This is a genomic window from Sneathiella sp. (assembly GCF_036960985.1).
Lineage (GTDB): Bacteria > Pseudomonadota > Alphaproteobacteria > Sneathiellales > Sneathiellaceae > Sneathiella.
The window spans coordinates 57,198-114,868 of record NZ_JBALWD010000012.1 but is presented as its reverse complement, the minus strand read 5'-3'; the positions used below and the strand labels follow the sequence as shown (position 1 = coordinate 114,868).

At 46.5% G+C, this 57,671-nt stretch carries 55 protein-coding genes, 1 pseudogene and 1 riboswitch (2 of these 57 cut by a window edge); of the genes and pseudogenes, 21 read left to right on the top strand and 35 right to left on the bottom strand.

Features of this window, described 5'->3' with window-relative positions:
- From V7723_RS09540 to cobD, 5 genes are all read right to left on the bottom strand, one after another.
- A protein-coding gene (locus V7723_RS09540; RefSeq protein ID WP_335684232.1) for a cobyric acid synthase crosses the window boundary here: on the bottom strand, positions 1–413 show its start. 1,051 nt of this gene lie to the left of the window's left edge; 413 of the gene's 1,464 nt are visible here — the first part of the coding sequence; its start codon is at positions 411–413; its stop codon lies off the left edge, out of view.
- Positions 413–1,045 carry a cob(I)yrinic acid a,c-diamide adenosyltransferase gene (gene cobO / locus V7723_RS09535; RefSeq protein WP_335684231.1) on the bottom strand — a complete coding sequence of 211 codons (633 nt, stop codon included), beginning with the start codon at positions 1,043–1,045 and terminating at the stop codon, positions 413–415. Before cobO ends, V7723_RS09540 begins: the two co-directional genes overlap by 1 nt.
- The gene (cobN, locus tag V7723_RS09530; protein ID WP_335684230.1) at positions 1,042–4,782 is read right to left on the bottom strand and encodes a cobaltochelatase subunit CobN; all 3,741 of its coding nucleotides are present in this window, start codon (positions 4,780–4,782) and stop codon (positions 1,042–1,044) included. Before cobN ends, cobO begins: the two co-directional genes overlap by 4 nt.
- 1 nt (position 4,783) lies before the next feature.
- Entirely contained in the window at positions 4,784–5,812 is a 1,029-nt protein-coding gene (cobW, locus tag V7723_RS09525; protein ID WP_335684229.1) for a cobalamin biosynthesis protein CobW, read from the bottom strand.
- A 168-nt stretch (positions 5,813–5,980) separates the two neighbouring features.
- Positions 5,981–6,170: riboswitch (cobalamin riboswitch) on the bottom strand.
- Between the two features lie 34 nt (positions 6,171–6,204).
- Entirely contained in the window at positions 6,205–7,242 is a 1,038-nt protein-coding gene (gene cobD / locus V7723_RS09520) for a threonine-phosphate decarboxylase CobD (RefSeq protein ID WP_335684228.1), read from the bottom strand.
- Positions 7,243–7,321: 79 nt separating this feature from the next.
- Between cobD and V7723_RS09515 the strand changes: the two genes are divergently transcribed.
- Positions 7,322–8,110 carry an ABC transporter ATP-binding protein gene (locus tag V7723_RS09515; protein ID WP_335684227.1) on the top strand — a complete coding sequence of 263 codons (789 nt, stop codon included), beginning with the start codon at positions 7,322–7,324 and terminating at the stop codon, positions 8,108–8,110.
- 69 nt (positions 8,111–8,179) lie between these two features.
- Positions 8,180–8,935: a hypothetical protein gene (locus tag V7723_RS09510; protein ID WP_335684226.1), complete on the top strand. Its 756-nt coding sequence runs from the start codon at positions 8,180–8,182 to the stop codon at positions 8,933–8,935.
- Between the two features lie 41 nt (positions 8,936–8,976).
- Here the strand turns inward: V7723_RS09510 and V7723_RS09505 are convergent, their stop codons facing one another.
- Both V7723_RS09505 and V7723_RS09500 read right to left on the bottom strand, forming a co-directional pair.
- Entirely contained in the window at positions 8,977–9,744 is a 768-nt protein-coding gene (locus tag V7723_RS09505) for an SDR family NAD(P)-dependent oxidoreductase (protein ID WP_335684225.1), read from the bottom strand.
- Between the two features lie 55 nt (positions 9,745–9,799).
- Positions 9,800–10,363 (bottom strand): DUF924 family protein, encoded by a 564-nt coding sequence (locus V7723_RS09500; protein WP_335684224.1) that lies wholly within the window; start codon positions 10,361–10,363, stop codon positions 9,800–9,802.
- Between the two features lie 108 nt (positions 10,364–10,471).
- On the opposite strand from V7723_RS09500, the gene V7723_RS09495 reads away from it, so the two are divergent.
- Positions 10,472–10,738, top strand: coding sequence for a hypothetical protein (locus V7723_RS09495; RefSeq protein WP_335684223.1), 267 nt, complete (start codon positions 10,472–10,474; stop codon positions 10,736–10,738).
- Between the two features lie 13 nt (positions 10,739–10,751).
- Here the strand turns inward: V7723_RS09495 and V7723_RS09490 are convergent, their stop codons facing one another.
- Positions 10,752–12,191, bottom strand: a complete 1,440-nt coding sequence (locus V7723_RS09490) for a cation:proton antiporter (protein WP_335684222.1) — start codon at positions 12,189–12,191, stop codon at positions 10,752–10,754.
- A gap of 195 nt (positions 12,192–12,386) precedes the next feature.
- Here V7723_RS09490 and V7723_RS09485 point away from each other — a divergent pair, with 195 nt between their 5' ends.
- A complete protein-coding gene (locus V7723_RS09485; protein ID WP_335684221.1) occupies positions 12,387–13,208 on the top strand; it encodes a trypsin-like serine peptidase in 822 nt (273 codons plus the stop codon).
- Positions 13,209–13,452: 244 nt separating this feature from the next.
- Positions 13,453–13,725: a hypothetical protein gene (locus V7723_RS09480; protein WP_335684220.1), complete on the top strand. Its 273-nt coding sequence runs from the start codon at positions 13,453–13,455 to the stop codon at positions 13,723–13,725.
- A 17-nt stretch (positions 13,726–13,742) separates the two neighbouring features.
- On the opposite strand, the gene V7723_RS09475 is transcribed toward V7723_RS09480, so the two are convergent.
- The 4 genes from V7723_RS09475 to V7723_RS09460 all read right to left on the bottom strand — a co-directional run bounded on the left by V7723_RS09475 (position 13,743) and on the right by V7723_RS09460 (position 20,206).
- A complete protein-coding gene (locus V7723_RS09475) occupies positions 13,743–15,686 on the bottom strand; it encodes an HD domain-containing phosphohydrolase (protein ID WP_335684219.1) in 1,944 nt (647 codons plus the stop codon).
- A 100-nt stretch (positions 15,687–15,786) separates the two neighbouring features.
- Positions 15,787–16,497: a transglutaminase-like cysteine peptidase gene (locus V7723_RS09470; RefSeq protein ID WP_335684218.1), complete on the bottom strand. Its 711-nt coding sequence runs from the start codon at positions 16,495–16,497 to the stop codon at positions 15,787–15,789.
- Complete coding sequence (locus V7723_RS09465) at positions 16,497–17,825, bottom strand: HlyD family type I secretion periplasmic adaptor subunit (RefSeq protein ID WP_335684217.1); 1,329 nt, start codon at positions 17,823–17,825, stop codon at positions 16,497–16,499. Before V7723_RS09465 ends, V7723_RS09470 begins: the two co-directional genes overlap by 1 nt.
- Positions 17,825–20,206, bottom strand: coding sequence for a type I secretion system permease/ATPase (locus tag V7723_RS09460; protein WP_335684216.1), 2,382 nt, complete (start codon positions 20,204–20,206; stop codon positions 17,825–17,827). Before V7723_RS09460 ends, V7723_RS09465 begins: the two co-directional genes overlap by 1 nt.
- A gap of 702 nt (positions 20,207–20,908) precedes the next feature.
- On the opposite strand from V7723_RS09460, the gene V7723_RS09455 reads away from it, so the two are divergent.
- Positions 20,909–22,252 carry a TolC family outer membrane protein gene (locus tag V7723_RS09455; protein ID WP_335684215.1) on the top strand — a complete coding sequence of 448 codons (1,344 nt, stop codon included), beginning with the start codon at positions 20,909–20,911 and terminating at the stop codon, positions 22,250–22,252.
- Between the two features lie 50 nt (positions 22,253–22,302).
- Here V7723_RS09455 and V7723_RS09450 read toward each other — a convergent pair whose 3' ends face one another.
- Positions 22,303–22,950, bottom strand: coding sequence for a transglutaminase-like cysteine peptidase (locus tag V7723_RS09450; RefSeq protein WP_335684214.1), 648 nt, complete (start codon positions 22,948–22,950; stop codon positions 22,303–22,305).
- Positions 22,951–23,165: 215 nt separating this feature from the next.
- Here V7723_RS09450 and V7723_RS09445 point away from each other — a divergent pair, with 215 nt between their 5' ends.
- On the top strand, positions 23,166–25,283 hold the full coding sequence (locus V7723_RS09445; RefSeq protein WP_335684213.1) for an HD-GYP domain-containing protein: 2,118 nt from the start codon (positions 23,166–23,168) through the stop codon (positions 25,281–25,283).
- 11 nt (positions 25,284–25,294) lie between these two features.
- On the opposite strand, the gene V7723_RS09440 is transcribed toward V7723_RS09445, so the two are convergent.
- On the bottom strand, positions 25,295–26,317 hold the full coding sequence (locus V7723_RS09440; RefSeq protein ID WP_335684212.1) for a hypothetical protein: 1,023 nt from the start codon (positions 26,315–26,317) through the stop codon (positions 25,295–25,297).
- A 267-nt stretch (positions 26,318–26,584) separates the two neighbouring features.
- Between V7723_RS09440 and V7723_RS09435 the strand changes: the two genes are divergently transcribed.
- Complete coding sequence (locus tag V7723_RS09435; protein ID WP_335684211.1) at positions 26,585–27,142, top strand: pseudouridine synthase; 558 nt, start codon at positions 26,585–26,587, stop codon at positions 27,140–27,142.
- A 22-nt stretch (positions 27,143–27,164) separates the two neighbouring features.
- Here V7723_RS09435 and V7723_RS09430 read toward each other — a convergent pair whose 3' ends face one another.
- Complete coding sequence (locus V7723_RS09430) at positions 27,165–27,989, bottom strand: universal stress protein (RefSeq protein WP_335684210.1); 825 nt, start codon at positions 27,987–27,989, stop codon at positions 27,165–27,167.
- Positions 27,990–28,262: 273 nt separating this feature from the next.
- Here V7723_RS09430 and V7723_RS09425 point away from each other — a divergent pair, with 273 nt between their 5' ends.
- The 3 genes from V7723_RS09425 to V7723_RS09415 all read left to right on the top strand — a co-directional run bounded on the left by V7723_RS09425 (position 28,263) and on the right by V7723_RS09415 (position 30,550).
- Positions 28,263–28,832 (top strand): nitroreductase family protein, encoded by a 570-nt coding sequence (locus V7723_RS09425; protein WP_335684209.1) that lies wholly within the window; start codon positions 28,263–28,265, stop codon positions 28,830–28,832.
- A 39-nt stretch (positions 28,833–28,871) separates the two neighbouring features.
- A complete protein-coding gene (locus V7723_RS09420) occupies positions 28,872–29,780 on the top strand; it encodes a glutathione S-transferase family protein (RefSeq protein ID WP_335684208.1) in 909 nt (302 codons plus the stop codon).
- A 158-nt stretch (positions 29,781–29,938) separates the two neighbouring features.
- Entirely contained in the window at positions 29,939–30,550 is a 612-nt protein-coding gene (locus V7723_RS09415; protein WP_335684207.1) for an OmpH family outer membrane protein, read from the top strand.
- A 9-nt stretch (positions 30,551–30,559) separates the two neighbouring features.
- Here V7723_RS09415 and add read toward each other — a convergent pair whose 3' ends face one another.
- Genes add through V7723_RS09365 form a run of 10 tightly spaced genes read right to left on the bottom strand, consistent with a single transcriptional unit; the run spans position 30,560 to position 42,964 of the window.
- Positions 30,560–31,525, bottom strand: coding sequence for an adenosine deaminase (add, locus tag V7723_RS09410; protein ID WP_335684206.1), 966 nt, complete (start codon positions 31,523–31,525; stop codon positions 30,560–30,562).
- On the bottom strand, positions 31,525–32,733 hold the full coding sequence (locus V7723_RS09405) for a phosphopentomutase (protein ID WP_335684205.1): 1,209 nt from the start codon (positions 32,731–32,733) through the stop codon (positions 31,525–31,527). Before V7723_RS09405 ends, add begins: the two co-directional genes overlap by 1 nt.
- A complete protein-coding gene (gene deoA, locus V7723_RS09400) occupies positions 32,730–34,073 on the bottom strand; it encodes a thymidine phosphorylase (protein WP_335684204.1) in 1,344 nt (447 codons plus the stop codon). The genes V7723_RS09405 and deoA overlap by 4 nt, the downstream gene beginning before the upstream one ends.
- A 13-nt stretch (positions 34,074–34,086) precedes the next feature.
- Positions 34,087–36,471, bottom strand: a complete 2,385-nt coding sequence (locus V7723_RS09395) for an aldehyde dehydrogenase family protein (RefSeq protein ID WP_335684203.1) — start codon at positions 36,469–36,471, stop codon at positions 34,087–34,089.
- 12 nt (positions 36,472–36,483) lie between these two features.
- A complete protein-coding gene (gene deoC / locus V7723_RS09390) occupies positions 36,484–37,470 on the bottom strand; it encodes a deoxyribose-phosphate aldolase (RefSeq protein WP_335684202.1) in 987 nt (328 codons plus the stop codon).
- Positions 37,457–38,323 (bottom strand): purine-nucleoside phosphorylase, encoded by an 867-nt coding sequence (locus tag V7723_RS09385; RefSeq protein WP_335684201.1) that lies wholly within the window; start codon positions 38,321–38,323, stop codon positions 37,457–37,459. Before V7723_RS09385 ends, deoC begins: the two co-directional genes overlap by 14 nt.
- On the bottom strand, positions 38,323–39,294 hold the full coding sequence (locus V7723_RS09380) for an ABC transporter permease (RefSeq protein WP_335684200.1): 972 nt from the start codon (positions 39,292–39,294) through the stop codon (positions 38,323–38,325). Before V7723_RS09380 ends, V7723_RS09385 begins: the two co-directional genes overlap by 1 nt.
- Positions 39,295–40,416 carry an ABC transporter permease gene (locus tag V7723_RS09375; protein WP_335684199.1) on the bottom strand — a complete coding sequence of 374 codons (1,122 nt, stop codon included), beginning with the start codon at positions 40,414–40,416 and terminating at the stop codon, positions 39,295–39,297.
- Positions 40,416–41,969 (bottom strand): ABC transporter ATP-binding protein, encoded by a 1,554-nt coding sequence (locus V7723_RS09370; RefSeq protein WP_335684198.1) that lies wholly within the window; start codon positions 41,967–41,969, stop codon positions 40,416–40,418. Before V7723_RS09370 ends, V7723_RS09375 begins: the two co-directional genes overlap by 1 nt.
- Positions 41,970–41,980: 11 nt before the next feature.
- Positions 41,981–42,964, bottom strand: a complete 984-nt coding sequence (locus V7723_RS09365) for a BMP family lipoprotein (protein ID WP_443024209.1) — start codon at positions 42,962–42,964, stop codon at positions 41,981–41,983.
- Positions 42,965–43,178: 214 nt separating this feature from the next.
- Here V7723_RS09365 and V7723_RS09360 point away from each other — a divergent pair, with 214 nt between their 5' ends.
- Together V7723_RS09360 and upp are read left to right on the top strand one after the other, a co-directional pair.
- Positions 43,179–43,397: a hypothetical protein gene (locus tag V7723_RS09360; RefSeq protein WP_335684196.1), complete on the top strand. Its 219-nt coding sequence runs from the start codon at positions 43,179–43,181 to the stop codon at positions 43,395–43,397.
- A gap of 100 nt (positions 43,398–43,497) precedes the next feature.
- Complete coding sequence (gene upp, locus V7723_RS09355; RefSeq protein ID WP_335684195.1) at positions 43,498–44,148, top strand: uracil phosphoribosyltransferase; 651 nt, start codon at positions 43,498–43,500, stop codon at positions 44,146–44,148.
- 341 nt (positions 44,149–44,489) lie between these two features.
- Here upp and hemF read toward each other — a convergent pair whose 3' ends face one another.
- Positions 44,490–45,341: an oxygen-dependent coproporphyrinogen oxidase gene (gene hemF / locus V7723_RS09350; protein ID WP_335684194.1), complete on the bottom strand. Its 852-nt coding sequence runs from the start codon at positions 45,339–45,341 to the stop codon at positions 44,490–44,492.
- Between the two features lie 17 nt (positions 45,342–45,358).
- Positions 45,359–45,823, bottom strand: coding sequence for a tRNA (cytidine(34)-2'-O)-methyltransferase (locus V7723_RS09345; protein ID WP_335684193.1), 465 nt, complete (start codon positions 45,821–45,823; stop codon positions 45,359–45,361).
- A 151-nt stretch (positions 45,824–45,974) separates the two neighbouring features.
- Between V7723_RS09345 and petA the strand changes: the two genes are divergently transcribed.
- The 6 genes from petA to V7723_RS09315 all read left to right on the top strand — a co-directional run bounded on the left by petA (position 45,975) and on the right by V7723_RS09315 (position 50,743).
- On the top strand, positions 45,975–46,502 hold the full coding sequence (petA, locus tag V7723_RS09340; RefSeq protein ID WP_335684192.1) for a ubiquinol-cytochrome c reductase iron-sulfur subunit: 528 nt from the start codon (positions 45,975–45,977) through the stop codon (positions 46,500–46,502).
- A gap of 10 nt (positions 46,503–46,512) precedes the next feature.
- The gene (locus V7723_RS09335; protein WP_335684191.1) at positions 46,513–47,751 is read left to right on the top strand and encodes a cytochrome b; all 1,239 of its coding nucleotides are present in this window, start codon (positions 46,513–46,515) and stop codon (positions 47,749–47,751) included.
- Positions 47,744–48,511: a cytochrome c1 gene (locus V7723_RS09330; RefSeq protein WP_335684190.1), complete on the top strand. Its 768-nt coding sequence runs from the start codon at positions 47,744–47,746 to the stop codon at positions 48,509–48,511. The genes V7723_RS09335 and V7723_RS09330 overlap by 8 nt, the downstream gene beginning before the upstream one ends.
- Positions 48,512–48,608: 97 nt before the next feature.
- Positions 48,609–49,490 carry an S-methyl-5'-thioadenosine phosphorylase gene (locus V7723_RS09325; RefSeq protein ID WP_335684189.1) on the top strand — a complete coding sequence of 294 codons (882 nt, stop codon included), beginning with the start codon at positions 48,609–48,611 and terminating at the stop codon, positions 49,488–49,490.
- A 14-nt stretch (positions 49,491–49,504) separates the two neighbouring features.
- Positions 49,505–50,032 carry an adenine phosphoribosyltransferase gene (locus V7723_RS09320; RefSeq protein ID WP_443024208.1) on the top strand — a complete coding sequence of 176 codons (528 nt, stop codon included), beginning with the start codon at positions 49,505–49,507 and terminating at the stop codon, positions 50,030–50,032.
- A gap of 84 nt (positions 50,033–50,116) precedes the next feature.
- Positions 50,117–50,743 carry a LysE family translocator gene (locus V7723_RS09315; protein WP_335684187.1) on the top strand — a complete coding sequence of 209 codons (627 nt, stop codon included), beginning with the start codon at positions 50,117–50,119 and terminating at the stop codon, positions 50,741–50,743.
- A 32-nt stretch (positions 50,744–50,775) separates the two neighbouring features.
- Here the strand turns inward: V7723_RS09315 and V7723_RS09310 are convergent, their stop codons facing one another.
- On the bottom strand, positions 50,776–51,474 hold the full coding sequence (locus V7723_RS09310) for a winged helix-turn-helix transcriptional regulator (RefSeq protein WP_335684186.1): 699 nt from the start codon (positions 51,472–51,474) through the stop codon (positions 50,776–50,778).
- A 181-nt stretch (positions 51,475–51,655) separates the two neighbouring features.
- Between V7723_RS09310 and V7723_RS09305 the strand changes: the two genes are divergently transcribed.
- Together V7723_RS09305 and V7723_RS09300 are read left to right on the top strand one after the other, a co-directional pair.
- Entirely contained in the window at positions 51,656–51,982 is a 327-nt protein-coding gene (locus tag V7723_RS09305; RefSeq protein ID WP_335684185.1) for a DUF1330 domain-containing protein, read from the top strand.
- 175 nt (positions 51,983–52,157) lie between these two features.
- A complete protein-coding gene (locus V7723_RS09300) occupies positions 52,158–53,018 on the top strand; it encodes a VOC family protein (protein WP_335684184.1) in 861 nt (286 codons plus the stop codon).
- On the opposite strand, the gene V7723_RS09295 is transcribed toward V7723_RS09300, so the two are convergent.
- The 7 genes and pseudogenes from V7723_RS09295 to pth form a co-directional block, all read right to left on the bottom strand.
- Complete coding sequence (locus V7723_RS09295) at positions 53,019–53,675, bottom strand: dienelactone hydrolase family protein (protein ID WP_335684183.1); 657 nt, start codon at positions 53,673–53,675, stop codon at positions 53,019–53,021.
- A gap of 11 nt (positions 53,676–53,686) precedes the next feature.
- Entirely contained in the window at positions 53,687–54,148 is a 462-nt protein-coding gene (locus V7723_RS09290) for an NfeD family protein (RefSeq protein ID WP_335684182.1), read from the bottom strand.
- A gap of 5 nt (positions 54,149–54,153) precedes the next feature.
- Positions 54,154–55,140, bottom strand: a complete 987-nt coding sequence (locus V7723_RS09285) for an SPFH domain-containing protein (RefSeq protein ID WP_335684181.1) — start codon at positions 55,138–55,140, stop codon at positions 54,154–54,156.
- Positions 55,141–55,249: 109 nt separating this feature from the next.
- Positions 55,250–55,699 (bottom strand): MaoC family dehydratase, encoded by a 450-nt coding sequence (locus V7723_RS09280; protein ID WP_335684180.1) that lies wholly within the window; start codon positions 55,697–55,699, stop codon positions 55,250–55,252.
- On the bottom strand, positions 55,696–56,166 hold the full coding sequence (locus V7723_RS09275; RefSeq protein ID WP_335684179.1) for a MaoC family dehydratase: 471 nt from the start codon (positions 56,164–56,166) through the stop codon (positions 55,696–55,698). The genes V7723_RS09280 and V7723_RS09275 overlap by 4 nt, the downstream gene beginning before the upstream one ends.
- 79 nt (positions 56,167–56,245) lie before the next feature.
- Positions 56,246–57,343 (bottom strand): redox-regulated ATPase YchF, encoded by a 1,098-nt coding sequence (ychF, locus tag V7723_RS09270; protein ID WP_335684178.1) that lies wholly within the window; start codon positions 57,341–57,343, stop codon positions 56,246–56,248.
- Positions 57,344–57,345: 2 nt separating this feature from the next.
- Positions 57,346–57,671: pseudogene (gene pth / locus V7723_RS09265) on the bottom strand (aminoacyl-tRNA hydrolase) (it continues 270 nt past the right edge of the window).

The window sequence follows — 57,671 nt, the reverse complement described above, 5'->3', positions numbered from 1 at the left end:
GCTGGACTCCCAGCACCTTCCACCAAAACAAGATCTGCGCCGTCACTGATACGGCCATAACTTTCAAGAACCTTTTCCATTAATCTTGGTTTAAGTGCCTGATAGTCTCGTGCTTTGGCATTTCCGTAAATCCTGCCTTGGACAATAACCTGCGCGCCAGTTTCTGATTGTGGTTTGAGCAGTATCGGGTTCATGTCATTGAGAAGGGGTGTGCGAGCGGCGCGCGCTTGCAAGGCCTGCGCCCGGCCGATCTCCCCACCATCAATTGTAACCGCTGCATTATTTGACATATTCTGCGGTTTGAATGGCCTCACTTTTAGCCCCCGGTTGCTGAATGCACGCGCCAAGCCGGCGACAAGCAGAGATTTGCCAACGTCTGAGCCAGTACCTTGCAGCATAAGGGCGGGTGTCATTAGAACTCTATTCCGACTTGCGCTTTAACACCTGAGCGGAACGGATGTTTAATCTGCGTCATTTCGGTGACGAGATCGGCAATATCTATCAACTCTTCCTTTGCGTTTCTGCCCGTAACCACCACGTGGAGATTTTCCGGTTTGTTTTTGAGAAACTCGATTATGTCGCCTAGAGGGAGGCTGTCATAGCGCAGAACAATATTGAGCTCGTCCAAGATAACCATGTCATAAGTTGGATTGTCACCGCGACTGGCTTCAATCATTTCCTTCGACTTTTCCCAGGCTTTTTCGGCCGCACGAATATCACGTTCGCGATCCTGTGTTTCCCAAGTAAAGCCTTCACCCATCGTATGAATTTCAATCAGATCGGGAAAGGCTTCCAGTACTTTACGTTCGCCGGTTTCCCATTTGCCTTTTACGTACTGGACGACACCGACTTTCATCTCATTACCGATGGCGCGCGCAGCAAGGCCAAATGCCGCAGTGGATTTACCTTTTCCTTTACCCGTATGGACAATCAGCAAACCTTTTTCGATGGTTTTTGTTGCCAGCATTTTATCGCGGGCAGCTTTCTTTTTCGCTGCTTTTTCGTTGGCGCGGGCAATTTCCGCCGGGGACAGATCGGTGCTCATGAGGTTCCTTCCTGTTTAAGTGCTTTGAGTTCGTTATGTATCGTATTGCGTCTGGGTTGCCACATTTTCCGGTCCAAGGCTTCTTGAAATTTATCAGCGATTTCCTGTAGGGCATCTGGATTGTTTTTATGTAGGAACTGACGGACCTTTTCGTCCATCAGGTAAGCATCGAAAACTGCGTCGAAATGGTGATCCTTGACGGCTCTGGCGGTTGCGGCGAAAGCGAAAAGATAATCGACCGTCGCAGCTATTTCAAATGCACCTTTATACCCATGCCGCATAACACCGTTGATCCATTTGGGATTTATAACTCTGGCGCGAACCACCCGCCCAATTTCTTCTTCCAGAGTTCGGATTTTGGGGCTCTCAGGCCGTGAGTGGTCATTATGATAAACGACGGGCTGGGTGCCCTTGATATGGCGTATAGCTGCCGTTACACCGCCTTCGAATTGGTAATAATCATCACTGTCGAGAAGATCATGTTCACGATTATCCTGATTGTGAACGACAGCTTCAACCTGACCCAACCGCCTTTCAAATAAACCATGTTCTGCTACGCCCTCCGCACCAGACCCATAAGCATACCCGCCCCACGCCACATACGCTCGAGCCAAGTCACCATCGTCAGCCCATCCTTTTTCATCCATCAATGCCTGTAACCCAGCACCATAAGCACCAGGCTTGGATCCGAATAATCTATAGGCTGCGCGCTTTTGGGCGATATCGGCAGGCAAACCTGTTTTTTCCAATTCGGCCTGATCTAATCTGACTTTTGCTGCCAGGGGATTTAACGTTTCATCCTCATCAAGAGCGGCAACGTCGCGAACAGCGCTGTCGAATAGCGCCATTTGTTGGGGAAAGGCATCCCGGAAAAAACCGGATATACGAAGCGTCACGTCAATGCGCGGGCGATCTAGAAGGCTCACAGGTAAGATTTCAAACCCCGTAACGCGACTGGATGCTTTATCCCAAGTGGGGCGGACGCCCATAAGCGCCAATGCTTGGGCTATATCATCTCCGCCGGTTCGCATATTTGCTGTTCCCCAGGCACTGAGGACCATGGTTTTAGGCCACGCCCCGTTTTCCTGCCGATACCGATCGATCAGCATTCCGGCAGACTTCCAGCCGAGTAACCACGCGGTAGGTGTGGGGATGGCACGGCTATCGACAGAGTAAAAATTGCGACCTGTCGGCAGGACGTCATTCCGCCCTCTGGTGGGGGCGCCGGATGGGCCGGGTTCAACAAATCGACCATCTAGGCCGGACAGTAAGCCGGCCAATTCGGATTTGCCGCACCCTTCGACAATGGGTCTTAGAGAATTTTGAAGGTTGGACAAGACCATTTCTGAGGATGCCCAATCTGGGTGGAGGGATTGTTCGCCCGAGATCAGTTTTGCGGCCAGTTCTTCCAACCGTTCGACGGCATCTCCGTTCGTGCGCCATGCGTCATCTGATCGCAACAGGTCAGGTTTGCCACCTGACCAGATCGCGCCCATCTGGCAATCCAATGGGTCGAAGTCTTCGGGAAAACCAAGATCGTTTGAAAGGGCCCGGATTAACGAGGCGTTATGAAATAACCCATCACCGCGGGGGATCCTGACAAGGGCCACAAGCAGATCCGTGAGCTGGCGGGCCTCTGGCGATTTACCGAAAATGTGAAGGCCGTCTCTGATTTGAAGTTCTTTGAGCTCACAGAGATAATTATCTAGTTTCGAAAGTTGCTCACCTTCCGCATCGTCAGGTCCAATACCGCAATCAATATCAATTCCGGTATTTTGCGTCAACTCGAGAATCTGTTGCGTTAAAAGCGCGATGCGGCGCGGATCTACGCCAGCAGCCTCATAATATTCATCGACCAGCCGTTCAAGGTCGGCAAGGGGACCATAACTTTCAGCACGTGTCATGGGCGGCGTCAGATGATCTATGATAACCGCGGCGGCACGACGTTTCGCCTGAGTGCCTTCACCGGGATCATTTACAATGAAAGGATAGAGATGGACCATGGGACCGAATACAGCTTCGGGGTAGCATTCTTCGGATAAAGCGACCGCTTTTCCGGGCAACCATTCCATGTTGCCATGTTTGCCCATATGTATGATCGCATGAACTTGTTCTTCTTCCCTCAGCCACGCGTAAAATGCGAAATACCCATGCGGAGGGACGAGGTCTGGATCATGATAGCTCGCTGTTGGATCGATATTATATCCGCGGGCTGGCTGGATGCCGACGAGGATATTTCCGTATCGCTTCGCGGATAGCACGAAATTTCCGTCAACTACAAACGGATCAGCGTCCGGTGAGCCCCAACGACCTTGTACCTCGAGCCTGAGTTTTTCTGGTAACGTCGCAAAAAAACATCGGTATTTTTCAATGGAGAACTTGATGCCGTTTTTTCGCGGTTGATCAGATTTGTGGCTATTGGTTGGCCCCTCCAACAGGTTCTCGATGAGACCATTTCCCGATGAGGGGAAGTCACCCGCCCTGTAGCCGTGCGACTGCATAGCTTTAAGGACTTCAATGGTACCAGCCGGTGTGTCGAGGCCAACACCATTCCCGATACGCCCATTCTTGTTAGGGTAATTGGCAAGAACAATGGCGACTTTCCGCGAAGATATCGGCGTCGATTGGAGACGCGCCCATTGATACGCCATGTCGGCAACGAATTGAATACGATCGGCAACGGATTTATAAGCCACAACATTCGTTTGTGTTTCTATATCATACCCGGCGTCTGCTTTGAATGAAACGGCACGCGTCATGATCCGACCGTCAACTTCTGGTAAGCAGACGTTCATTGCAATATCACGGGCCGATAAACCGGTGACACCCGAGCGCCAGGCGTCTTCGTTTCCGCCGGAAAAGATGACCTGCAAAATAGGGCAATCAGCGGCATCAAACGGCGTTTCTTTTCGGGCAGCGCCTGGATTAGAAAGTGCAAAGCCGGTCGCGTTGAGGATAACGCTTGGTGGGGCATCATTCAAAACCTGTGCAACGATCTCCGCACAAACAGGGTCTTTCAAGCTGGCAACATATAAGGGTAGGGGATTTAGTCCTTTTTTCCGTAGTTCGCCAATGAGATCATCAACCGGCGCCAGATTATTTGCTTGATACAAAGCGCGGTAAAATACGATACCAACAACCGGCGCCTCACGACGCCAAATATCCTTCAGTTGCTCCAAACTTATCTCGCCTGCCTTAGGCCAATACAGTCCCGCTTTCATCAAGAGCTTTGGTTCCTGCCAGGTTGCATCCTCGTCTAATAAGAACCGCGCGTAATTCAGAAAATTGGAGTAATTATCACTCCCGCCCTGAACAAGGTATTGCCAGAGACGATGGGCTATTTCGCGCGAAACGGTGTTAAGGGCGGCAAGCTCTTCATCTGGTTGATCATCACCGGGCAGCACTGCCAGAAGGATATTGTTTTCCCGACAGCATTCTGTAATTTTTTCTACACCGTATGACCAATAGCTAATGCCGCCCAAAAGGCGCAAAATTATCAGTTTGGCCCGGGCAACAACATCTTCCACATATATATCTACGGATAGATTGTGAGATAGCTGCATATTGTTGGCAAGTCGTAAAGAGAGGTCACTTTCGCCGGTATTATTGAGTGCGGCAAGACTGGAGAGCTCTGTATCAGCTGCCGACAAAAAAATGATATCACCCGGCTGCTGCTCGAGGTCTACAGCTTCAGATCCATCATTGATCCCACCGGGTGTGGCGGCAAGTAAATGCATATCAATTCAAAATTGTACGAGTTATCGCCGCTTGATCCATGTCATGCTCGCCAATGATCACGAGCTTACTGACGCGGCTTTCCCCCGGTGCCCAGTCGCGGTCGTAATAATGTTGAAGACGATTTCCAACGCCTTGCAATACCAGACGCATATCTTTTCCAGCAAGCGAGAGAAATCCTTTCACACGTAATATTCCATTGCCTTCAATGGCAGTGTGAAGATTGCTGAGAAGTGTTTCGAGAGACATAACTTCGCCAATGTCGAGAACATAGCTGTCAAAATCGTCATGTTCATGTTCGTCAGCATCATCATGAACAGACGGCCTGGCGGCCAGATCATCCTCTGCGGCGGCATCCAATCCAAGTAGGACGCGGGCATCAATATTTCCATGGCTTGTTTGCACCATTTTAACGGAGGAGCGAACTCGGTTGCGAATTTCAGCAATGGCCGTCTCTATTTCCTGGTCCGCCAGTAAATCCGACTTGTTGAAAATGATCATATCCGCGCAATTTAACTGATCTTCAAAAAGCTCTTCTAGTGGGCTATCATGATCAAGATTTTCGTCATTTTCGCGCTGTTCCTGAACCGCAGCCGGGTCTGAAGCAAACAAGCCATCTGAATAGGCTGGTCCGTCAATGACGGTTACAACGCCATCAACCGTTACTTGGGTGCGCACTTCAGGCCAGCCGAAAGCTCGAACCAACGGTTTGGGTAACGCGAGGCCAGAGGTTTCCACAATGATATGATCTGGTTTTACGTCTCGATCGAGCAGCTTTTGTATCGTTGGCAGGAAATCATCCGCGACAGTGCAGCAGATACAACCGTTGGCCAATTCAACAATGTCTTCTTCAGTGCAATTTTCGTTCCCGCAGCCTTTCAAGACATCACCATCGACGCCTAAATCACCGAATTCGTTAATGATCAGAGCCAATTTTTTGCCATTGGAATTCTCAATCAAGTTCCGAATGAGGCTGGTTTTTCCCGCTCCTAAAAATCCGGTGATGACTGTGGCTGGAATTTTGTGATTCATGAGATCTGGTTTCCTGTTAGAACAGACTGCAAAAAGGAGAATAAATTACGGAAAGTAAAAGGCCGACAGACAGCACGATGCTGGCTCTTCCATGGAAGAGGCTCGGCACGGTTCTTAAACGACACTCGAATTGATATCAAGCTCATCATGATCCTCCGTCATGCAGCAAAAGTTTCAATGATGATGGCAGGTCTCCTGGCTTGCGAATGGCACTCACACAGTCCTTCCCGAATTCTTCAGTGGATTGTTGTGTCAGCTAATCGCTTACAGTTGCGGGGACAGCCGCGGCATTGATTTTATAATCTCACCGCATTCCCTCTTAACTCCCAAACTGGGAACCATCACAAGGGACGCTAAGGCTGAACGCGGTCGCTGTCAATTAGTTATCTCGCCTAACATTCATTTTGCCAGTTATTCAGGGCAGTGCTAATTCTTTGCCAGTCTTCCTCCGTTCCAGGAAGCCCAAATCTCAAAAATCCTGCCCTTTCTGGAAACATTCGACAAAGAATGCCTTGTTCGCAGAGATGACGGAAAAGGGTGTCTGAAGAATCTGTTTGAGCAAGACAAAACAATGACGTTTTGCCGACGACATCTAGGCCGTTTTCTGAGAGTAAGGATGAGAGTCGTTCTGAAGACTTTTTTAAGCGATAGCGTGTTTGTGAAATCCAATTTGAATCTTTTAGAGCTTTAGTAGCCACTTCCATTGCCACGCCGCTGACAATCCAAGGGCCGAGAGATTGCTGCAGGAGATTAATTGCCGGAACAGGTCCAAGACAGAAGCCGAGGCGCAAACCCGCAAGTCCAAAAAACTTCCCGAAGGATTTCAGAACGATTGGGCCGTTTGGCGAGATTGCTTGAACCAAAGATTGCTTATGATTAGTATCTGCAAAAGCTTCATCTACAATGAGTTGACCGTTTCGGGACTGTAACAATTTAGTGAGTTTTAGGAGCCGTGATTTATCATGTAACGTACCGTCCGGATTGTTTGGGCGCACCACCACAACAAATCTTGTTTCTTCCGAAATGTCGTCTATGTCTGCAATTTCACGCACCTGATGGCCAGCTTGTTTCCAACTGGCAGCATGCTCCGAATAAGTGGGGGCGAGAATATCAACTTGGCTTCTTGTGTATAATCGTGGCAAGATTTGGATAGAAAGTTGAGTGCCGGGCGCGGCACAAATTTCTAGGGTAGGCGGTGCATCGTAGAAATTTCTTGCAGCCTCTAACATTGTTTTCTCTGCGTTTGTTCCAGGCAATCGTTGCCAGGCGCCTAGTGAAATTTTCGGTACAGGATATGCACATGGATTTATTCCTGTACTAAGATCCAGCCAAGGTATTTCTACATGCGCGAAATGCGCTTGAGCCCATTGCAGATCGCCGCCATGAAACAGGCTTCTGTTATAGGTTGTTCGACCAAGTTCCACTGCCATGTTTTTCCCTAATAATTAAACTGCCTTCTCATAACAGAATGCGGTTTAATTTCGTAAATTTATCCTGTAGCCTGCAGACATGACACAAATAGGACAAAGTAAGATAGTCGTTAAGGATCTATATAAGAGCTTTAATGGCGTCCCCATACTGAACGGTATAAATTTAGAAGTAACTGCCGGTGAGATTTTGACGCTCATCGGCCCGTCTGGTGCTGGAAAAACACTTACTCTTAAATGCATATTGGGGTTGATCAAGCCCGATAGTGGCTCAATTCTGTTGGATGGCGAGGAAGTAACCAACCTTTCCAGTCAGGAGCAGGATGAATTTTTCAAAAAGTTTGGCATCTTGTTTCAGCGCTCAGGGTTATTTGATGGACTGCCTGTTTGGGAAAATATCGGCTTTCGGTTGCTGCAACGGCCCGGTGCTAAGCGAAGCGAAGTAAAAAAACTTGCTATTAAGAAGCTTTCGTCCGTTGGGCTGTCACCGGATATCGCCGATCTATTTCCAGCTGAATTATCTGGCGGTATGCAGAAGCGTGTCGGGTTTGCGCGAGCTATTGCTGGCGATCCGCCGATATTGTTTTTGGATGAACCAACAGCGGGTTTGGATCCAATTATGAGCAACGTCATCAATGATGAGATTTTTAATAACGTCCGGGAGTTGGGGAGTACGGTGGTAGCGATTACGAGCAACCTCTTAACAGCTCGGATTATCTCGGATCATATTGCCATGATCCATGAAGGTAAGGTTGTTTGGACAGGGGTTGTTCAGGAAGCAGCGAGTACCGATAATCCTTACGTACAACAGTTCTGGAATAAACGAAAGGACGGCCCCATTCAGATGCCGGTGACGACAATATCGGCCTGAATAGTCACGGAGTCCTCTCATTTAGCGTCTGAAATGTCACTATCTGACTTTCACTAAATGCGAAATGTAATGACTTCTTTTAAAACGGCATCCGTTAACGCGTCTACATTGCTTGTACCCCGTGAAGGTCTTGTCTGGCTTGAGAACGCCGCACCGCGGCCACATTGGTCAAAACCTTTTCTCATCAATCACAAAATTACGACTGCGATCGATCGTGCGCACCGGGAACGTGAATCGGAAGGCCGTGAAATTCTACGAGATCAGATTGAATCAGAAAATTCTGATCTTCGTGCGGATGTTCGCAAATTCTGGATGTCGGAATACCGGTTTCTTGAGAATATACTTTCGATGGAACAACTCGTAACCTATGCACCCGGGTTTTTGGCTTTGGCGCGAAATATGCCAAAAAAACAGGTCTATTGCCGAAGGCTTGTCGTAAATAAATTCTTAGACACTCACGAAATTGAGATGAACCAGTTCACAATCAAATTGAGGAATCAGTTTGTGCGATCGAGCGTAATTTTATATCCGACTTCGAAGTTATTTATCGCTGCAAGAAAATTTATCGACTTGGCGAACCGGTCTGCGGATCAGTCCGTACAAACCAATAGATGGCGGATAATCATGATGGTACGGTCAATGCACATGATGACGGATAATGAAATCTGCTCATTTTTTTGCCGTGAGGATGACTATTTTCGAGAATTATCCTTACTAACGGAACTCGTTCGCAAATTCAGAATTGAGTGTGTTGAAATATTCAAGGTATCGGGTGAGGAAATAAATAGGTTTTGGGTGCCGGCTAAGCAGTCAACCGAAAATTGAGGGAAATTGTTCGGGTGACTGCCTTTCGGCCGGGTTCCAAATTAGCTTAGCGGCAATCCTATTCTTTTACGTAAGCTTTCATCGCGAATTGTGAGCTCTTGCCCCGCGAGATCATCCGCGGCATCACTGCACAACCAGGCAATAGCTATTGCCGGCTCTAATGCCGACGATAGATTTTCTCGTGGGATCTGGCTGACAGCATTGATACCGGATGCACGTATTTTAACTTGCATTTCGGTATCGACTACGCCGGGAGCAAAGCCAAATACACGTACTCCATCTTCCCCTGTTTCGAGTGCCGTCGCCCGCGTCATCATATGAACCGCTGCTTTTCCGGAACAGTATGCACTCCAACCTTCCATTGGCCCATGCGCGGCGCCGGAGCTGATGTTGATTATCGTACCTGCTTTTTGCTCGAGAAAATGCGGGAGGACAGCGCGGGTGCCATGGTAAACACCGAGCAAGTTGATAGACGTGTTCTTCGCCCATTCCTTTGGGTCACTTGTGGAGATAGGGCCAATTGGATCAACGATACCGGCATTATTAATAAGTGTATCAACACGACCGTAATGTTCCATCGTATCCGAAATCAATTTTTCTACGGCGTCATAATCCGACATATCGCAACTTGCAGCGAAAGCATCTCCACCAGCGTTCCTAATAGTTTCCAGAGTGTCGCTACAGGCTGCAGCGGAGCGTGAAGACAGGCAGAGTTTAGCGCCTTGCTTGGCCAGCTCAATGGCCGCCGCTGCGCCGATGCCACGGCTTGCGCCAGTTACAAGAATGACCTGGTCGGATAAATTGCTCATATTGTTTTTCCTGTATTGAACGAACTAAAGTAGGTCGCGCTTAAAAATAGTCACTTCAGAAGGAAGATCCTGGTTGCTTAAGAAATTCTTCTTCGGCGGGCGTACTGGTTCTTTCCAACACTTTGTTTCGATGCGGAAACCGTCCGAACTTTTCAATAATATCAAAATGCGCTTGTGCATAACTTATCAGGTTGTCGTTTCCGGTATCGGTAAATAGTTGAAGAGCTTGTTTTTGATCATCCATATTTTCACTATGTTCGAACGGTAGGATAACAAATTGTTTCTGAACCAAATTTAAATCGCCGAAGTAGCCACTAGTTATCATATGACGGCTAATTTCCAACGCTTTTCCATCAGTTGCAAAGGCACGTTTGCTATTTCGAAATATGTTACGAGGAAACTGATCAAAAAGAACAATCGACGCTATGCAGCCTTTCATCGATTCAGTCCAGACCAAGCGATAGCCCGCTGCAGCCGCTTCCAAATCCGGCAGGAAAAGAGACTTGACCTGAATATCAAATTCGAGATTTTTCGTGAACCACTCAGTCCTGGTTTTTCCAAATTCTGGATGATTTTCAGGGAGGAACCAGAAATCAAGTATATCTTGAACACGATCCAATTTGATAAATCCCTATAAAAGTCTTAGGAGAAAGGTAATTATTGTACTCTATATTAGTACCTCCTCGAAATTTAACGCGATATACGTCAACTGACAAGGTAAGCAGAGATGAAATTTTTGGTGGCACATAGGTTTGGATTATTTTCGGTTTTTTGCGTGCTGTTTACAAGTGCTTGTGATCAACGAACCGAAGAAGATATAATTACAGGCGCGGCTGGCTTAACAACGCCGTCTGCGGTCCAAGCTGCAATCGGCTCGGCTGATAATGTTTCGAGTTTGGGAAATACTGAAATTTGGAAATATGGGACGAGCTCACGCGATATCTGTTTTATTGTCGCCGGAGACACTATTATGCAATTTTCCTGTGCTGAGTGAGGTTAGAAAAAAATTACTTCTTAGGTAGATCATCCTGGCTTCCATCTTCGGGATTATTTCTATTTTCTTCCATCACAGCTTGATAACTGACCGCATCTTCATTTTGGATAAGAGCTTCGGCATTTTCAGACATCGGGCCTTCTGACGACGTATTATCTGGTTCGTTCGGGTGCTTTTGCTGTTCCTTTTGTCTGCCCGTCTTAAATTTTAAATATTCGAAAGTTGTTTTCGACGCGCGCATTAAAAACACGGTTTCCTTGCCATAAATATCATCCCACACCGCCCGAAAATCATTAGCTTGTCCAGCCGCGAGCTTTTGGGCACGGCGAGCTGTGAGCAACCAAAGTGGACTGATCATCAAACTCAGTGCAATAACTGTGATCATTAGTTGGGCAATATCAGGAGATACGAAATCACTGTCACCGCCGGCCGCCATGAGCAAGAAGGAAAATTCCCCAATTTGCCCAAGAGCTGTTCCAGCAATAAATGCAGACCGCCAATCGACGCCAGTGACCCGCAAGATTATTATGTTCACAAGTGTTTTTACCAAAATAACGGCAAGGAGCATCACCAGGACCAGAACAATATTTTGAAGAATATAAGTCAGATCGATCAGAAGGCCGATAGACAGAAAGAAGATCATCAACAAAATAGCTTGTATCGGCTGGGTCGCCTCCACAATACGTTCGCGCTCTTGACTATTTCCAATAATAAGACCAGCCAGAAAGGCACCAAAAGCGGGTGAGGTGCCCACGATACCGCTTACCGCAGCCATCCCCAGACAAAAGACAATTCCGAAAAGGGGAAGCAAATCAGCGTTGCCAGATATAGCTTTTAGGAACGGGAGGTGAACCCGTTCGCGCTGGCTGAGAAAAAGAATAAGAGCAATAAGGAATCCTATTGCCAGCGCGATAGTCAAAATCAGGATGGGAATATTGAGTTCTGATCCAGATAAGCTCCCGACGATTAGCAACATTGGAACAACTGCAAGATCTTGTGCGATCAAAAGGCCTATCGCAATATTACCGGTTCTTTGATGAAGCTCCCCAATATCTTCCAAAATTTTTACCGCAACAGCTGTCGAACTAATTGAAAGACTAAAAGCAAGCAAGAGGGTCAATTGCCAGGGCCAATCCAGATACCAAGATAATAAGCCCATTATGCCGTAGGCAATGGCGACTTGAAGGAAGACGCCGCCAATAGCAGTTTTCCAAATCCGCATAAAGGATTTGAGATTAAGCTCCATCCCGATGAGGTAAAGCAAAAGCAAGACGCCTAGTTCCGCCAATATTTCCACATTTGCACGATCTTCGACGAAGCCAAACGCAGACCGCCCCAAAACCATCCCTGTCAACAAATAACCTACAATGGCCGGCTGTTTGATGCGGGTCATAATCATGCCAAGAACGAGGGCCACAGTAGCGATAATCGCAATATCAGTAAGTTGGTGCATTTAAACTACTAATTTTTTGTGTAAGGTTGGTTGTTGCTTAGGCAATTCGGTTCAGCCAACGTAACAGATATTGGTTAATTTGTTGACTATATTGATGGGATTTATAGGAGAAAATAATGGCCGTTTTATGGGTAGTGATTATGGACATCTCAAGTTGATTGTTTATCAAGTAATCCTGAGGATAATTTAGGGAATATGCGAAAGCTAGTTCATTGGATCATCATAAGTATATTCTGCGCGCTCGGCTCAGTCGCGGCACCCTCTGCCATGGCAACCGAATACCAACAATCAACGAAAAAAGAGTTAAAACTTTATGGAATCAAAGGGAAGGACGATCGGGTTCGCGTAGATATTACCGAAAATCCTTGGCGTTCTATTGGCCGGCTAAACCGGTCAGGCAATTTTTGTACCGGTGTGCTGGTTGGCCCAGCACAGGTTTTAACGGCAGCTCATTGTCTTTGGGACAACCGTCTTCGAAAATGGGCTAGCCCAGACAACATTCATTTCGTTGTTGGATACGAGCGGGGAAATTATACAGGGCATTCCAAAGTCGCGAAATATTTGCTATCCGGAAATCGTACCCCGAGCAAAAAATATGGAAAACCCGACGTTGCTAGTGATTGGGCTATTGCAACGCTCAAAGAGCCCTTGGGAGAATCTTTTGGCTACATTCCGGCAATCAGTATAAATGATCGGGATTTGAACAATGATGTGACAAGCCTCAGTACCTTTGTTCAAGCGGGGTATAGCAAAGATATTCCGCATATGCTGACCGTGCATGAGGGATGTCAAATTGAAAGTATTGAAAAAGACATCAACTCAGTTGCGGCTATTCTTCTTCATGAGTGCGATGCGACAAACGGAGATTCAGGATCTCCCATTCTTATGAGAAAAGGTTCAGGCTTTGGCTTGGTAGGTCTGCACGTGGCAACATATAAGCCAGTCAACAGAGGTGTTCTTGGGATCGCGATCTCATCCGACCAATTTCGCGACAGTTTTCGCATCTTCCTGCCTTAGTGTAAAATTTTATGAAAAATATCTGAAATTTATCGATTAATACCTCATATGAGGGATGTAATGCTGATTTCTGACCGCTAAGTTGAAGGGGTTGAGACAGAATTTATTTTCTAATCAGTCGATTTAACCGTAATTACACGGTATACTGCGTCAAATTGCCAATTATTAGGCGATTTGACGCATTTTTAAAGAATGAAAATAATTTGAAAATCATTCTTTTATTTAGTTGAGAGCAGGCTTGTAGATGATTGAGGACGATAAAGAACAGACTTTGCCAATTGATTTAGATCTTGATCTAGATGAAGTGGTCGATTTGGATGCCTTGTTCGATGCTCTTAATATTGCAGCAGAAGATGGCGCTGACACCATGGAATTTAAAGCGCTTGAAAATGGCGGCGGTGTTTTGACAGTATTTGGTCAGGGTATTGATATCAACGCAATGCCATCTGGCCTCGATGATTTAAATGATCAATCAGACGATTTATTGAAAACGAACATTATTTCGGACGAATCCTAATCTTTCAGCCTTTAAGCCTAGTTTGACATCATTGTCTTGAATTTTGCACCAGCGTCGGTTTCAAAGAAATCTGTCATCGCCACAACAATTCTCTGGTCGTACTTTTCTGGATTGGTTCTAAATACACGTAACGCTTCATCAATTCCAATCGTTTCACGATAACCTCGAGGTGATATGCGGGCTATCAAAATATCTGTCATACCAAGGATGCGGGCTGAAATTCCAATTTCGTCGTCAGTTAGGCCGTTGGGGTACCCTGAACCGTCCAGGCGTTCATAAAGCTGCGTGACAGCATCTAAAATTGGTGCTTCTATTTCAGCTTCTTGCAGTAATTTCTCAGCAACAAGTACGTGTTCTTGCATGATATTTTGCTCCTTAGCATTTAGACGGCTTTCTTTTTCCCGAATGTTTCTGGGAATTGAAATTTTTCCAATTTGAGATAAATGCGCGCCTGTTTCAATAACACGTCGTGTTTCCACAGGAAGATCGAGCTGCTCCGCAATGTGCTCAGCTAGATGTCCCATCCGGTTAGAGTGATCGGCGAGGTATGGATCATTTGCTTCAAGCATACGAACCAAAACCGTGATAGCTTTTTTATCCATCTCTTCTTTGCGCCGCTGAAACTCTACATATTCGGTGATGTCGCTGCCCACAGTAACTATGCCAATAAAATTACCGTCGTCGTTGAGAAAACGAGATTTGGCTATTCGGATGATGCGTACACCCTGCGTTGTTTCTATGTTGACAAACGCGTTTATTGTTTGCTCCGTTGCAATCGCTTTTCTATCATACTTGGCCATTTCGCGTGCAACTTTTTCTCCAAAAAGCAGTCGATCCGTTTTCCCCGGTATTGATCGTATTGGTGTATCAACGAGGCGCGCAAAGGATGGATTGGCGTAGATATACTGCCCTTCGGAGTCGGATAAACTAATATGCTCGTCGATTGTATTATTGATGCTACCGAGAAGGCGGCGCTGGACGTTGATCTGAGTAGCAAAGTCTTTGTATTGTGTCGCTAGCGCAGTTGCACTTTGGTTTCTGAAAGTCAACCATAGCGCCAAACACAGGCTGATAATCACGACAATGAAACTTAATGCTAGGCCAATAATAAACAGAATATAGGTTTTTAGGCCGACTAAAGCGTCTTGACCAGCCACTTGCTCGACGATGAAAAGGGACGTGTTGCTAACTGCGTGGCTAGCCGAGTAGATCGTATCTCCATTATTGGCTGTCCATGATCTAAATGGCACCATATCGGCAGAGAGATTTTGGTCTACCGCTGGCGATACGAAAGGAGCTTTAGACGGAAACAGCTCTATATATTCGTCGTCTTCAAACTGAAATAATCTTATTTTTACGGGCTCAAGAGAAAAGGGTGAAGGATCCAAAAATCTTACTAGCTGTTCTGACGCGGGAACAGCGAGAAGCAAAACACCAACAATATTTGCCTCCGTAGACAGATTGTTAGATTGCGCGGCCTTAATCGGAATGAGCAGGTCGAAGGCCAATCCGGTTTCCGTTGACCTAAATGGTGTAATTGTCACATCTTCCTTTGAATATTGCTGAACAGCTATATCTCGTTGCTTATCTATCAAGGAAGGAGCACCTCCAGAAGCTAAATATGCTCGGCCATCTTGACCAATCATATAAGCCCCCAACAAGGAGTTTTGTTGAACAAATGCGCTGATCGCACCTTGCATGTAGGGAAGTTGGCTCTTTAGTGCTGCGGGAAGGTCCTTGTCCTTAGACAGATTAATTTCAGTAGCGAATAGTTGAAAAAGCTCGTTGTTGACTATTCTTCCTGCTTGCTCGGAAGTCACATTGAGCCAGGTTTCGATGACTTTTGCCTCACCAGCGGCCGTAATTTCCATACGGTTTTGTAACTCTGCAATGAGTTCTTTTTTGCGGATCTCGATGGCATAATCGGCGGTGAAATATGAAAGAAAAAGAAGAATAATCAATAAAAGCCCGCCAATTTTCCACGGGGCACTGGTCATGTGTTTATCACCCTTTGGTGCCTTGCTTGGCAGAAAACTGTTCAATTCAAGTTTTGTAACAGTGTCAGTCATTTTTGTTGGTTCCTTTTGAAGCCTGCCCGACTGACACCGTTTTTGGAATGTGAGCCCATCTATTCTGTTCATTGACGGAATAGAGCGGTAAATAATATTGAGCGAAACTCTCGTTTAAAACGCTGTCATTTAGATCATCAAGAATATATATTCCATTGCCAATTCTGACGCTTAGAACGGAATGTACGTTATTGCGTAGAACGTCATTTGTAACGACAACTCGCATGTCAGCTGGCGGAATGCCTAATTCCTTAAGGCTGATATATTTCATGATAGCAAAATCTTCTGAATCACCACCATTTTCCATAAATTCAAGAGGTGTGGCCCAATAGTCGCTTACCGCATAATTTTCCGTATCGGTGCGTTTTCGCCAACCATTCAAAAAACGATTAATTTGCTGAACTTGGTTACGCTTACCTGATGTCCGTAGTTCGCTGATTTTCGCCCGCCAAAGGGTCATTTGCTGTGATTGGCAGTCCTCAATTTTTAAGTCGCATTTTTTTGCTTCAATAGCGATTTCTTCGAAACTCTCTATAACGCGTTTCCACTGAGGCAAAGCATTGAGGTTATCGGAGATAATTTCAACAGTTCCGAACAGCCCATTTACCTTAACATCAGCATCTGCCGTTTTCGTTGGCGCAAGCAAAAGGAAGGCCGATAGAGCCAACAAAGATATGCCAGAAACTTTGGATAGCCTCTGCATCAGCGTTCTCTCAATGCAGAGTCTCGGGTTTTTAAAATTGGTTTTAATATATAGTCTAAAACAGTTTTATGGCCGGTCAAAGTATCGACCGAGGCCACCATACCCGGTATTATTGGATAGGTGTTTTCCCCGCGTTGGAGATAATTCTGATCTGTCCGTACAATAATCTGATAAAAACTCTCTCCTGATTGTTCATCGACAATTGTATCAGCACTAATGCGCTCAAGCTTCGCAGGCAATCCACCATAAATCGAAAAATCATAAGCCGTGATTTTAACGGTCGCTTCCTGACCCGGCCTTAAAAAGGCAATGTCAGCTGGTCGTATACGGGCTTCTACAAGTAACGAGTCATCAATAGGAACAATTTCGATAATGTCCTGGCCAGGTCTCACGACACCGCCAATTGTTTGAATTTTTAGTTCTTTGACTTCGCCGTTGACCGGTGATCGTACATCCGTTCTGGCGACACGATCTGCAACACCTAAAATAGCTTGGCGGGCGGCCTCATATTCAGCTCGAACGACACCAAGCTCATGAGATGCTTTGCTCCGAAAGGTAAGGATTTTTTCCTCTATTCGCTGATTGGCTTCTTTTAAGGCGCCATCAACCCTTGGAAGTGCTAGTTTTGACGCAGAAATTTGACCTTGGAGCTCATTTATTTCGCGTTTCAATTGTAGAAATTGTACTTTTGGAACAATTCCTTTCTTTACTAGCGGTTCGGTAATTGCCTTTTCTTCATTTGCAAGCGCAAGTGTCGATCGCAATTGCTTGAGACGCCCGTTGATTTCTTGGATTTCTTGATTGCGCTGCTGGGCTTGTTGGCGCAGAATTGTAATCTGAGATTGAAGTTCGGATTGGCGGGCATTGAAAAGGTTTTGCTCGCTGACGGATATATCTTGTCGCTCCGCCAAAAGTTCGGGGGGAAAGGTTACACCAGACCCGGATGCTTCCGCTTCGAGACGAGAAATCTTGCCCATTAAGTTGAGATAGTTAGATTCAATCTCACCGGCACGGGATGAGTAACCAGTGTCATCAATGCGCAGCAGAATTTGCCCCTTCTCGACAATATCGCCTTCACCAACGAGAAGTTCTTCGAGAATACCACCCTCAAGATTCTGAATAACTTGAACTTTGCTCGACGGGATTACTTTGCCATCTCCTCGGGTCACTTCGTCAAGGACAGCGCGATCAGCCCAGATATAGGCCGCGATAAAAAATGCCACTATACCCATTAGCAAAAGAAACGATCTCGGATTAGGACCCTGAATTTTTGCAGCCACAACGTCCGATGCGAAATCTGAATCGTTCCATTTTAGTTTTCCTGACATTAGATATCCTTTTTCCTAGATACCTGTACCGTCGTCGCTTTGACGGTTTGCGCCTTGCGGTTTGCTTGCTGTCCAATTTTCAATATTTCGTCCCTTGGGCCATCAGCGGCAATTTTTCCATTTCCTAACACGATAATCCGATCGACGAGAGAGAAGAGGGAAGTCCGATGCGTTACTAATAGAAGTGTTTTATCCGCCACGAAATCTTCTAATCGACTGATAAAACGGCGCTCCGAATTCAAATCCATCGCGCTTGTCGGTTCATCAAGCATCAGTATTGGCGGATTAGGCAATAACGCTCGTGCGAGACCAATGCTTTGCCGTTGACCTCCTGACATGGTTGCTCCTTTTTCCCCAACATGCAGATCATATCCATGCGGGTGCCGGCTAATAAAATCATGCACGCCGGCGAGTTTCGAGGCTTTTAAAATCATCTCGTCATCCGCTTGAGGATGTCCCATGGTGATATTCTGTCTTACGGTCGCCTGGAAAAGGGTTATGTCTTGCATGACTGTGCCGATACTGCGGCGAATGTCCGAGGGGTCGATTTGGCGAATATCTGTACCGTCAATTAAAACCGCTCCTTCGTTTGGTTCGTAAAGGTTGATGAGAAGACGGGAAATTGTGGTTTTACCAGAACCGACAGGACCGATAATGCCAACCTTTTCACCTGCTTTGATCTTGAAAGAAACATCGCTCAAAGCGGGAAGGTCTGTATCCGGGTATTTAAAGGTGACATTCTGGAATTCAATATCTCCCTGTATATTGGGTCGGCTAAGATGCCTTTTTCCTGCGCCTCTCTCGACAGGAAGAGCCATTATCGTGTTTAAGCCTTTCAATGCTACCATAGCTTGGTTCAATCTGGTCAGTAAGCCAGCAATTTGCCCCAAAGGAGCCATTGTCCGACCCGTCAGTATAGTACAAGCAATCAATGCGCCGACTGTCATCGCCGAATTTGGCTCACTCATCAATATTACACCGTAAACAACGACGCCTACGGTCACCAACTGCATGGCTGCGGCAGAAAGATTAATTCCCAAACCAGCGAAAAAACGGGCTGCGACACTCGTTTGCGCTGTCTTGCCGACAAACCGTTCCCATTCTTTTTGCATGTGGCCTTCAACACCCATACTTTTTACAGTGTCGAGAGCAGAGATGGTTTCAATGATTACCCCGTGCTTCATTGAGGCTTCTTCCGCTGATTTTGCCACGGCATGTCGCATAGGCCATTGCAGAAACAGACCAATGAGTAAAACTATCGGGATTGCCATCGCCGGAATAATGGCAACGGAACCGCCAATCAGATAAATGATAAAGAGAAATATGCCAAGAAATGGCAGATCGACAAGGGCCGTCACCGTTACCGATGTAAAGAAGTCCCGCAAGGTTTCGAACTCACGCAGGTGATTTGCGAACGCGCCGGCGGAAGCGGGGCGCGCTTTAACTTGAATGTTGAGAACTTGCTCGAAGATACGGCTCGACAGTAAAACGTCGGCGCGTTTCCCAGCATTGTCGACGAAATAAGAGCGTAGGGATTTTAACAGTAGATCAAAGGCGATTACGATGATCACACCGATGGCCAGTACCCACAGGGTTTCAATGGCTTTATTAGGCACCACCCGATCATAAACATTCATGATAAAAAGAGGGCTTGCGATGGCAAAGCTGTTGATCAGAAAGGCCGCAATAACGACTTGGAGGTATGTTGGCCAAAATTGCCACATAGTGCCCCAAAACCAGGAACCTTTCCTCGGAGTAAGATTTTCATCCTTATCCACGCGATATTTGAAAGCGGGCCTGACCAAAATTGCATAACCGGCATACATCGCTTCCAATTCTTCCAAAGCAATGGATTGGCTTCCTTCGCCGGTATCGGGAAAAATAACATCAGCCATTCCGTTTTTGCGCGAAAGTAAAATACAAGCGCGACGATCGGATAAAAGCACGATTGACGGTAAGACGACATCGGGTATTTTCTTTAGGCTGCGGTTAGAAATACGGGCACTGATACCGGCGCGCTGCGCGGCGCGAACGAAAAGTTGCGGTGTTAGTTTATTGTCTTCGAGTGGGAGACCATAAATCAATGAATCTGCGGTTCGAGGATCATCAAAAATTTTTGTCAGAGCAGTCAAGCAACCAAGTAAAGAATCCTGGTCCGCCCGGCTGACTTCTGAGAGGTTTATCTTCCAATTCTCCTTCGTCTTCGCGTCATTGATTTCTTCTTGCGAATTTGAAAGACTATCTGTGTTCGGCGTAATAAAAGTTGGGTCGACGTGTTTTTGCTCTCCGTCTTTTGGTGCAAACAGTTCTTGAGCAGTTTTTATGCCTATGTGCCCAGGGGTGGTTTTGTCTGTCACAGAGCTATCCTTGTTGTCCGTCATGCCCGTTATTCCAATTCAGGCTATTCGCCTTTATCGCCAAAGAATTCAAGAGAATTAACATCAATTTTCTAGTTCATCCGCACGTCAATGCTATGTGCTTAATTAGGTCGACAATCGGACCATTTGATGGCATCGGGAAAAATAGCTTTTCGCCCCATTTTTCAATTCTGCTACACATGTCACAATTTTCATTAACTAATTCAACACCAAATTAGTGAAAAACCAGTTAATTTATTGTTTCTTTTTGCCGTCTTGTTTAATGTTTTCAAAAGCTGTTTTACAGTTAAAAAACATAATGTTAGGAGTTCGAAATTTCAGCTTCCGACTCGGCACAAAGTGACGTGTTTTCGCCTAATTTTCAATAAAAATTAACCATAACTGATTCTTTTGGCTGAAACTAGTCTTTCAGCTCTAGCTTCAAGCTCAGCTCATGCGGGTTATTAATTACCATGTTATGATTAAAGCAGGCGTCTGGCTTTTTATTGTGTTATTTCCGCCACAGCTGGCATCAAGGGTGATTTTTTAAGATAAGGCTTGTACGTATAGAGTTGATTGTCGCCCTATCTTGCCGCAAAATTGTGGAAGATTTAGGAAAATTGATATTTTATTTCGGATTATGCAGGGCGGATCTGGAAGATTTATTGAAAACCAAGGTCCGGTTTTTACAGGCTAAAACAGATATTTATTAGTTGGGAGAGGGGAATGACGTTCAAAAGTAGGGCAGCAAGAACGAGGCGTGTGATTTCCGCTAGTGTTCTGACAGCCGTATTTGGGAGCTTTGTGGTTACTGGTGCCGCGCAGTCTGAGACGCTTAAAGAGGCAGTGCAGATGACGGTCGCTACATACCCTGAAATCGCTGAGGCCTCGGCGAACCGTCGGGCTGTCGATCAGGAATTACGTCAGGCTGAAGGCCTTTATCTTCCGTCATTGGATTTAGCAGCGGGCGCCGGTTGGGAATGGACTGACACAGTTACAATCGACAACGAAGAGCTTGTCAGGACTGAATCCAGTCTAATATTATCACAAACTTTAATTGATGGTGGGTTTCGGGCAGCTGAGGTTGATCGGCAGGAAAACCGTGTTGATAGTGCTGCTTATCGGGTAAAAGAACGCGCTGAAGCGATTGCTCTCGATGCCATTCGTTCTTATTTGGACACTTTACGTAGCCTTGAAATCGTGAATCTGGCAACAGACAATGTTGAAAAGCATCGTCAGACACTGGCCGAGATTCAAGACAGGGTGAAAGCCGGGCAAAGTGGAATAGGTGATGATCAACAAGCACAGGCACGCTTAGCCGCAGCCCAGGATACGCTTGTAGAAACGTTGCGTGCACTTGATGATTCTGAGATTTCCTATTTACGGGTTGTCGGGATTAATCCGATTAACTTGGAATTGCCAGAATTTAGCGACGGAACGTTGCCTGTCAATATAGATGATATCGTTGCGATTGCTCTCGATAGTAACCCAGATATTAAATTTGCAGAATCAGACGTCAAAACCTCTGAAGCAGAAATTGATGCGGCTAATTCAAACTTCTACCCAACTGTAAATCTTGAGGTCGGGGGATCGGCCGATCACAATATTGACGGGATTGAAGGTCACAATGACGATTTTTCGGCGATGGTTCGCCTGAATTATAATTTGTATCGCGGTGGTATTGATGTCGGCCGGGAAAAAGAAGCGATTGCCAGAAAATCCGAGTCTGAGCAACGGAAACTAAGATTTGACCGTCTGGTTGAAGAAGAAGTTCGCCGAAGTTGGAGTACCATGGCGCGTTCTCAAGCGCGAGCGACAGTGCTATCGCAAGAAGTAGTTGCAAACGGACAAGTCGCGTCTACTTACGCTCAGGAATTTCAAATCGGTCAACGGGATTTGCTCGATTTGCTTGATGCAGACAATGAATTATTTAACTCGCGTACTTCTTTAGTAACAGTGGAATATTCGGTTCTGTTTTCCAAATATCGGCTGCTGGCAACAATGGGTCGATTGAACACAACATTGGGCGTTATCTTGCCTGAAGAAGCTTTGCCAGGAAGTAAGGGTTAAATCTTTTTGAATCGCAAGAAACAGCTCCCTAAGGGATAAGTTGTCATCGATTATGGTTCTTTGTGACGCCACCAGCCAATTTCGTTGACGGAGTAGATGGGACGATAATGCTTGATTCGGTTGGCGTTTATAACCTGACCAATTTGATTGTCTAGCACAAGATTTTCACCATTAAATTCGACGACAAGAATGGCGTGGGCAATACCAAGATTCATGTCTTGCAGAACAACAATTTTCATATCGTCTGCTGACCACCCCAAAGCTCGAAGCGTAAAATACTTTACGATGGCATAGTCTTCACAATCTCCAAAACGAGCAAAAAACTCTTTTGGGGTCTCCCAGTAATCGCGAACACCCCAATTGACCGGATCCAAAATGTATCGAAATAGGTTCATATGCCGATTTACACGATTAAGCTGCTCCTCTTTCGATAGCTCTCGCCAATCTTCAATCAACGCCAGCCATTTTTGATGGGCGCATCTATTGTATTTTCCGGATTGGCAATCTCCAGGCTCGTCTTTATAGGATTCCAGAACGTGCCGCCATTTGGGAAAAGGTTTTAAGCCTTCGTAAGGTGTTGCTCGATAATCAAACAATCCAACAGCTTCTGCATTCGTCGCAAGTGGGCTAATAAGTAAAGCACCACCAAGGACAAGTGCCAAAATGGACACTCTAAGTTTTAATAACAATCCGGTCATTACTTTTGAACTTGGTCTTTCAATGTAGCGCGCGCAATATGCTGGCCAAAATATTTTTATATTATGGACAATAAACTCTTAACAAACACTAAAAAATTGTATGAAATTGGCTTCAAGTTAAATATTACGGGCTACCCAAAACTGTATAAAAATTTACCTATCTTAAAGAGTTTCGCGGCATTCTGTTCGCAATAGTATTTTCATAGAGGTCTGGAATGTCAGAATTCGACATCGAACATAGCGGAAAAAACAAGGCATATACTTCTGTAGCAATTGGTATGGTCTTGCTTTTAGCGGTTGTCGTTGCTGGTATTTGGGGCACTTTCAAATTCATAGAAGAACAACGAGGTCGCGACCTTCAGAATTGGGAAATCAGATTAGGCATTGTGGCGGAGAGCCGTGCGGCAAGTGTCGAAGAATGGTTGCGCGAACAGAAACAAGCGATTGGTACGTTAGCGAATAATGCGTCTCTACAGGTTTATTTGACCCAGTTAGTGATTGAAACGAACGAAAATGGAAATGCAATATCCGATGTTCCCGAAGCTGGGTATCTCATTAACCTTCTAAATAATCAGGCAGTCATCAGTGGATTTTGGGAACCCGAAGAGCCCGAGATAAGAGCCAACGTATCACGTCCAGGCCGGGCGGGTATCGCGCTTACAGATAATACCGGCAGCTTGTTAGTTTCTAGCGGCAATATGCCGCCACTCAATCCGAATATTCGTGCCGCAATGGCTGAAGCAGGAAACGGTCAGCCGGCGCTTATTGACCTGTACCAAGGAATTGGCGGGGATCCGACAATGGGGTATGTGTGGCCAGTATTTGCTGTACAAGGCGATGGATCTAGTCAGGAAGTTATTGGTTTTGTTGTTGGCGTTCGTACGGTCAATCCTTCACTATATCCTTTATTGGTCCAGCCAGGGGACACAATGCAAACCGCGGAGACTTATCTGGTCCGTCGCGAAGGAAATCTGGTTCAATACATTTCTCCGCTGGCAGATGGAACAAGAGCACTTGGGAGAAAGCTGAGCATAAAAAATACACTTGCGGCTGCGTTTGCCGTTGAGTATCCCGGTGACTTTACAGTTGCTAATGATTATTTAGGAAATAAGGTGCTGGTTACCGGCCGTGCCTTATCTGGCGCGCCCTGGTTCCTTGTAAGAACCATTGCGGTTCGTGAAGCATTGTCGGAAACGGAAGAACGACTGTCGACAATGCTTGGGATTTTTATCCTGCTCATTGTTGGGGTTGCGGTGACGGTTATTGCCGTTTGGCGTCACGGCACGTCAATTCGCGCATCGGAGCTTGCTTCCAGATATAAAGGAACAGCAGAACATTTAAAGGAAAGAAGCGAGTTTCTTAAGATCGTTACCGATCAACAGCCTACGACTATTGTCGTGTTTGATGCAGAGGATAAATACACCTTTGCCAATCGCGTTGCGTCGGATGAAGCCGAAATATCTCAAGAAGAAATGATTGGTAAAAAAATAGCCAGTGTTCTCGGGCCGGTTCATGCGAAGGAAATTGTTGAAATGACTGATTTGGTCCGTGGTGATTTTCAGCCGCGTTCTACGATTACACGTCTTGATGAAGGTGATTCCAAAAAGATCATTAAGTCTGATTTCATTCCCTTGCGATCTTCTCGAGCCAGCAAAGAAGTCTTAACCGTTTTTCAAGATATAACGGATGTTGTTACCGAACGTGAAAGGCGTGAAACTGTTCTACGTAGTCTCGTTTCGACGTTGGTCGCATTTGTAGATCGACGTGATCCTTTTTCGGCGGATCAGTCCCGCCGTGTGGCTAAGGTAGCGGTAGCAGTAGCTGGAGAAATGAAAACGTCAGAGGAGACAGTTCGTACGGTCGATATTACCGGCAATCTTATGAACATCGGAAAGATCCTTGTACCGCCAGATCTTTTAACAAAGACCAAAAATTTGTCCGCTAAGGAAATGGATGTCATTCGCAATAGTCTTGTCGCTAGTGCAGATTTACTGGAAGAAGTTGATTTCGATTTGCCCGTTGCTGCGACCTTGAGGCAACTTCAAGAGAATTGGGACGGTTCTGGTCAACCACGAGGATTGCAGGGAGAGGAAATTGGCGAAGCAGCGCGGATAATTGCTGTCGCAAATGCCTTTGTCGGTATGGTGAGCCCACGCGCATATAGAAGTGCTTTGGGTTTTAGCGCAGCTGTTCGACAACTGTTGGAGGATGCGGATACCCGGTTCGATCGGAAAACTGTCAGCGCTCTAATAAACTATCTTGAGAACCGCGGTGGCCGGGAAGAATGGCAATATTTTGCGGACAAACCAAGCACGGACGAGGACAAAAAGTGAAATAACGATCGCTAGAGGACGGAAGAAGCCTGCAATGCTGCCGGGCCTGTAAGTATAAGTTTTACGACTTCACTTTGACGACTCGTATCTGTTTTACGGAAAACTTGCCGCAACTGAGATCTAACCGTGTGCATACTGACGCCCCATTTCACCGCTAGATCGTCCAATGTGTGACCGTTAGTGAGACCGAGAGCCAGACGACCTTCTGCAGGTGTAAGTCCATAAAGGCCGCAAATAGACTCCACGGATAGCTCGACTGGTTCAGCAGGGTCAGAAACGAATAAGACAGCCCCTTTACCCGCTACACCGGTTCCAATCGGCGCAACCATAATATTCAGAGGTGAATCATTTTCCATGCGAGTTAACGAAATAGCGAATTCAGCTTCCGATTTATTTTCAGTTGAAGGTGATAGAGTTTCTGAAAGCAGTTTGGATAACGCTTTATTTTCGCCTGGAAGTGTGGCGCGACAAATACGGTCTGGCCCGACTACAAGACCGTCGGCTTTCTCTAAATACGATTTAGCTTTGCCGTTGAAAAATAAAATTTTGGAATCCGCCGTCACTAATATCACCCCTATGGGTAAGCGGTTGAGAACTGCGGTGGCAGAATCTAGTAGTGGCGCGGCTTGCGCATCCCGTCGGTGAATTTCATGTCTCTGAACCGCATTGTGTAGGCTGCGGGACATGCTGTCTGTTGTAAGTTGGGCTTTGACCAGGTAATCTTGGGCTCCTCGGCGAATTGCTTCGCGGCCAATTTCCTCATCATCACCGGTAAGTACGACTATTGGTGAATTTGTCATTTTTTGATGAAGAACTGTCATCATCTCAAACTGGCATTCAGCGTCTTGCGTTACGTCCAACAGAATAACGTCGCCCTCTCGGCTGCTTCCCTTATTCAGAAATTCTTGCAAATCATTAATATGCTCAAGCGAAAAATGCGGATGTGCGGTATTGGAGAGGAGCCAGCTTAGTTGCTGCGCATCTTCCTCTCGTTTTCCGATAAATCGGACAATTGCACTAGATTTTTGGACCATTTAAACCGCATATCCTAGAATTTTATCAATAACGATGTTGTCGCTATGTTAAATCGCATTACAACATGACGTGAATTACCTAAAATTTCGATAACTTGAGAGCTAAATTATCGTGAATCCTCTATACATTCCTGTAATAGAGAAATATGTCAGAATTAAATTCTAAGAGCTAAAAATTTTGCCTGACATTATGTGATCATTTGATAACCTGCATCCTTTTGCAATCGACGCAAAAGGATTGCTTTTAAACAGGCTACGAATAAATAAATGCCAAATTATATTGCTTTTCATAAACCCTATGGTGTTCTCAGTCAGTTTACAGGCGAAGAAGAGCAAAAAACGTTGGCGGACTACGGTTTGCCTAAAAACGTATATGCGGCGGGACGGCTTGACAAGGATAGCGAAGGCCTTCTGATCTTGAGCGACGATGGGCCTTTTATCAAAGATTTACTTGATCCTGAAAATGCACATGAAAGAGTTTATTGGGCCCAAATTGAAGGAAATCCGGACGAAAAAACATTGGATACATTAGCAAATGGTGTACTAATTAAAAATTATAAGACCAAACCTTGCCGTGTTACCCGATTGTCGCCCCAGCCGGAATTCACCCCCCGTGAACCCGCCATTAGAATGAGAAAAAACATACCCACGACTTGGATAAAAATTACGCTGACAGAAGGCAAAAACAGACAAGTTCGCCGCATGACAGCCGCCGTCGGACTTCCAACATTGCGCCTTATCAGGCAACGTGTCGGAAACCTTTGTTTGAAAAACCTTCCACAAGGTGAATGGCAAATAACGGACAAAGCATCAATTATTCCCTAAGTCAGCCCAAACCTCTGACAGCTTAGTGTGCGAACAAAACCGGAGCTGTCATATGTGCTAACGTATTCTCGGTTGCTCCGCCCAAAATCATTTCGCGAAGGCGGCTATGTCCATAGGCGCCCATTACAAGCATATCGGCACTATAATCAACCAGCGCATCCAAAAGCGCGTCACCGACTTTAATATCAGGCCAGACACCAGCCTTGAAGGCTGCTTCAACGCCGTGTCGCTTAAGATGCGCTATGACGTGATCTGTTGCATAGCTTTCATCTTCATCGGCATTCACACTGAGAAGTGTGACTTTGGTTGCAACGGTAAGAAAGGGAAGCGCTTCATGAAGAGCGCGTGAAGCTTCACGAGAATTATTCCATGCGACCAACACATGTTTTCCAAATTTCTTGTATTCACCCGCATAAGGAATTACGAGGACTGGGCGGGGAGAACTCACGACGAGCTCGTCAGCGATATATTGGCTTTGCATGTTGTTATCGGCATCTGGGTCTCCCTGCCCAACGATAACCAAATCTACTGCAACAGCATGCTCGTTGATCAAGTCCGGCGCATATCCTTCTTCGACGACTATCTCGATTTCCTGTCCGACAGCACCTGACAATTTTTCAAGCTTCGCCTTGGCCTCTGCAGCCTGCTTTTCTTCAGCTACTTTTGATTGTTCGATAAATTCCGGGGGAACATAGCCCATGAAGGATGTCGGCACGGTAACTTGTGCAATTGTGTAGAGCGCCTTGATATGGGCGCCATGAAGCGCCGCCAGATTAAGCGCCGTTTCTATCCGAGATTCCAATTGCGGATCATTGTTTAGATGGAGCAAGATAGTTTTGATAGACATGGATTCTTCCTAATTTTACTCATTCTTCTTTTATACTTTACCGTTTGTGCCTCAGTAGGAATTGATTTGAGACAATAGATCTTTTATTTCAGTACGCGTCCAAATAAATTTCATGACACCTTAAACATAAGAATTGCACAGTTAGTTGACAACTTGCTAGTTGTATTTGTCGCCTTAAATCACAAATAATTTTGCAAGGGCTGCCAAATCTCTGATATGTACAGCACGGAACGATTTTGAAGCAGCCGACGGACGGAAGAGGAATTTAAAGATATGGAAGCAATTGATGCTTTATTATCCCGAAAATCGTCAGCAATGCTGGAATTCCCCGCACCTTCGCAAAAAGAAATTCAAATTCTGTTACAAGCAGCCGTGCGCGCGCCGGATCATTGTCGATTGCGCCCGTGGAAGTTTCTAATTGTTAAAAACGATGCCCGAGAAGCTTTGGGTGATGTCATGGTTGAAGCTCTTAAAATCCGAGATCCAAAAGCAACCGATGCAATGCTGGAGAAGACGCGTGGAAAGCCGCTTAGGGCACCGCTAATAATAGTCGTCATCGCAAAAATTAAAGAACATCCAAAAGTTCCCAATGTTGAACAGATTCTATCTGCAGGGGCGGCGACCCAAAATATAATGATAGCGGCTCACGCTCTGGGCTATGCTGGTATTTGGCGGAGCGGGGCTCCGTGTTTTGATGAGCATGTCAGGGTCTCACTGGGCGCAACTGGCAAGGATCAAATCGTAGGTTTCCTGTATTTGGGTACTGCGAGCAAAAAGCCCGTTTTACCGACTGAGTCTATGGACGAATATATAGACTACTGGACCGGTGCGCAGAAAAAATAAAACGTATGGGGCGCTCCATACCTAAAAAGGAATAACCTGTTGTCTGACATTATATTTCACCATTACGATCCCTCTCCTTTCGGCGAAAAAATCCGGTCCATTTTCGGCTTTAAGGGAGCAGAATGGAAATCTGTGCAAATCCCGAGAATGATGCCAAAACCAGACATTATGCCACTTACAGGTGGATATCGTAAAACGCCCGTTATGCAAGTTGGTGCACATATTTATTGTGATACGCAAATAATCATTCGAGAAATCGAAGCGCGGTTACCGACACCTAGCCTTTTCCCAAATGGAAGTGATTATTTAGGCTGGGGAACCAGTTTTTTTACCGACAAAGCATTGTTTGGAATTTGTGTTGCGATCGTCTTTGGCAGCTTTGGTGACCAGATGCCGGATGAATTCATAAAAGACCGGGCCGAGCTTTCTGGTGGAAATATTAATATTGAAAAAATGAAGGCCGGTTTGCCGTATTCCTTTCAACAATTCTCTTCGATGTTGGATTGGGCTGAGCAAGGCCTTGAAGACGGACGTTCCTATTTTCTTGGTGATGTCGCGAGTCTGGTTGATTTCAATATGTATTATTGTCTTTGGTTCGCTGGTCGCGTTCCAGAAGCTAAAGCTGTAATCGCCAAATTTCCGAAGTTGAACGCTTGGATGGGTCGCATTGCGGCCTTCGGACATGGTAGCCAGTCCGATATGACCTCCAAGGAAGCGCTGGAAATTGCGAATTCGGAAGATGTTTCTGATTATACTGGAGAAATTGTCAGTGTTGAAGGGCACAGCAAAGGCGGGCAAGTAACGGTAACGCCTAATGATTCAGGGCGGATTCCCGTTACGGGAACGCTGATTACGTTAACTTCTCAGGAAGTCGCTATCCGTCATACGAATGACATTGTTGGAGATGTAATAATTCATTTCCCACGTGCGGGTTTTATTTTGAGTTGAACGTCGAAAATTGGGGTGGAGCTAAGCTCTGCCTCACTTGGGACGGCGATCTTTCAGGTTTCTATTGAAATAGCTGTTAAAATGGATATCTATTTGCTAGTTTGATGCCAAATACACTAATGATATTCCGTAACTTACCTTCTATGAGAGAACGAATTTTGGTCAATAAATTTCGAAATACGATCCTTGGTTTTTGTGCCTTCGCTATCGTTTTTTCCGTTCATATGGAGAACACTGGTATTGCTGTCGCTGCTGAAGAAAAGAAGTTGCCGGAAGCGATAATTGCAGTTGTCGATATTAGTTACATCTTGAAGGTTTCCAAACCAACAAAGGCCGCAGAAGCGGAAATCGAAGAAAAACTTAAAAAGGTAGATGAAGATTTAAAAAAGAGAAGTGCGAGCCTCAAAAAAGAGAAAGAGCAGCTCGACAAACAGCGTGCGATTATTTCACCGGATGCGTATAAAAAGAAGCTGGAAAAACTGAACATCACCCATCAAAACCTACAACGTGAATCTCAGGTTCTGCGCGGGAAGTTCAACCAAGTTATTCAGCGTGTACGCCAACGATTACGTGGCTTAATAATTGCGCAAGCTGCAGCCGTCAGTAAAGAAAAAGGTGTAAATGTCGGAATTGATCGAGAAAAAACCGTCTTTTTTGACCACGCAATGGATATTACCGAAGAAGTTCTTGACCGTTTTAATAAATCAAATCCAAAAAATATAAAAATAACAATCGAAGAAAATCCAGCGGCGGCAAAGAAGAAAAATTGACGCTGTGTGTCAAATCGACGCTAAAAGGCGCTCTTTCAAATCGTCATCACAAAAGGCTGCATGAACAGCATTTCGCGTAATATCCTCGAGCGCTTTTGTACCTAGATCATAGTTTATCGCGGCCTGTTCATATTCATATCCGACAGAAGTCGCGAAAAAAGGTGGATCGTCAGAGCTTAGAGTGACGACACATCCTGCCTCCATAATTTTCCCAAAAGGGTGCAATTTACGGTCTCCATATAGTCCAGTTGAAACATTACTGCCTGGACAGAGTTCTAGCGGAATTCGCCGATCTGCAATCTCTTCGAGAAGCTCACCATCTTCTATTGCACGCACGCCATGGCCGATCCGCGTTATTGGCAAGTGATCTAATGAAGCCCGAATGCTTTCGGGCCCACCGAATTCGCCCGCGTGGTTCGTTGTTTGATATCCCGCTCGTTGAGCGAGGTTAAACGCAGCGGTAAAGTCTTTGGGGTGAAACTGTGTCTCATCCCCGCCCATACCAAAACCAACGACAAAGGGATGAGGATTATTGACAAAAGCGGTCGCCACCCTAAGTGCTTTCTCTGGGCCCAGATGCCGGACACAGGTCACTATGATACGGCCAACGATACCAAAATCTCGATAAGCGTCGTCAATACCAGCGGCAATACCCTCTAGGTGATCGCTGTAGCTCATACCGGCTTCCGCTGCATGGTCAGGAGAGGAAAACATCTCAACATATATAACGTCTTCCCGAGCACAACGGGCCAGATAGTCATAGGTAACGAGGCGGTAATCATCTTTGGATCTAATTGCTGCCGCAGCCTTATCGTAGCAATCCAGGAATTCCCAGAAGGTCGTCCAAGAAAATTCTCCATCGGACTTGAATGTCGTCGGGTCCAGGTCCGCACCATTCTTCTCCGCCAATTTTTTTACAAGTGCGGGTGTTGCCGTTCCTTCGAGATGGACATGCAATTCGGCTTTTTTGACCATTATTGCTCCAGAAACGAAATACCGTTGGATAATGGAGGAATGGATAAGTGGCGCGCGATACTTTGTCCGATATCGGCAAAGGTTTCGCGCTCACCGATGGAACGGCCAGTGACATTTGGGCCGAAGGCAATAATGGGAACTACTTCACGAGTATGATCTGAGCCGGGCCAGGTCGGATCACACCCATGATCGGCCGTGAGCACAACTAGATCGCCAGGGCGTAATTTTGCTTCTATCTCTGGCAGCCGGGCATCGAATTCTTCTAACGCATGCGCATAGCCGGGCACATCTCTACGATGCCCGAATGATTGATCGAAATCTACGAGATTAGTGAAAACCAAACTACCGGAGTCTGCCTTGTCGAGAGCCTCAAGAGTTGCATCGACGAGTGCCATATTTCCAGCAGCTTTGATTATCTCTCCGGTCCCGTGATGGGCAAAAATATCACCAATCTTACCAATAGAAATTACTTGCCGCTTATTGGTTGTCAGATGATCAAGCAACGTCAGTTCTGGCGGAGGAACTGCGAGATCCCGGCGGTTTGCTGTTCGTGTAAAGGTACCCGGAGTACCGGTAAAAGGGCGCGCAATTACACGCCCAATTTCATATTCATCCACAAGTTTTCGAGCTAAGTCACATAAATCATACAGACGTTGTAGGCCAAACTGATCTTCATGAGCGGCTATCTGAAATACACTGTCGGCGGAAGTATACACAATCGGCTTTCCACTTTTTAGATGCTTAGAGCCGAGGCGCTCGATGATTTCGGTGCCCGAAGCATGACAATTTCCAAGCACCCCTGGAATATTGCCTTGTTCAATTAAGGATTCTGTCAGGTGTTCCGGAAAACAGGGAACGGTCTTGGGAAAATATCCCCAGTCAAATAAAACCGGCACACCTGCCATTTCCCAGTGGCCCGAAGGTGTATCTTTTCCTTTGCTTTTTTCATTCGCAACACCGTATAGGCCCGCAAATTCGCGGCTTTTCGGGGTCTTTCCATGATATGTATCATGGGCGGCAAATAACCCGAGTCGTTCTAGATTTGGAAGACTGAGTTCACCTTTTCGATATGGGGCGTCTGCCCTGTTGTTAATGGCTGCGTCAATGATATGTCCGAAGGTATCGGCGCCGACATCCCCAAAAAGCTCGGCGTCCCGCGCTGCTCCTAGCCCGAAACTATCCAGAACAATTATAATTGCACGCGTCATAAATCCTCCTTCGTTAGCCGAGCCCGAATGGCCGGGGAAGAAACAGGCACGTCATCAGAGATTGTTATTGCTGCCAGAAGGCGCTTTTCAGCTTTATCTGCATCGGCGTCATTTTGAGCGTATATTGTCGCGATTGGTTTTCTGGGCCCTAGTTTTGTGCCGAGACCTGCGATATCGCCCAACCCAACGCTGTGATCAATTTTGTCAGATGCACGAAGCCGTCCACCGCCCAAATCAATTATGGCGACACCAAACTCGCGAACGTTTAATTTGGCTAAATAGCCACGCTTTGGTGCAATGACATGCCGGCGGATTGGGGCAAGCGGTAGATATTGATCCATGTTGGTCATGAGGTCGGGCGGTCCACCAAGGGCCGTAATCATTTCCGCAAATTTGGCGGCGGCGGCACCGCTTGAAAGGGCGCCGGTTACCGCGTGAGGGGCCGAGATTTCATCCACAAGGCCCGTCAAAACGAGCATTTCAGAACATAACGCGGCGACGACTTCTGACAATCTGGAATCAACGTTTTTACCCATCAAGAAATCGATGGTTTCTCGTACTTCAATGGCATTTCCAGCTGTTTTACCGAGAACCTCATTCATATCAGTGAGGAGCGCTGTTGTGGGCATGCCGTAACCATTCGCGACTGCAACAATACTGCGCGCCAATTCCATTGCTTCGTCATAGTCATCCTTGAATGCCCCGGAACCGAACTTAACATCCATGACAAGTGCGTCGAGCCCTGCGGATAATTTCTTAGACAAGATTGATGCCGTGATAAGTGGGATTGATTCAACAGTGGCTGTTACATCGCGAGTTGCATAAAATCGTTTGTCAGCAGGTGCCAGATCTTCGGTTTGGCCTATAATTGCACAGCCAACATCTTTAATGGTTTGCATCAATAATTCGGGGCTCGGTGACGTATTATAGCCAGGAACACTATCCAGTTTATCCAGGGTACCGCCCGTATGTCCAAGGCCTCGGCCGGAGATCATCGGTACCGCGCCGCCGCACGCGGCTATAATGGGCGCGAGCATCAAGCTGACTTTGTCTCCGACGCCGCCGGTAGAGTGTTTGTCGACTACGGGCCGACCCAGACCGGCTTCTGACCAATCCATGACATGGCCTGAATGGGTTTTTGCCCGGGTTAGCCAGATCCGTTCCTGCATTGTCATACCTTGGAAGAATACGGCCATGGCAAATGCTGCAATTTGCCCTTCTGAAATAGAATGATCAGTTACGCCGTCAACAAAAAACTGGATTTCTGCTTCAGTCAGCTTGCCACCATCGCGCTTATTTCGGATGATTTCTTGCGGTATAAATTTTTGTGGTTGGTTCATATTCCGTTTTGTCTCACTCGCCGTAAGGGATCCATATATTTTTGATCTGGGTAGCGTGACGTAAAAATTCTCTGCCTTCACCTTGAATTGGATTGAACCAATCGCGGTCTTGACCGTTGTTCACCCACGTCCGTTTCATATTGCCAGTAGATGCAGTTTCTACGCGTGCGCTTCCATCTTTCGATCCAAAATACCAGACAGATTTCACATCATCATGTTCGGCTAATGTTAGCGCGAGCTCATCTCGATATCCGGTGATGATATTAAAGGCACCTGCCGGAACATCTGAAGTGTCGAATACCTGATAAAGATCTGTTGCGGTAAGTGGGTGTTGTTCCGATGGAATCAAGATGATGCGGTTACCCATGGCAAGCGCGGGCCCCGCTAGTGAAATGAGGCCAAGCAAAGGGTTTTCGTTTGGACATATGATACCAATAGTTCCGATTGGTTCCTTCATTGCTAGCGTTACACCGCGCATCGGCGGTGAATGAACGGCGCTTTCATACTTATCGGCCCAGGCCGCATAAGAAAAAAGCCGGCTCAGACTTGCATCCACTTCATCGAGGGAAAGCTTTGAACTAGCGCCAGTGCTTGTTTGGAGACGTTCTGCAAATTCTTGGCGCCGAGCGTCAAGGTTTTCGGCCAAATAATAAAGAACTTGTGCACGCCCATGACTATTGGCTTTGGTCCAAGCGGTCCCCTTGCGAGCGGCCTCGACGGCGTTTCGGATATCCTTGCGGTTCCCGTGACCAACTTCACCTATTTTTTGACCTGATGCAGACAATACCGGAAGGCTGTAACCGGAATCAGGTCGGGTTTGCTTGCCACCAATGTATAGCTTTGCAGTTCGATCCAACGACGACCGAGTTGAAAGAGAATTTGGTTTGATTGCTTTCGGTAGCGGCTTCTTTCTCTTTTGTTCAGCACTTGCTTGGAATGTTGGTTTTAAAACCTCCAGCATGCCTTCATAACCGCCTTCGCGGCCATAGCCAGATTCTCGATTGCCACCAAATCCGCAAGCTGCGTCGAATTGGTTGGTTGAATTTACCCAAACAACACCGCAATCTAGTTTTGGCGCTACATCCAGAGCAAGATTAATATTTTCGCTCCAGACCGATGCTGCCAGCCCATATCGTGTGTTATTGGCAATTTGTACTGCTTCATCGGGAGTTCGGAAGGTCATAGTCACGATCACAGGGCCAAAAATCTCTTCTTGGGCAATGGTTGCCGCAGGCTGTACGTTCGTAAACAAAGTTGGCGGATAGAAAGAACCTTTGTTCGGCATATCAATATCCGGCTGCCACATTTGAGCACCTTCTTTAAGGCCGATTTTCACTAGTTTTTCGATTGCCTTGACCTGCACAGGAGCAACGATAGCTCCCATATCGATGGATTTGTCGAGCGGATCGCCAATGCGCAAATTTTTCATGCGCGTCCGCAATTTGGCGATCATTTTATCAGCAATTCCTTCTTGCAGAAGTAACCGTGATCCGGCGCAACAAACCTGCCCTTGATTGAACCAAATGGCGTCTACAACACCTTCAACGGCGCTATCCAAATCGGCATCGTCAAAAACGATAAATGGTGACTTTCCGCCAAGTTCAAGAGTGAGGTGTTTTCCGCTCCCCGCTGTGGCTTTTCTGATGCGACGTCCAACTTCGGTAGATCCGGTAAACGCAATTTTGTTTACATCTGAATGTGTCACAAGATATTCACCGGTTTGGCCGTCACCCGTGATAATGTTGATGACGCCATCGGGAAGGCCCGCATCTTTGCAAATTTCGGCAAAACATAAGGCGGTCAGAGAAGTATACTCGGCAGGTTTCAGTACCACTGTATTTCCCGCAGCAATAGCCGGCGCGATTTTCCAAGCCAACATTAATAGTGGAAAATTCCACGGTATGATCTGGCCAATCACACCCATAGGTTCAAAGTTTGAAAATTCCTGATCCTGCAGCTGCGCCCAGCCAGCATGGTGATAAAAGTGCCGTGCGACCAGAGGGATATCAATATCTCTGGTTTCTCGGACAGGTTTCCCGTTATCCAAACTCTCCAAAACGGCAAGTAAACGAGCGTTTCGTTGGATTGCGCGAGCCAGCGCATATAAATGTCGAGCCCGTGCATGTCCACCGATGGCTTGCCAGTTTTTTTGTGCATTGCGAGCTGCATTCACGGCTTTGTCGACATCTTGTTCGTTTGCAGTCGCGATTTTACTCAGCTTCTGTGCAGTCGCTGGATTTATGCTCTCAAACCATTTCTTTGACATTGGCTTAGTCCAAGCACCGTCAATGAAAAGATCAAATTTCTCCCGATGATCTGACAGCCACTTAACTGCAAGATCACGGGATTCAGGTGCGTGACCATAATCCATGGTGTCAAAAATTTCTGCAATGCTCATAACGAATGTCCTTCAAGACATGGGATGTCGGAAATCGGCGGAGTAACGACCCGTAACATAATGCTCTAGCTGTCGTTCTATATCGCCAAGCAAACTAGAGGCGCCGATGCGAAACAGGTCGGGTTGTAGCCAAGCCTTACCAAGCTCTTCTTTCATCATAATCTGATAATTCAATATGTCCTTTGCTACGCTAATACCACCGGCAGGCTTATAGCCAACTTTATGCCCCGTCATCTCCTGGTATTGCCGGATCATACGGATCATTACTAAAGTAACTGGCAACGTTGCATTAACGCTTTCTTTGCCGGTGGACGTTTTGATGAAATCCGCGCCAGCCATCATGGCGATTAAGCTGGCCTTGGCAACATTTCGAAGAGTAACAAGATCGCCAGTTCCGAGGATCGCTTTTAAGTGTGCATCGCCGCAGGCGGCACGAAAAGTTTTTATTTCGTCATAGAGCGCTTGCCAATTTCCAGTTAGAACATGACCACGGGTTATCACGATGTCGATTTCCTGTGCTCCCGCTGCAACAGAGGCTTCTATTTCCTTAACCCTTAGTGCAAATGGGCTCAGGCCTGCCGGAAATCCGGTAGAGACAGCAGCGACAGGAATACCTGATCCTTCGAGTGCTTCAACGGCAGTTTCAATCATACCATGGTAGACACAAACGGCACCTGTGGTGATGTGCCGATCCACCATACCAAGCGCATTTAAGATATCTGCGCGGATTGGTTGGCGCGCTTTTGCACATAGGCGTTTAACCCGACCGGCTGTGTCGTCACCGTTCAACGTAGTGAGATCAATGCAGGAAATAGCTTTGAGGAGCCAGGCGGCCTGATGAGCTTTCTTGACGCTACGTCGACCGCTTAATGTGCTTGCCCGGCGCTCGACCGCACTGAGATTAACCCGGATATCTTCGAGTAAATCGAGCTGCAAAGCCGTTCCCGAATTGCGGTCATGATCGTGAGTTGGATTTTTTAGAGGGCTAATCGTCGCCATTTTCCGTACTCCGCAGATGCGCCTTCAGTAATTCACGTTTTAAGGTTTCCAGAAAAACGATCACGAGCTTTTCTAAGTCTCCTGCCGCCAGCTTAGCACATTCCAACGTTTGCTCGTGACTTAGCTTTGTCTTGCTCATACCAGCAACCAGGTTGGTAATGTTGGAGATAGCTACGACTCGCAATCCGCAATGCCTTGCGACGAGGACCTCAGGGGTCGTTGACATACCGACAGCATCCGCACCCAGCCTTCTGAAGGCTTTGATTTCAGCGGGTGTTTCAAAATTTGGACCAAGATAATGAAGATATACGCCTTCGTGGAGCTCAATTTTAAGTTCTTTGGCGACGGCTGTTAAGTGCTCCCGCAATGTTGGATCATATGCCTCTTCCATCGAGAAAAAACGAGGACCGAAGGTCGGGTCATTTTCACCAACCAAGGGACTTAGTCCGGTGAAATTGATGTGATCACTTAACATCATCAAACTGCCCGGTCCTATTTTCTTGCGGAAGCTGCCCGCGGCATTGGTAACAAGCAGAATTTCAATGCCAAGTAGTTTCAGCATTCGAATAGGTACTGCGAGATCTTTTGGGTCGACGCCTTCATAATAATGAATGCGTCCTTGCATACACACAACCGGCATGCCGCCGAGTCGCCCTAAAATCAGCCGACCGGCATGCCCTTCAACAGTTGATAGCGGAAAATCGGGAATATCTTGATAGTCAAGTTCAGCGACAATCTCAACTTTGTCAGCCAGATCGCCAAGGCCTGAACCGAGAATTATCCCGACCCGGGGAACGAAGCCTTCTGCCGCCTTTTTAACAAAGTTGGCGGCGGCATGTGGATCAAGTGTCATTATCTTTCCTTGATATAAGGTTCGCCAATGGCTTTGGGTGGATGGGCTTTTCCAACGAATCCGGCGAGGAGTAAAACTGTCAATATATATGGGAGTGCTTGTATGAATTGTACAGGGATAACGCCAACAATTGGTAATTCAACACCTTGCAATCGTGCTTGCGCGGCATCGGTAAAGGCAAATAATAGACAGGCAATAAGGGTCGGAACGGGCTTCCATTTGCCAAAAATGAGGGCGGCGAGTGCGAGATACCCTTTACCGGCTGTCATATCTCGAATAAAGCCGGCGCCATGGGCAGTTGAAAGATAAGTTCCAGCGATCCCGCACATAATACCTGTTACTGCGAGGGCCTTGTAACGCATCATATCCACAGAAATACCGGCAGTGTCGACAGCATGCGGGTTTTCACCGACAGCGCGAACTCGCAAACCGAACCGCGTCCGGTATAGTATCCAGGCAGTGATCGGGACTGCTGCCGCGGCCATATACACTATGATGTTATGGCCGGAAATAAGCTCCGTATAAATATAGCCGATAATAGGAATATTTTGAGCGGCTTCCGTGAAGGGGAGTTCGATGGACCGAAATCTTGCATCGCCATTCAAGGATGGTGTTTGTCCGCCCATTTTGAACCAGGCAAAGCCAAGTGTTGGCGCGAGGCCCGCGACCACGATATTAATGGCCATACCAGAGACCACCTGATTCCCCTTATGAGTAACACATGCATAGGCATGCAATGCCGATAGCATAAGGGAAGTGAGAATACCGGCACCCATTCCCACCCACGCCGAGCCTGAAACCGCTGCAACCGCTGCTGCGGCAAACGCAGCGCCGAGCATTTTTCCTTCCAGACCAATATCGACCACACCTGCACGTTCAGAAAACATACCAGCCAATGCCGCGAGGACAAGTGGCGTCGCCACTCTCACAGTTGCATCCAGCATTAATATGGTCAGCTGAAAACTTTCCATTTACGGTGCCTCCACCATCTGCGGACCAACAATACGGCGATAAACTGCTTCAATTTTAGGCCTGAACATATGTTCCAACGCGCCGGAAAACAAAATGATTAGGCCCTGAATAACCACGATCAATTCTTTGTTGATGGATCTCATCTCAAACGCCAGCTCAGATCCACCTTGGTATAAGGCACCAAACAACAACGCTGCTAAAAATATACCAACCGGATGATTACGTCCCATAAGAGCAACAGCTATACCGACGAAACCATAGCCACCGGTAAAATCTAGGATTAACCGATGTTGGACACCTTGTATTTCATTTACGCCAACGAATCCCGCAAGTGCACCAGAGAGCATCATCGCCAGAATTATATTTTTCGAGGGTGAAATGCCCGCATATTTAGCGGCCGTCTCATTTTGTCCGACAACACGAATTTCGTATCCCCAACGTGTATGCCAAACGAAAAAATAAAAGCAAGCGCTCAAAACCAGTGCATAGATGAAAGAGAGGTTGAGAGGCGTTTTAGGCATAGTAAGATATTCGTGGAAGAAAGGAAGCCAGGTGGTTTCCGCAAACTCTCGGCTTTCTGGCGATTGACCGGTCGGATCTATGAGGACTTCCACCAGAAGATAAGTCGCCAAGGCTGCCGCAATAAAGTTGAACATGATCGTGGTGATTACAATATGGCTGCCTCGTTTTGCTTGAAGGTAGGCTGGAATATATGCCCATCCAGCCCCAAAAATTGCTGCTGCAACCATGGCCATTGGTATGATCAACCAGATTGGCAGCCAATCAAAATAAAGGGCAACTAAACCGACGCCCAAGCCCCCTAGTATAGCTTGGCCTTCTGCGCCAATATTGAATAACCCGCAGTGGAAGGCGATTGCGACTGCCAATCCCGTGAAAATAAAATTCGTTGTGTAGTAAAGAGTATATCCAATGGCTTCTGGATAACCAAATGCACCATAAAACAAGACTTCTAAGGCCTTTAAAGGATCATCACCAATGATGACAATAACAATGCCAGAAATAAGGAAAGCAGCAATCAGATTAACGATGGGTACAACGGCAAAATTAATCCATCCGGGGATTTTTGCGGGCGTACCAAATTTCACTTTTGTGTCCGCCATCAGCTTGCTGACTTGTCAATGGTGTCCGTATCACGGATACCAGCCATCATGAGGCCCAGCTTGGTTTCTGTGGCATCGCACGCGTCAATCACATCGACGATTTGGCCGTCAAACATCACGGCGATCCGGTCGGCAATGGACATTACTTCATCAATCTCGACAGATACGACAAGAATGGCTTTTCCCGCATCTCGCATTTTTATCAATTGGTTGTGAATAAATTCGATGGCACCAATGTCAACGCCTCGTGTCGGTTGGCCAACAAGAAGTACATCGGGGTTTTGTTCCATTTCTCGCGCAAGAACCAGTTTCTGTTGATTGCCTCCGGAAAAGCCTGACGCTTTTAATAGCGGATCGGTCGGACGTACGTCGAACTTTTCGATATGCATTTGGCAGGTATTAATCATGGCATTTTGATCTAAACGCAGACCACTATTATATTCTGGGTTATCCTGATACCCCAAAATAGTACATTCATTTGCACTGAAAGAGAGAACTAGGCCTGACCGGTGGCGGTCTTCCGGAACGTGCCCCAGGCCAATTTTTCTCAAATTTCGGGCCGAGAAATCCGGCGAACCGAACATTTCCTTACCTTTGTACTGAATGCTACCTGACGCCGGGGTAAGAATACCGCCCAATACCTCAAGAAGCTCAGATTGACCGTTACCTGACACACCGGCTATCCCCAATATTTCACCTGCTCTTAAATTCAGATTTACGTCTTTAAGGCGGCCAACACCATCGGCATCAATATAATTCAGGTTTTTAATTTCTAGGAGTATCTCGCCTGGTGTTGCCGCTTCTTTTTCAACTTGTAGTAACACAGAGCGTCCGACCATCAATTCGGCAAGTTGCTCTTTATTTGTATTTGCTGTTTCGACATGGGCAACCATCTCACCGCGACGCATAACTGAAACTGCATCTGTGATTGCCATTATTTCCCGCAATTTGTGAGTAATTAGAATGACAGTTTTTCCCTGATCCCGCAGGATATCTAGAATGCGAAAAAGATGATCTGCTTCTTGCGGAGTGAGGACGCCAGTTGGCTCGTCCAAGATTAAAATTTCTGCGCCTCTGTACAAAGCTTTCAAAATTTCGACACGTTGTCTAAGCCCGACAGGCAAATCGCCTACGATTGCATCAACATTTACATCCAGAGCGTATTCTTGTTCCAAGCGTTCCAGTTCAATGCGGGCTTTGGACAGGCCACCGGCAAGCATAAAGCCACCTTCAACACCTAGAACGACATTTTCCAAAACAGAGAATGTATCGACAAGCATAAAATGCTGATGCACCATACCTATACCGGCGGCGATTGAGGCTTGCGGATTGTCAATGTCGCAGAGGTTTCCGTTAACAAAAACTTCTCCACTGTCAGCTTGATAGAAGCCGTAGACAATACTCATTAGTGTTGATTTTCCGGCACCATTCTCACCAATTATGCCGTGAATGGACCCCCGGCTCACGACTAAAGAAATATCCTTATTTGCGTGAACCGGTCCAAATCGTTTATTGATACGGCGCAATTCAAGCGCCGGGGTCTCTACTGTCATAACAGCCAGATCTATCTGTCCATATAGTTTGTAACTTTAATTTTCCCCGAAATGATATCAGCTTTTGCCTTGTCCATTGCCGCAATCATTTCTGGGGTAAGTATATCTTTGTTCCACTTGTCGATGGAGAATCCGACACCATCTTCTTTCAGACCAAGGACCTTTATGCCAGGTTTCCATGTTCCGTTTTTAGCTGCTGTAAAGGAATCATAAACAGCAACGTCAACGCGTTTTAACATGGACGTTAGCATCGTTCCCGGCTGTAAATGATCCTGATTGCTGTCTACGCCAATCGCATATTTCTTTGCGTCTGCGGCTGATTGATAAACACCGATACCTGTGCCGCCGGCTGCAGCGAAGACTACATCCGCACCGCGATCGAATTGGCTTATGGCAAGCTCGCTACCTTTGGTCGGATCGTTCCAGGCAGACGGCGTGGTGCCTGTCATATTTTCAATGACTTCAGCTTTTGGATTTGCGTACATAACGCCTTCTTTGTAGCCAAGGGCGAATTTTCGAATTAAGGGAATGTCCATTCCGCCGACGAAGCCCACTTTTCCGGTTTTACTGGCCATTGCTGCAGCAATACCGACAAGAAACGATCCCTGTTCTTCGCGGAATATAATTGATTGCACATTTGGTAAATCGACAACCATGTCAATGATTGTAAATTTAGTATCTGGATTTTCCTTAGCTGCCTTTTCGACGGCGGATGCTTGTGCAAAGCCCATGGCAATGACAATGCTCGCGTCTTTGCGTGCCATGCGTTTTGCCGCTTGCTCGCGTTGTGAAACCTGAGTTACCTCAAATTCCATATAGTCAATACCCGTGTCTTTCTTGAATTTTTCTGCGCCGTTATAAGCCGCCTCATTGAAAGATTTATCGAATTTACCACCCATATCAAAAACGATGGCGGGTTTGAAGTCATCGGCCTGAACAAAACCGCTCATGGTCGCCATGCTGGCCGCCAAAAGGCCAAGTGTAAATTTTTTCATCATGTCTTAAAACTCCCTGTTGTGAGACATTGCGCTTCTGAAAACATAGAACGCTTACTCTATCCAAATCAAATACTGGCTGGTTGGTCAAGTTTTACTATTCGTGCCGCTGTGTATTTCACTCAAATATTCATTTCCTTGGAACATAACTGTGAAATTCCGGTGAAATTGGCTTATATTGAGATTTAGCAAGTTATTTAACAGGAGGAAAAACATGCCTACAGCGAGCGAAAAAGCAAGTGACTTGGACATTCTCGTTGCAGATTCGATGTCTGGTAAAACCGGATATGCGAATACGAAAAAACTTAAGTCTATGGGAATAGATGGCTATAAAATGTGGAAGCAGGGTAAATGTGCCGAAGAGGCCATTAAATCTAACGATCCTCGGAAACGAAAACGGACAGCAAGAAAGGTTCAAAAATCGTCATCGTAATTTGGCGGATTTTCGAATAATCTATCGGCTGGCGGTTGCCAAAAATCAGTAACGTGACAGTTGTTTGTGATATTTCATTTTCTTAAGGTGCTAAAGTCTCATGGCCATCGATCCCCGTTTTCCCAACCTTCATATTCTCGATCATCCGCTTATCGTGCATAAGTTAAGCCATATGCGGAATAAATCTACCTCGACTAAAACGTTTAGGCAGTTACTGAAAGAGATTGCCTTGTTGATGGGATATGAAATCACGCGCCATCTTCCGACAAAACCCGAAGATATTGAAACGCCGATCTGTCCTATGTCTGCAACGGTCCTATCTGGCAAGAAAACAGCGATTGTACCAATATTGCGGGCTGGATTGGGCATGGCTGACGGATTGCTGGAATTGATGCCCTCTGCCCGCGTTGGGCATATTGGTATGTACCGGGACCCGGAGACAAAGCGGCCCGTTGAATATCTTAGAAAATTACCATCGGCCAAAGACCGGCTCTATATCCTTGTAGACCCGATGCTGGCGACCGGATATTCTGCCGCAGCTGGCGTTGATGTTTTACTTGATCATGGTGTTGCGGAAGAGAATATCAGCTTTCTAGCCTTGGTAGCTGCACCTGAAGGCGTTCAGGTCATGCTGGACCTGCACCCGAAGGTTAATGTTTATGTGGCGGGACTGGATCAGAAACTAAACGAGCACGCCTATATTGTCCCGGGCTTGGGCGATGCCGGAGATAGATTGTACGGAACGCTATAGTATTTCTATAAAATATAATTCAGACAATAAAAAAGCCCTGAACTAATCAGGGCTTTTTTGGTGGGAGACTGGCTAAGGTCTCATATTTGGCCGCGTCTGTAATTACGGTCAGTGACATCCATGACAGGGCTTTGTGGCATTTTGAGGGCCATGAACGCTTACCATGACGGCTTCAAATGCACGTATGAACTGAGTTAAAAGGCTATATCTGTATCTAACCATGTTCGTCCCCTTAATCCTTAATCTGTTAAAAAGACAATAGGCGCAATCATTGCTAATCCCAAGGAAAACAGGTGTGCGCATTGTCACAAGAATGCACTAATATAGCAATATTCCCGATCTCACGGCCATTTCACTTCAGGAGGCAGCGACATTAAGATTGCCTCTGTATGCCCTCCGGTTTTGAGGCCGAAAGTCGTCCCGCGGTCATAGAGTAAATTAAACTCGACATACCGACCCCGACGGATCAACTGATGTTCCCGCTGTTCTGCGGTCCAGCTTTCGTTGAAACGCTGACGTACAATTTTTGGGTAAACGTCACGAAATGCTCTACCAATATCTTGCGTGAAGGCGAAATCTGCGTCCCAATCGGTATCGAGTTTGTCGTAGAAAATGCCACCGACGCCGCGCGCTTCTTCCCGGTGAGGCAAATAAAAATACTCGTCACACCATTTTTTAAACCTAGGATAATAAGAACTATCGTGGAGATCGCATGCAGATTTAAGAGCGTCATGAAAGACGTTGGTTTCCGAATCATTCGGAAACATCGGCGTCAAATCAGCACCGCCGCCAAACCATGATTTTTCAGTGACGATATGCCTTGTGTTCATGTGAACTGCGGGAATCAACGGCGAATGCATATGTGCAACAAGGGATATGCCGGCCGCCCAAAAGTTCCCGGTATTTTCTGTTCCTGGGATGGCTTGCCGAAATTCTTCGGAAAATTGACCGTGAACTATTGATATATTGACGCCTACTTTTTCAAAAACTCGTCCTTTCATCACGGACATTTCGCCACCACCGCCACCGGGTCTGTCCCATTTTGTAACTGTGAAACGTCCTGCCGGTTGATCAGAATTCGTGCCGGTCAGTTCATCTTCCAACAATTCAAAGCTATTCCTGATTTGATCTCGTAAAGATCTAAACCAATCGGCAGCTGTTTTTTTCCTGATGTCCGTTATGTTTTCTATCATTGGGTGCCACTAAATGCTTATGGAATAGGTGAGGGTGAAAATTGCCCGGTTTGGCGTAATCCTTCACCAAGAACCATGGCGGCCGCTATGGCGACATTAATGGATCGCATGCCTACGTTCATGGGAATCACTACGCGATGATCGACACTTTCATGAATCTCTTTTGGAACACCAGCACTTTCGCGGCCTAAAAGTAGAACATCCGAATCCCTGTACGAGAAGTCAGTATAAGCGGAAGCACTTTGGGTCGATAAAAGTACTATTCGCTGTTTACCTACGGACTGGGTGAAGGTGTCCCATGAAATATGGCGTGTGACGTCCACTGCATCTGCATAATCCATGACTGAGCGACGTAAATCTTTCGCGCCAAATGGGAATCCGCAAGGCTCTATTATGTCAACAGGCACCCCCAGACACGCCCCTAATCGAAGCAATGTTCCTACATTTGGGGCAATATCTGGTTGATAAAGTGCAAGTCTCATGGCGTCCTTGTAATGGCAGCAATGTAACAAATACAGAAAAAACCGCGGCTTATTGTCACAAAGGGCACGTTCGGGCTGGACATATTGCCATTATGATGACAAAAAGCGGTCGCTACACAATTATTTTTTTAGAAGTTTCGGGGACGAGTAAATGACCACCACCACCCCTGTAGAGGAAGACGGCGTAACACGTCGCGATTTTCTATATGTTGCTGCAGGCGGCCTGGGCGCTGTAGGAGCTGCAGCTGCAATATGGCCTTTCATCTCGCAAATGAACCCGTCGGCGGATGTTCTCGCGCTTTCTTCGACGGAAGTCGATTTGGAAGGAATTGAAACCGGATCGGAAATTACGGCTGTTTGGCAAGGAAAGCCTATATTCGTACGGCATCGTACAGAAGGTGAAATAGAAAAAGCGGAGGATGTCGTGGTCGCCGATCTTCCCGACCCTGAGCCAGATGCCGATCGCGTTATTAAGCCGGAATGGCTTATTATGGTTGGTATTTGTACGCATCTTGGATGTGTTCCGCTTAAAGAGCAAGGGGATTACAGCGGTTGGTTCTGTCCGTGTCACGGTTCGCATTATGATACGTCTGGACGTGTTCGGAAGGGCCCTGCACCAAAGAATCTAGTCATACCGCCGTATGAATTCCTCGACGATACTAACATCAAGATCGGGTAGGGGGCTCCTGATGTCATTTGAACCAAAAAATAAAGCCGTAAAATGGGTCGAAGACCGCTTACCGATTACTGGTATGTTGCATCACGCCCTTTACGAATATCCAACTCCAAAAAATCTAAGCTATTGGTGGACCTTCGGTTCGCTGGCCGGCGTTATGCTTGTCGTACAGATTGTGACCGGAATTGTTCTTGCAATGCATTATACACCGCATGTCGATATGGCATTCGAGAGTGTCGAGCATATTATGCGGGATGTTAATTTTGGTTGGCTATTGCGCTATATGCATTCCAACGGCGCTTCCATGTTCTTTATCGTCGTTTATTTGCATATCTTTCGAGGTATGTATTATGGCTCCTACAAAGCACCACGTGAGCTTCTCTGGTGGTTGGGACTGGTTATCTTCTTATTGATGATGGCGACTGCCTTCATGGGGTATGTATTGCCTTGGGGGCAAATGAGTTTCTGGGGTGCAACCGTTATTACTAACTTGTTCGGTGCCTTGCCAATCGTTGGTGAGAGTATTGTTTCCTGGTTATGGGGTGGTTTTGCGATCGGCAATCCAACGCTGAACCGGTTCTTCAGCCTGCATTATCTTCTTCCCTTTGTGATTGTTGGTGTTGTAATACTGCACATCTGGGCCCTGCATACGAGTGGGTCTAACAATCCAACAGGTATTGAGATTAAGGATAAGCAAGACAGTATTCCGTTCCACCCGTATTACACGGTGAAAGATCTGTTCGGACTGGCCATCTTCTTGATCTTTTTCTCGGCCTTCTTATTCTATGCACCGAACTACATGGGGCATCCGGACAACTATATTCCTGCAAACCCGTTGGTAACTCCTGCGCATATTGTTCCTGAATGGTACTTCTTGCCTTTCTATGCTGTTTTGCGTGCAGTCCCTGACAAGCTTGGTGGCGTGTTGCTGATGTTTGGTGCAATTGCAGTGTTGTTTGCTTTGCCGTGGCTGGATAAGAGCCGTATCAAATCAGCGCGCTTCCGCCCAATCTACAAACAACTTTTTTGGATTTTCGTCGCGGATTGTGTCTTGTTGACATATATCGGGGGCAAACCAGCAGAGGGGGCGTTTATAATCTGGGGCCGGATCGCCACTATTTACTATTTCGTTCACATTCTCATTTTACTTCCGTTGGTTGGATTGTTCGAAAAACCCAAACCGTTACCTGCTAGTATTTCCGAGGATGTCTTGTCCAAGTCACCTAAGGCGGAGGAGGCAAGCAATGCTTAAATTTGTAAAATTGTTGAGCGTTGCGGCTCTTGTTACTTTCGCCTCTTTGGGTTCGGCGCATGCTGCTGGCGGCGGAGTAGAACTGAAGTCTGTTAGTTGGAAACATGGCGGATTGTTCGGAACCTATGACAGGGCTGCTGCGCAAAGGGGCTTGCAAGTTTACCGCGAAGTTTGTGCCGGATGCCATGGATTGGGTCTCGTTGCATTCCGTACTCTTGCAGATTTGGGTTTCAGCAAAGAAGAAATCGAAGCAATTGCTGAAGAGTCTGATTTTGTTGACGGGCCAGACGGTGAAGGCGAAATGTTTGATCGTCCTGGTAAACCGTTCGATAAGTTTCCGTCGCCATTCCCCAATGAGAATGCCGCACGGGCCTCTAATGGCGGTGCCTATCCTCCAGATCTCTCGCTTATGACAAAAGCGCGCGCTGATGGCGATAACTATATGTACTCTCTATTAACCGGCTATGAAGACGCGCCGGCAGATGTCGAACTCGCTGACAGTATGAATTACAATGCCTATTTCCCTGGTCACCAGATCGCGATGCCGTCTCCGCTTAGTGAAGATGGTGTCGAGTATTCCGATGGAACACCGGCAACGGTCGATCAGATGGCAAAAGATGTTACAGTATTTCTGGCATGGACTGCTGAACCGAAGTTGGAACAGCGTAAAAGCATTGGCCTTAAGGTTATCTTGTTTTTACTTATCCTTGCCGGGCTGTTTTATGCAGTGAAACGGAAAATCTGGTCGGATCTGCACTAAGGTTTTTCGGCAATAAGAATACCAAAAAAGGGCGCTTTTATAAGCGCCCTTTTTATGTCAGGATTAGATATTAGATCGCTAATTTGGGGTGAATTAAATGGATGCTGCTTCTAAAAAACCGGTGATTGGCGTTATAGGAGGCAGTGGTGTTTACGAATTAGAGGGGCTCTCTGATACGCGCTGGCAAACGGTTGAAAGCCCTTTTGGCCAGCCTTCCGATGATTTGTTCATCGGCCAGCTTGATGGCATAGAAATGGTATTCCTGCCACGGCATGGCCGTGGTCACAAAATTCCACCGGCAGGCATAAATTACCGCGCCAATATAGATGCAATGAAACGCGCCGGAGTCACCGAAATAATTTCGGTGAGTGCTTGTGGTTCCTTCGAAGAACTACTTTCACCCGGCACTTTTGTTATTGTGGATCAATTTATAGACCGTACAATTGATCGTAAAAAAAGCTTCTTTGGAACTGGATTGGTTGCTCATGTGAGTATGGCACATCCAGTATGCTCTCGATTGGGGGATAAATTGGAAGAAGCAGCTCAAAACGAAGGCATCAAGGTTCACCGGGGCGGAACATATCTCGCCATGGAAGGACCGCAATTTTCGTCTTTGGCAGAATCAGAACTTTACCGTAGCTGGGGATGTCAGGTTATTGGTATGACCAATATGCCGGAAGCCAAGTTAGCGCGGGAAGCGGAGATCTGCTATGCGACAGTTGCGATGGTCACAGACTATGATTGTTGGCATCCAGATCATGACAATGTTGATGTTTCAACCGTCATCTCTGTTCTGGTGAACAATAGTGAAAATGCGCGTCGGCTGGTCCGTAGCGTCGCCCCTGAATTATCCAAGCGCACTCAATCTTGTTCTGCGGGTTGTCATCATGCGTTGGATAATGCGTTGATCACATCAGCCGATGCACGTGATCCTGAGCGAGTTCGAAAACTCGATGCTGTTGCAGGCCGGGTACTCTAGTGAAAGAACCAAAATTGGATATAAAGTCAATAATCAGAACTATCCCGAATTACCCGAAGGAGGGTGTGATGTTTCGGGATATTACGACCTTGTGGCAGGATGCCCGCGGTTTTAGGCACGTGGTGGATCAATTGGTCTGGCCATATGCCGGGGTTCGGATTGACAAGGTTGCAGGCATTGAGGCTCGAGGGTTTGTCCTCGGTGGTGCAATAGCCTATCAACTGAGCGTTGGCTTTGTTCCTGTTCGAAAAAAAGGCAAACTACCTTGGAATGTGATCGGAGAAGATTACGAACTCGAATATGGCACGGATACTGTTGAAATTCATACAGACGCGATCACGCCTGGCGATAATGTCCTGCTCGTGGACGATTTGATCGCAACTGGCGGCACGGCTGCGGCCGCGATTGATCTGCTTCGCCGCGCAGGCGGTACGGTGATCGGCGGTGCTTTCGTTATTGATCTTCCGGATATCGGGGGAAGCAAACGGATTGAAACTATGGGGGTCAATGTGCGAACTCTTTGTGAATTCGAAGGAGACTAGGCGAAACATATTCTGAAGAAGATTTTTCTTGCGAAAGAGCTCGTTTGCTGTCTTTTCTATTGATATGTAGATCGAGGATAGGAAATGTTATTTGAACTTTGGTTGAGTTTCTTTGTTGCAAGTGCAGCTCTTTTAGCCATACCAGGCCCAACGGTAATGTTGGTCGTGAGCTATGCATTGGGCCGCGGCCGTTCAACAGGCTGGTGGACAGTGCCAGGCGTAACCTTGGGCGACTTTACAGCCATGACCGTCTCATTGCTCGGGGCAGGAGCTATTCTGGCTGCTTCCGCTACATTGTTTACCCTATTAAAGATTGCAGGTGCTGCCTATTTAATATGGCTCGGAATAAAAATGTGGCGGGCGGAACCGAAACTTGAAGACATTCAGGAAACAGTTGGTAGATCGTCGAATTTTTCGATGTTTTGGAATTCTTATGTGGTGACGGCGCTAAACCCAAAATCTATTGTTTTTTTCGTTGCCTTTGTTCCTCAATTTATCGACATATCGACACCGGTCTTTCCGCAGTTTGTTGTTTTGGAAGTCACTTTTTTGACGCTCGCGGCTGTCAATGTCGCTATTTGGGCCGCTCTCGCGGGTACCTTGCGGACGCGATTTAAGAGTGTCAGGACATTGAAATTTATAAACCGCTGTGGCGGTAGTTTTCTCATAGGTGCCGGGTTGCTGACGGCCGCCATACGCCGATCAGCATAATTTTTATTGACGATTGTGGAGCGTCTATATGGTTAGGGAACCCGCCGTTCCGTGGCAGCAAAAGGACTTAGGCCGAGCCAACTCTGCATTGAGTCAGCAATAGCCGTGCTTCCAACCAGCACTAATGTATCATCCTTCATTGCATCGGACACCGTGTCGACACCCATCCAGATAGCGGTCATCGTTTTGACGTTGGTTGTTACAAATAAATCAACATCAAATCCCGGATCCGCCCAACAAAGGTCGGTCTCGCCGTCGGGTTCGATGACCAGCCACCAATGTTTCTTTGAAACAGGGAGCTCTTGATACAGAAACTGGATTACACATCGTTTTTTTGGTAGTGGTGTTGTATCGAGGTTTCGGCGCATATCCCACATCAATAGCGAGGGATCAAGATTGCGCAAGGAAAGCCTGGATTCTACCCATCTCTGTCCCCATTGGCCAACCGTATCAATTACGGATTGAAGATCCCGACCGGATTCTGTCAGTATATATTCGAATAAATTAGGTTCTGATTTAATTGCAACCCGTTCGATTACGCCAGATTCTTCGAGCTCCTTCAACCTTTGCGATAATAGTGTCGGAGACATTTTGGGGACGCCGCGCCGTAAATCGTTAAATCTAGATGATCCAGCCATAAGTTCTCGTAACAGAATTAATGTCCATCTAGTGCAGAGTATTTCCGATGCCATGGCGACCGGGCAGAACTGTTTATAACTCGGTTGCGCCATTACTTCCTCACTTTTTTTGTTTATTTAGGATACTAGCTTTTTTACTATCAAACGTCTAGTCCAGAATCCGTATCAGCGGGCTACAGTATCTGAACTATTTCAAATACATAATTACGGAAAGACTAAAAATATGAGTAGGAAATTCTTGCTCTTAAAGTTACTTTTTTTCAGGAGATGGTCAATGTGTATATTCCTTATTGCGGATATAAAAATTACAAACGATGAATGGATCCCTGCTTATGCGGAAAAAGCACATGAAATCGTTCACAAGCATGGCGGTAGGTATCTATCACGTAGTGGTAATATTACAACTGTTGAGGGCGAAGGTTTGGACACGTCACTTATTGCAATCATAGAATTTCCGTCGAAGCGACATTTTGAAGCGTTTGCTGACGATCCAGAATATGCTCCTTACGCGAAAGCACGGCAGGCTGGCAGCATCAGTCGTTTTCATCTTATTGATAGTTCAGATCTCGCCGGAACGATACCATACTTATCAGCCTCTTGATTGAAGACGGTTATACTAATTGCCGGCCGTTGAAAACTCGGTCGGCATTTAGTAGCTTTGCTTCAGACCAACAGTAAAAAACCTGTTTGTCTTGTCGCCTGCGGGTATAATGAAGCTCTGGACCTCGGCATAGTTTTTAAGTCGGGCGCACGTAAGTTTTTTGATGGAAATAAAAATGCCTCATAACATTGTCGGTATTGATCATTCTTTGATTGGTGTTAATGATTTGGAACAGGCGAAATCTCATTTTCGAAGCCTCGGATTTACAATAACTTCGCGCGGTGCGCATATCGGATGGGGAACCGCGAATTATTGCATCATGTTTGATAACGATTATATCGAACTCCTTGGGATTATTAATTCAGACATCGAAACAAATGGATTGGATGTTGCTTTGGCAGAGCGGGGGGAGGGGTTGCTTGGGCTTGCATTGGCAAGTGATGATCCCGAGCAGACACATGCATCAATGGTATCGGCAGACCTTAATCCATCAGAACTACTGCAATTGAAGCGCAAACTCGAATTACCGGATGGTGATGTCGTTCCGGAATTCAAACTTATCCGTCTTCAACCCGCGGGATTGTCAGAGAAACAATTGTTTATTTGCCATCATTTAACACCGAATTTGATCAGAAATGATCAATGGGTGCGCCATGCAAACGGGGCAACAGGAATTGCGTCGATTGTTGTTGTGGTTGATGATCCTGCTTCCCTGGCATCTTATTATAGAAAACTTTGTGGTTTTATTAATGTCACCATGACCGACGACACGTTGAATGTGAGGATCGGAGATGGTGCATTGATTTTCGTTAATGATAAGGATCTCGATATGCTTTTCCCGGGCCTGTATTTACCTGCAGATTTCCCGGCTTTGCCAAATATGATTGCTATGTCTATTGCTGTGAAAGACCTTGAGGCGACCACATCGTATCTGAATACAGAGAATATCAGGTATCAAGAAATAGCCAACGGCGCTTTAAGGATTAATCCAGCGGATGCGACGGGTGTCTTGCTGGAGTTTGTTCGGGAACGTTAATCACGCAATAAAGGAGAGGGTTCGTTCTTGCGCTAGTTTTGCCGAGGCTGGATCATAGCTTGCACGCTGATCACAATTGAAACCGTGTCCAGCTTGATAAACATGAACAGGTGTATCCGGAAGCGCTGTCATGATTTCATCCACTGATTTCATTGGGATGGATCCATCCTGATCTCCAAAATGCAGCAACACAGGTACTTTGGGGGTTTCCTGTAGATTCTGAGAAATCTGACCGCCATAATAACCGACGGCTTTACTAATGCTAGAAAGCCGGCATGCGCTGAGATACGCTAGCGTACCGCCCCAACAAAATCCGATGCTGACAACGGCACCTGCGTCGGCAATGGTTTTCGCAGCGGCATCGATATCGTCCAGAGCCTGCTGGTCTTGTATTTTCATTTTATAAGCAATGCCCTGAGTAACATCATCAGCTTCGTAGCCGAGCGTGATATTTGGTTCAAGACGGTCAAATAGCGCGGGTGCGATCGCCACATATCCCATCTCAGCGTACCGGTCACAAACGTCCTGAATATGCGAATTTACGCCGAAAATTTCCTGGATGATAACAACGCCACCTTCAGGTGAACCCTCTGGAGACGCTTTATAAGCCGCAAGATTATGTCCGTCCGCTGCTTCCAGCCTCAGTAGTTCACCCATCTCGATTTTCCTTATTGTTTTGGTTCGACGATCAGCAATGTGCCGTCGGTCCCGGTTACGACGACGTCTTCGTTGACTTCCATATCAGGTCCCTCGACGGACCATTGCGTATCATCAACATGTATTTTACCGCGACCGTTGCGTATTGCTTCAGTAAGGACGAATTGGCGCCCAATATATTGGACACCCCGTCGATTTAACGTTTGATTGTCGACCACGCCCGGATTTTTTTTAAAGAAAAGACGAGACGCAACAATGCTGACGACTGCTACGATCGCAAAAATTGTCCATTCATATTCCCAAAGCAAATCTGGAAATATCCAAGCAATAAAACCAACTACGCCTGAAGAAATACCCAACCACAGAAAGAGCGTACTTGGCGCGAATACTTCCAGAATAATGAGAATAACCGCGAGGATCCACCAGCCCCAATATTCCAGTCCTGTCACCCATGTCATGAATTCTTCAGCCATAAGCTTTACTCGCTATTCGGAACAGAGCCCTTAGAGGGCCTGTTTCCGGATTTCGAATTACCACCTGTATCGCCGAAAACCTCTTGCGCTATTGCTCCTATGCCGCCTAGAGAACCTATAAGAGCGCTGGCTTCCATGGGCATTAGAACAACTTTAGAATTGCGGGCCATACCGATTTCCTTCATCGCTTCCGTATATTTCTGAGCAATAAAGTAATTGATCGACTGGATATCGCCTGCGGCAATGGCTTCTGACACATCATGGGTTGCTTTGGCTTCTGCTTCAGCTGATCTTTCCCGGGCTTCAGCGTCCCGGAAAGCTGCTTCACGTCGACCTTCTGCCTCCAGAATTGCTGCTTTTTTCTCACCTTCTGCTTTTAGGATTTCTGATTGCCTCACACCCTCAGCTTCCAAGATAACAGCCCGTTTGAGCCGTTCTGCCTTCATTTGACGGCCCATGGCTTCCACCAGATCAAGAGGCGGAGTGATATCTTTAATTTCCACACGCGTGACTTTCAGGCCCCAGGGGGTCGATGCCTGATCAATAACGTTTAATAGTTTAACATTTATGGAGTCGCGTTGACTTAGGGCGGCATCCAAATCCATCGAACCCAAAACCGTTCTAAGGTTTGTTTGGGCAAGATTTTGAATAGCGCGTTCAAGATCTCTCACCTCATAGGTGGATTTCGCCGCATCCAGAACTTGAAAGAACAGAATTCCGTCTACTTGGACCATAGCATTGTCGCGGGAAATGACCTCTTGCGTCGGGATATCAAGAACTTGCTCCATCATATTGACCCTGGTACCGATGCGGTCAATAAACGGGATAATCAATCCTAATCCAGGTTGCAGGCTTCTGGTATAACGGCCAAAACGTTCAACAGTGAACTGATAACCCTGCGGCACAATTGTGACGCCCATGAAAACAATAACGATTGCCAGTAACACGAGAACAATAACAAACGCTGCGAAGCCAGATACGAGAAAATCCATTTACTTACCCCCTAGTTGTTGGATAATTTACATGCTTATACCACTATATAGTGATAAATTGCGATTTTTTAAGCTATTTCTAGTGATATCTATATAAGCACGGCGGGTACTACGCCGGTCTTGTTTTCATCATGCCGATGGTTTTTACGGACAATACTTTTTCATCATTCTGATTAAACAGGTAAATTTGGGCCCGGATAATTCCCATATCTGGACGAGACGATGACTTGCGCGCTTCAATGACAGTAGATTCAAACCGGAGTACATCATCCGGCCGCACCGGTAAAATCCATCTTAAGTCATCAAAACCAGGAGAACCAAGACCCGCGCGCTGGTTTACCATATTATCAACCATCATTCTCATAAGCATTCCACCGGTATGCCATCCTGACGCTATCAATCCGCCGTAGATGCTTTCATTTGCCGCATTTTCGTCTACATGGAACGACTGAGGGTCATATTTGTGGGCAAATTTCAATATTTCTTCGCGCGTAACCTTCTTTTCACCGAAAACTGTCTTGTCTCCAACTGAAAAGTCTTCAAAGTAAATAATGCTCATTTACCGTTCTCCTGAACGGAGATTCTGGAGGGTTTTCGTAAGAACATTCCACTTGAAATCATGGTCATTTTTACGTTCCCATCCTGATTGTAGACAACATGGGAAAATTTAACAAAACCCAGTTGCGGTTTACTTTTAGGGAGGCTTCGATCTGTAATTTCTGCTTTTACATGGAGGGTTTCGCCAGGTCTAACAGGGTTTTTCCATCTTAGCTGTTCAACGCCGGGGGATCCCATCGATGCGGAATTATTAAGATATCCGTCAACCATCATACGCATGCACATTGCGGCTGTATGCCATCCGCTGGCAATGATACCATCAAAAAAATGCTCTGACGCCGCTTCTTTATCGATATGAAATGACTGTGGGTCAAATTCCGTTGCGTATTCAATTATGTCGTCTTCGGTGACATCCATGGCACCAAATTCCATTTTTCGGCCAACGGTAAAATCTTCCCAGTACAACATACTCGTCACTATCCTTTGACCTTTTTTCGGCCCTTTGCGTTACATCGCTTGTTCAGGACATCTGAAATTCGTGTCAGAACTAATTTGCAAATCTAAAATGCAAGACATCGCCGTCTAGCACAACATATTCTTTGCCTTCTAACCGCATTTGGCCGGCATCTTTTGCACCACTTTCGCCACCGTTCTCAATATAAGCTGGGTAGGCGATGGTTTCGGCCCGAATAAACCCTTTTTCAAAATCAGTATGTATCACACCGGCGGCTTGCGGCGCTTTTGTGCCCTTCGTAACAGTCCAGGCACGACACTCCTTGGGGCCAACGGTAAAATAGGTAATTAGCTCAAGCAAATCGTAGCCAGCCCTGATTATCCGGCCTAATCCGGTTTCGGTTAAACCAAGTTCTGCAAGAAACTCTTCTCGCTCTTCTCTATCGAGCTGCGCAACTTCGGATTCAATCGCGGCGGATATAACAACGACACCTGCATTTTCTGTAGCGGCTTTTTCTTCTACCAATTTCGAAAAATCGTTGCCGGTTGCGGCACTATCTTCATCGACATTGCAGACGTACAGAACGGGTTTTGCCGTTAGTAGTTGCAAATTTCGGAACGTTTTAACTTCGTCTTCGGCTAACTCCACCATACGCGCAGGTTTGCCCTCCTTTAAAACAACGAGAGCTCGATCAATCAATTCCGATTGTTTCATTGCTTCTTTATCGCCGCCGCGGATTTTCTTGATCAACCCTTCAGTTCTTTTCTCCAAGCTTTCCAAATCGGCAAGCATCAGCTCCGTTTCGATTGTGTCGGCATCTGATAAGGGGTCTATTTTGCCGTCCACATGCGTAATATCGTCATCCTCGAAGCACCTTATGACCTGAATAATCGCATCGACTTCGCGAATATGGGCCAGAAATTTGTTGCCTAACCCTTCGCCACTCGCCGCGCCACGGACAAGCCCGGCAATGTCGACAAACGTCAGTTGTGTCGGGATCAATTCCTTTGAAGAGGCCAGTTCCGCCAATTGTGTGATCCGAGGGTCAGGGACAGGAACTTGCCCAAGATTTGGCTCGATTGTACAGAAGGGATAATTCTCAGCCGCGGCCTGAGCGGTTTCCGTGAGGGCATTGAACAGGGTGGACTTACCAACGTTCGGCAGTCCAACAATTCCGCATTTAAAACCCATATCTAGCTTCCTTCGATGTTCTTTTTCTTGTCGGGCGCCGTTTCAAGCGCGATTTTGTTCATAAAACTGGAGTCGTTACCGGTAACAAGCAAGTCGGTGTGCCGTGCGACACTATCAATGATTTTTTCGGCGAACTGTTTTTCTGATTTCGAAAAATCTTTCAAGACGTGACCGGAAACCAGATGCTTTTCTCCCGGATGGCCAACGCCGAGCCGGACCCTTTTAAAGTCCTGGCCAATATGTGAGATAAGTGATCGAATGCCGTTATTGCCACCATGGCCGCCACTTGTTTTTACGCGAACTTTCCCCATGGGAAGGTCAAGCTCGT

What these genes read in the sequence shown, in the direction of transcription:
- cobO (WP_335684231.1), bottom strand. Translation starts at nt 1,045, where the DNA reads ATGAGCACCGATCTGTCCCCGGCGGAAATTGCCCGCGCCAACGAAAAA.
- cobN (WP_335684230.1), bottom strand. Translation starts at nt 4,782, where the DNA reads ATGCATTTACTTGCCGCCACACCCGGTGGGATCAATGATGGATCTGAA.
- cobW (WP_335684229.1), bottom strand. Translation starts at nt 5,812, where the DNA reads ATGAATCACAAAATTCCAGCCACAGTCATCACCGGATTTTTAGGAGCG.
- cobD (WP_335684228.1), bottom strand. Translation starts at nt 7,242, where the DNA reads ATGGCAGTGGAACTTGGTCGAACAACCTATAACAGAAGCCTGTTTCAT.
- V7723_RS09515 (WP_335684227.1), top strand. Translation starts at nt 7,322, where the DNA reads ATGACACAAATAGGACAAAGTAAGATAGTCGTTAAGGATCTATATAAG.
- V7723_RS09510 (WP_335684226.1), top strand. Translation starts at nt 8,180, where the DNA reads ATGACTTCTTTTAAAACGGCATCCGTTAACGCGTCTACATTGCTTGTA.
- V7723_RS09505 (WP_335684225.1), bottom strand. Translation starts at nt 9,744, where the DNA reads ATGAGCAATTTATCCGACCAGGTCATTCTTGTAACTGGCGCAAGCCGT.
- V7723_RS09495 (WP_335684223.1), top strand. Translation starts at nt 10,472, where the DNA reads ATGAAATTTTTGGTGGCACATAGGTTTGGATTATTTTCGGTTTTTTGC.
- V7723_RS09490 (WP_335684222.1), bottom strand. Translation starts at nt 12,191, where the DNA reads ATGCACCAACTTACTGATATTGCGATTATCGCTACTGTGGCCCTCGTT.
- V7723_RS09485 (WP_335684221.1), top strand. Translation starts at nt 12,387, where the DNA reads ATGCGAAAGCTAGTTCATTGGATCATCATAAGTATATTCTGCGCGCTC.
- V7723_RS09480 (WP_335684220.1), top strand. Translation starts at nt 13,453, where the DNA reads ATGATTGAGGACGATAAAGAACAGACTTTGCCAATTGATTTAGATCTT.
- V7723_RS09470 (WP_335684218.1), bottom strand. Translation starts at nt 16,497, where the DNA reads ATGCAGAGGCTATCCAAAGTTTCTGGCATATCTTTGTTGGCTCTATCG.
- V7723_RS09465 (WP_335684217.1), bottom strand. Translation starts at nt 17,825, where the DNA reads ATGTCAGGAAAACTAAAATGGAACGATTCAGATTTCGCATCGGACGTT.
- V7723_RS09460 (WP_335684216.1), bottom strand. Translation starts at nt 20,206, where the DNA reads ATGACGGACAACAAGGATAGCTCTGTGACAGACAAAACCACCCCTGGG.
- V7723_RS09455 (WP_335684215.1), top strand. Translation starts at nt 20,909, where the DNA reads ATGACGTTCAAAAGTAGGGCAGCAAGAACGAGGCGTGTGATTTCCGCT.
- V7723_RS09450 (WP_335684214.1), bottom strand. Translation starts at nt 22,950, where the DNA reads ATGACCGGATTGTTATTAAAACTTAGAGTGTCCATTTTGGCACTTGTC.
- V7723_RS09445 (WP_335684213.1), top strand. Translation starts at nt 23,166, where the DNA reads ATGTCAGAATTCGACATCGAACATAGCGGAAAAAACAAGGCATATACT.
- V7723_RS09440 (WP_335684212.1), bottom strand. Translation starts at nt 26,317, where the DNA reads ATGGTCCAAAAATCTAGTGCAATTGTCCGATTTATCGGAAAACGAGAG.
- V7723_RS09435 (WP_335684211.1), top strand. Translation starts at nt 26,585, where the DNA reads ATGCCAAATTATATTGCTTTTCATAAACCCTATGGTGTTCTCAGTCAG.
- V7723_RS09430 (WP_335684210.1), bottom strand. Translation starts at nt 27,989, where the DNA reads ATGTCTATCAAAACTATCTTGCTCCATCTAAACAATGATCCGCAATTG.
- V7723_RS09425 (WP_335684209.1), top strand. Translation starts at nt 28,263, where the DNA reads ATGGAAGCAATTGATGCTTTATTATCCCGAAAATCGTCAGCAATGCTG.
- add (WP_335684206.1), bottom strand. Translation starts at nt 31,525, where the DNA reads ATGGTCAAAAAAGCCGAATTGCATGTCCATCTCGAAGGAACGGCAACA.
- V7723_RS09405 (WP_335684205.1), bottom strand. Translation starts at nt 32,733, where the DNA reads ATGACGCGTGCAATTATAATTGTTCTGGATAGTTTCGGGCTAGGAGCA.
- deoA (WP_335684204.1), bottom strand. Translation starts at nt 34,073, where the DNA reads ATGAACCAACCACAAAAATTTATACCGCAAGAAATCATCCGAAATAAG.
- V7723_RS09395 (WP_335684203.1), bottom strand. Translation starts at nt 36,471, where the DNA reads ATGAGCATTGCAGAAATTTTTGACACCATGGATTATGGTCACGCACCT.
- deoC (WP_335684202.1), bottom strand. Translation starts at nt 37,470, where the DNA reads ATGGCGACGATTAGCCCTCTAAAAAATCCAACTCACGATCATGACCGC.
- V7723_RS09385 (WP_335684201.1), bottom strand. Translation starts at nt 38,323, where the DNA reads ATGACACTTGATCCACATGCCGCCGCCAACTTTGTTAAAAAGGCGGCA.
- V7723_RS09380 (WP_335684200.1), bottom strand. Translation starts at nt 39,294, where the DNA reads ATGGAAAGTTTTCAGCTGACCATATTAATGCTGGATGCAACTGTGAGA.
- V7723_RS09375 (WP_335684199.1), bottom strand. Translation starts at nt 40,416, where the DNA reads ATGGCGGACACAAAAGTGAAATTTGGTACGCCCGCAAAAATCCCCGGA.
- V7723_RS09370 (WP_335684198.1), bottom strand. Translation starts at nt 41,969, where the DNA reads ATGACAGTAGAGACCCCGGCGCTTGAATTGCGCCGTATCAATAAACGA.
- V7723_RS09365 (WP_443024209.1), bottom strand. Translation starts at nt 42,964, where the DNA reads ATGAAAAAATTTACACTTGGCCTTTTGGCGGCCAGCATGGCGACCATG.
- V7723_RS09360 (WP_335684196.1), top strand. Translation starts at nt 43,179, where the DNA reads ATGCCTACAGCGAGCGAAAAAGCAAGTGACTTGGACATTCTCGTTGCA.
- upp (WP_335684195.1), top strand. Translation starts at nt 43,498, where the DNA reads ATGGCCATCGATCCCCGTTTTCCCAACCTTCATATTCTCGATCATCCG.
- hemF (WP_335684194.1), bottom strand. Translation starts at nt 45,341, where the DNA reads ATGATAGAAAACATAACGGACATCAGGAAAAAAACAGCTGCCGATTGG.
- V7723_RS09345 (WP_335684193.1), bottom strand. Translation starts at nt 45,823, where the DNA reads ATGAGACTTGCACTTTATCAACCAGATATTGCCCCAAATGTAGGAACA.
- petA (WP_335684192.1), top strand. Translation starts at nt 45,975, where the DNA reads ATGACCACCACCACCCCTGTAGAGGAAGACGGCGTAACACGTCGCGAT.
- V7723_RS09335 (WP_335684191.1), top strand. Translation starts at nt 46,513, where the DNA reads ATGTCATTTGAACCAAAAAATAAAGCCGTAAAATGGGTCGAAGACCGC.
- V7723_RS09330 (WP_335684190.1), top strand. Translation starts at nt 47,744, where the DNA reads ATGCTTAAATTTGTAAAATTGTTGAGCGTTGCGGCTCTTGTTACTTTC.
- V7723_RS09325 (WP_335684189.1), top strand. Translation starts at nt 48,609, where the DNA reads ATGGATGCTGCTTCTAAAAAACCGGTGATTGGCGTTATAGGAGGCAGT.
- V7723_RS09315 (WP_335684187.1), top strand. Translation starts at nt 50,117, where the DNA reads ATGTTATTTGAACTTTGGTTGAGTTTCTTTGTTGCAAGTGCAGCTCTT.
- V7723_RS09310 (WP_335684186.1), bottom strand. Translation starts at nt 51,474, where the DNA reads ATGGCGCAACCGAGTTATAAACAGTTCTGCCCGGTCGCCATGGCATCG.
- V7723_RS09305 (WP_335684185.1), top strand. Translation starts at nt 51,656, where the DNA reads ATGTGTATATTCCTTATTGCGGATATAAAAATTACAAACGATGAATGG.
- V7723_RS09300 (WP_335684184.1), top strand. Translation starts at nt 52,158, where the DNA reads ATGCCTCATAACATTGTCGGTATTGATCATTCTTTGATTGGTGTTAAT.
- V7723_RS09295 (WP_335684183.1), bottom strand. Translation starts at nt 53,675, where the DNA reads ATGGGTGAACTACTGAGGCTGGAAGCAGCGGACGGACATAATCTTGCG.
- V7723_RS09290 (WP_335684182.1), bottom strand. Translation starts at nt 54,148, where the DNA reads ATGGCTGAAGAATTCATGACATGGGTGACAGGACTGGAATATTGGGGC.
- V7723_RS09285 (WP_335684181.1), bottom strand. Translation starts at nt 55,140, where the DNA reads ATGGATTTTCTCGTATCTGGCTTCGCAGCGTTTGTTATTGTTCTCGTG.
- V7723_RS09280 (WP_335684180.1), bottom strand. Translation starts at nt 55,699, where the DNA reads ATGAGCATTATTTACTTTGAAGACTTTTCAGTTGGAGACAAGACAGTT.
- V7723_RS09275 (WP_335684179.1), bottom strand. Translation starts at nt 56,166, where the DNA reads ATGTTGTACTGGGAAGATTTTACCGTTGGCCGAAAAATGGAATTTGGT.
- ychF (WP_335684178.1), bottom strand. Translation starts at nt 57,343, where the DNA reads ATGGGTTTTAAATGCGGAATTGTTGGACTGCCGAACGTTGGTAAGTCC.